The 57,671-nt window shown below is 61.0% G+C and carries 48 protein-coding genes and 1 pseudogene (2 of these 49 only partly in view); 26 read left to right on the top strand and 23 right to left on the bottom strand.

Annotated features, from left to right (window positions below; all coding sequences use genetic code 11):
* On the top strand, positions 1-305 hold the 3' end of the coding sequence (locus NKG60_RS04605; protein WP_352662035.1) for an SDR family NAD(P)-dependent oxidoreductase. 700 nt of this gene lie to the left of the window's left edge; the window shows 305 of its 1,005 coding nt (coding positions 701-1,005); its start codon lies beyond the left edge, outside the window; the stop codon is at positions 303-305.
* Positions 306-386: 81 nt separating this feature from the next.
* Entirely contained in the window at positions 387-1,649 is a 1,263-nt protein-coding gene (locus NKG60_RS04600) for a polysaccharide biosynthesis/export family protein (protein WP_352662033.1), read from the top strand.
* A gap of 24 nt (positions 1,650-1,673) precedes the next feature.
* Here the strand turns inward: NKG60_RS04600 and NKG60_RS04595 are convergent, their stop codons facing one another.
* Together NKG60_RS04595 and NKG60_RS04590 are read right to left on the bottom strand one after the other, a co-directional pair.
* On the bottom strand, positions 1,674-2,972 hold the full coding sequence (locus NKG60_RS04595; protein WP_352974205.1) for an HlyD family type I secretion periplasmic adaptor subunit: 1,299 nt from the start codon (positions 2,970-2,972) through the stop codon (positions 1,674-1,676).
* A 232-nt stretch (positions 2,973-3,204) separates the two neighbouring features.
* Complete coding sequence (locus NKG60_RS04590) at positions 3,205-4,956, bottom strand: type I secretion system permease/ATPase (protein ID WP_352662027.1); 1,752 nt, start codon at positions 4,954-4,956, stop codon at positions 3,205-3,207.
* A 404-nt stretch (positions 4,957-5,360) separates the two neighbouring features.
* Between NKG60_RS04590 and NKG60_RS04585 the strand changes: the two genes are divergently transcribed.
* Positions 5,361-6,053, top strand: coding sequence for a N5-glutamine methyltransferase family protein (locus tag NKG60_RS04585; protein ID WP_352662025.1), 693 nt, complete (start codon positions 5,361-5,363; stop codon positions 6,051-6,053).
* A gap of 101 nt (positions 6,054-6,154) precedes the next feature.
* Here NKG60_RS04585 and NKG60_RS04580 read toward each other — a convergent pair whose 3' ends face one another.
* The 8 genes from NKG60_RS04580 to NKG60_RS04545 form a co-directional block, all read right to left on the bottom strand.
* On the bottom strand, positions 6,155-6,421 hold the full coding sequence (locus tag NKG60_RS04580; protein ID WP_023675628.1) for an acyl carrier protein: 267 nt from the start codon (positions 6,419-6,421) through the stop codon (positions 6,155-6,157).
* A gap of 56 nt (positions 6,422-6,477) precedes the next feature.
* Positions 6,478-8,034, bottom strand: a complete 1,557-nt coding sequence (locus tag NKG60_RS04575) for a class I adenylate-forming enzyme family protein (protein ID WP_352662022.1) — start codon at positions 8,032-8,034, stop codon at positions 6,478-6,480.
* Positions 8,031-10,046, bottom strand: coding sequence for an asparagine synthase (glutamine-hydrolyzing) (gene asnB, locus NKG60_RS04570; protein WP_352865981.1), 2,016 nt, complete (start codon positions 10,044-10,046; stop codon positions 8,031-8,033). Before asnB (NKG60_RS04570) ends, NKG60_RS04575 begins: the two co-directional genes overlap by 4 nt.
* A gap of 3 nt (positions 10,047-10,049) precedes the next feature.
* Positions 10,050-11,033, bottom strand: a complete 984-nt coding sequence (gene nadE / locus NKG60_RS04565; RefSeq protein ID WP_352662392.1) for an NAD(+) synthase — start codon at positions 11,031-11,033, stop codon at positions 10,050-10,052.
* Entirely contained in the window at positions 11,030-13,768 is a 2,739-nt protein-coding gene (locus NKG60_RS04560) for an AMP-binding protein (protein WP_352662016.1), read from the bottom strand. Before NKG60_RS04560 ends, nadE begins: the two co-directional genes overlap by 4 nt.
* A gap of 222 nt (positions 13,769-13,990) precedes the next feature.
* Positions 13,991-14,239, bottom strand: a complete 249-nt coding sequence (locus NKG60_RS04555) for a hypothetical protein (RefSeq protein WP_352662013.1) — start codon at positions 14,237-14,239, stop codon at positions 13,991-13,993.
* A 374-nt stretch (positions 14,240-14,613) separates the two neighbouring features.
* Complete coding sequence (locus NKG60_RS04550; protein ID WP_352662011.1) at positions 14,614-15,513, bottom strand: proline iminopeptidase-family hydrolase; 900 nt, start codon at positions 15,511-15,513, stop codon at positions 14,614-14,616.
* A 173-nt stretch (positions 15,514-15,686) separates the two neighbouring features.
* On the bottom strand, positions 15,687-16,412 hold the full coding sequence (locus tag NKG60_RS04545) for a LuxR family transcriptional regulator (RefSeq protein WP_352662008.1): 726 nt from the start codon (positions 16,410-16,412) through the stop codon (positions 15,687-15,689).
* A 300-nt stretch (positions 16,413-16,712) separates the two neighbouring features.
* On the opposite strand from NKG60_RS04545, the gene NKG60_RS04540 reads away from it, so the two are divergent.
* The 10 genes and pseudogenes from NKG60_RS04540 (at position 16,713) to NKG60_RS04495 (ending at position 27,394) form a co-directional block, all read left to right on the top strand.
* A complete protein-coding gene (locus NKG60_RS04540) occupies positions 16,713-18,386 on the top strand; it encodes an ABC transporter substrate-binding protein (RefSeq protein ID WP_352865974.1) in 1,674 nt (557 codons plus the stop codon).
* 107 nt (positions 18,387-18,493) lie between these two features.
* A complete protein-coding gene (locus tag NKG60_RS04535; protein ID WP_352662002.1) occupies positions 18,494-19,522 on the top strand; it encodes an ABC transporter permease in 1,029 nt (342 codons plus the stop codon).
* The gene (locus NKG60_RS04530; RefSeq protein ID WP_352661999.1) at positions 19,522-20,496 is read left to right on the top strand and encodes an ABC transporter permease; all 975 of its coding nucleotides are present in this window, start codon (positions 19,522-19,524) and stop codon (positions 20,494-20,496) included. The genes NKG60_RS04535 and NKG60_RS04530 overlap by 1 nt, the downstream gene beginning before the upstream one ends.
* Positions 20,486-21,511 carry an ABC transporter ATP-binding protein gene (locus NKG60_RS04525; protein WP_352661996.1) on the top strand — a complete coding sequence of 342 codons (1,026 nt, stop codon included), beginning with the start codon at positions 20,486-20,488 and terminating at the stop codon, positions 21,509-21,511. The genes NKG60_RS04530 and NKG60_RS04525 overlap by 11 nt, the downstream gene beginning before the upstream one ends.
* A pseudogene (locus NKG60_RS04520) lies at positions 21,508-22,498 on the top strand (ABC transporter ATP-binding protein). The gene NKG60_RS04525 and the pseudogene NKG60_RS04520 overlap by 4 nt, the downstream one beginning before the upstream one ends.
* A 325-nt stretch (positions 22,499-22,823) precedes the next feature.
* On the top strand, positions 22,824-24,032 hold the full coding sequence (locus tag NKG60_RS04515) for an ABC transporter substrate-binding protein (protein WP_352661990.1): 1,209 nt from the start codon (positions 22,824-22,826) through the stop codon (positions 24,030-24,032).
* Positions 24,033-24,043: 11 nt separating this feature from the next.
* Complete coding sequence (locus tag NKG60_RS04510) at positions 24,044-24,817, top strand: ABC transporter ATP-binding protein (RefSeq protein ID WP_352661987.1); 774 nt, start codon at positions 24,044-24,046, stop codon at positions 24,815-24,817.
* On the top strand, positions 24,810-25,520 hold the full coding sequence (locus tag NKG60_RS04505; protein WP_352661984.1) for an ABC transporter ATP-binding protein: 711 nt from the start codon (positions 24,810-24,812) through the stop codon (positions 25,518-25,520). Before NKG60_RS04510 ends, NKG60_RS04505 begins: the two co-directional genes overlap by 8 nt.
* Before the next feature lie 7 nt (positions 25,521-25,527).
* Entirely contained in the window at positions 25,528-26,415 is an 888-nt protein-coding gene (locus tag NKG60_RS04500; protein ID WP_352661981.1) for a branched-chain amino acid ABC transporter permease, read from the top strand.
* Position 26,416: 1 nt separating this feature from the next.
* Positions 26,417-27,394 (top strand): branched-chain amino acid ABC transporter permease, encoded by a 978-nt coding sequence (locus tag NKG60_RS04495; protein WP_352661978.1) that lies wholly within the window; start codon positions 26,417-26,419, stop codon positions 27,392-27,394.
* Between the two features lie 19 nt (positions 27,395-27,413).
* Here the strand turns inward: NKG60_RS04495 and NKG60_RS04490 are convergent, their stop codons facing one another.
* The 4 genes from NKG60_RS04490 to NKG60_RS04475 are packed head-to-tail and all read right to left on the bottom strand — an operon-like array spanning position 27,414 to position 31,446.
* Positions 27,414-28,592 (bottom strand): ABC transporter ATP-binding protein, encoded by a 1,179-nt coding sequence (locus tag NKG60_RS04490; protein ID WP_352974200.1) that lies wholly within the window; start codon positions 28,590-28,592, stop codon positions 27,414-27,416.
* On the bottom strand, positions 28,585-29,727 hold the full coding sequence (locus NKG60_RS04485; protein WP_352661973.1) for an extracellular solute-binding protein: 1,143 nt from the start codon (positions 29,725-29,727) through the stop codon (positions 28,585-28,587). The genes NKG60_RS04490 and NKG60_RS04485 overlap by 8 nt, the downstream gene beginning before the upstream one ends.
* Positions 29,728-29,749: 22 nt before the next feature.
* Positions 29,750-30,571, bottom strand: coding sequence for an ABC transporter permease (locus tag NKG60_RS04480; protein WP_352661970.1), 822 nt, complete (start codon positions 30,569-30,571; stop codon positions 29,750-29,752).
* On the bottom strand, positions 30,568-31,446 hold the full coding sequence (locus NKG60_RS04475) for an ABC transporter permease (protein ID WP_352661967.1): 879 nt from the start codon (positions 31,444-31,446) through the stop codon (positions 30,568-30,570). The genes NKG60_RS04480 and NKG60_RS04475 overlap by 4 nt, the downstream gene beginning before the upstream one ends.
* A 250-nt stretch (positions 31,447-31,696) precedes the next feature.
* Between NKG60_RS04475 and NKG60_RS04470 the strand changes: the two genes are divergently transcribed.
* The 6 genes from NKG60_RS04470 to NKG60_RS04445 all read left to right on the top strand — a co-directional run bounded on the left by NKG60_RS04470 (position 31,697) and on the right by NKG60_RS04445 (position 38,657).
* Positions 31,697-32,623, top strand: a complete 927-nt coding sequence (locus NKG60_RS04470; RefSeq protein WP_352661965.1) for an ArsR/SmtB family transcription factor — start codon at positions 31,697-31,699, stop codon at positions 32,621-32,623.
* A gap of 184 nt (positions 32,624-32,807) precedes the next feature.
* A complete protein-coding gene (gene arfA / locus NKG60_RS04465; protein WP_352661962.1) occupies positions 32,808-34,319 on the top strand; it encodes an arabinosylfuranosidase ArfA in 1,512 nt (503 codons plus the stop codon).
* A gap of 49 nt (positions 34,320-34,368) precedes the next feature.
* Positions 34,369-35,460, top strand: coding sequence for an ABC transporter ATP-binding protein (locus tag NKG60_RS04460; RefSeq protein ID WP_352661959.1), 1,092 nt, complete (start codon positions 34,369-34,371; stop codon positions 35,458-35,460).
* Between the two features lie 19 nt (positions 35,461-35,479).
* On the top strand, positions 35,480-36,397 hold the full coding sequence (locus NKG60_RS04455) for a carbohydrate ABC transporter permease (protein WP_502903356.1): 918 nt from the start codon (positions 35,480-35,482) through the stop codon (positions 36,395-36,397).
* Positions 36,394-37,242, top strand: coding sequence for a carbohydrate ABC transporter permease (locus NKG60_RS04450; protein ID WP_292653774.1), 849 nt, complete (start codon positions 36,394-36,396; stop codon positions 37,240-37,242). Before NKG60_RS04455 ends, NKG60_RS04450 begins: the two co-directional genes overlap by 4 nt.
* Positions 37,243-37,337: 95 nt before the next feature.
* Positions 37,338-38,657 (top strand): ABC transporter substrate-binding protein, encoded by a 1,320-nt coding sequence (locus NKG60_RS04445; protein WP_352974197.1) that lies wholly within the window; start codon positions 37,338-37,340, stop codon positions 38,655-38,657.
* A 182-nt stretch (positions 38,658-38,839) separates the two neighbouring features.
* Here the strand turns inward: NKG60_RS04445 and minE are convergent, their stop codons facing one another.
* The 3 genes from minE to minC are packed head-to-tail and all read right to left on the bottom strand — an operon-like array spanning position 38,840 to position 40,664.
* On the bottom strand, positions 38,840-39,112 hold the full coding sequence (gene minE, locus NKG60_RS04440) for a cell division topological specificity factor MinE (protein ID WP_352661950.1): 273 nt from the start codon (positions 39,110-39,112) through the stop codon (positions 38,840-38,842).
* Positions 39,109-39,924 (bottom strand): septum site-determining protein MinD, encoded by an 816-nt coding sequence (gene minD, locus NKG60_RS04435; RefSeq protein WP_352661947.1) that lies wholly within the window; start codon positions 39,922-39,924, stop codon positions 39,109-39,111. Before minD ends, minE begins: the two co-directional genes overlap by 4 nt.
* A 20-nt stretch (positions 39,925-39,944) precedes the next feature.
* Complete coding sequence (minC, locus tag NKG60_RS04430; RefSeq protein WP_352661944.1) at positions 39,945-40,664, bottom strand: septum site-determining protein MinC; 720 nt, start codon at positions 40,662-40,664, stop codon at positions 39,945-39,947.
* 238 nt (positions 40,665-40,902) lie between these two features.
* Between minC and NKG60_RS04425 the strand changes: the two genes are divergently transcribed.
* Positions 40,903-41,763: an alpha/beta hydrolase gene (locus NKG60_RS04425; protein WP_352661941.1), complete on the top strand. Its 861-nt coding sequence runs from the start codon at positions 40,903-40,905 to the stop codon at positions 41,761-41,763.
* Between the two features lie 93 nt (positions 41,764-41,856).
* On the opposite strand, the gene NKG60_RS04420 is transcribed toward NKG60_RS04425, so the two are convergent.
* Together NKG60_RS04420 and NKG60_RS04415 are read right to left on the bottom strand one after the other, a co-directional pair.
* A complete protein-coding gene (locus NKG60_RS04420) occupies positions 41,857-42,963 on the bottom strand; it encodes a glycosyltransferase (protein ID WP_352661938.1) in 1,107 nt (368 codons plus the stop codon).
* A 10-nt stretch (positions 42,964-42,973) separates the two neighbouring features.
* On the bottom strand, positions 42,974-44,524 hold the full coding sequence (locus tag NKG60_RS04415; RefSeq protein WP_352974195.1) for a GumC family protein: 1,551 nt from the start codon (positions 44,522-44,524) through the stop codon (positions 42,974-42,976).
* A 171-nt stretch (positions 44,525-44,695) separates the two neighbouring features.
* Between NKG60_RS04415 and NKG60_RS04410 the strand changes: the two genes are divergently transcribed.
* Positions 44,696-45,973 (top strand): VpsF family polysaccharide biosynthesis protein, encoded by a 1,278-nt coding sequence (locus NKG60_RS04410; protein ID WP_352661932.1) that lies wholly within the window; start codon positions 44,696-44,698, stop codon positions 45,971-45,973.
* Positions 45,974-45,991: 18 nt separating this feature from the next.
* On the opposite strand, the gene NKG60_RS04405 is transcribed toward NKG60_RS04410, so the two are convergent.
* Positions 45,992-47,434, bottom strand: a complete 1,443-nt coding sequence (locus tag NKG60_RS04405; RefSeq protein ID WP_352661929.1) for a glucosamine inositolphosphorylceramide transferase family protein — start codon at positions 47,432-47,434, stop codon at positions 45,992-45,994.
* A 201-nt stretch (positions 47,435-47,635) separates the two neighbouring features.
* Between NKG60_RS04405 and wecB the strand changes: the two genes are divergently transcribed.
* The 3 genes from wecB to NKG60_RS04390 are packed head-to-tail and all read left to right on the top strand — an operon-like array spanning position 47,636 to position 50,914.
* On the top strand, positions 47,636-48,790 hold the full coding sequence (wecB, locus tag NKG60_RS04400; protein WP_352661926.1) for a non-hydrolyzing UDP-N-acetylglucosamine 2-epimerase: 1,155 nt from the start codon (positions 47,636-47,638) through the stop codon (positions 48,788-48,790).
* Entirely contained in the window at positions 48,783-50,114 is a 1,332-nt protein-coding gene (gene wecC, locus NKG60_RS04395) for a UDP-N-acetyl-D-mannosamine dehydrogenase (RefSeq protein WP_352974193.1), read from the top strand. The genes wecB and wecC overlap by 8 nt, the downstream gene beginning before the upstream one ends.
* Entirely contained in the window at positions 50,111-50,914 is an 804-nt protein-coding gene (locus NKG60_RS04390; RefSeq protein ID WP_352661923.1) for a WecB/TagA/CpsF family glycosyltransferase, read from the top strand. Before wecC ends, NKG60_RS04390 begins: the two co-directional genes overlap by 4 nt.
* Positions 50,915-50,958: 44 nt before the next feature.
* On the opposite strand, the gene NKG60_RS04385 is transcribed toward NKG60_RS04390, so the two are convergent.
* Positions 50,959-52,398, bottom strand: a complete 1,440-nt coding sequence (locus NKG60_RS04385; protein ID WP_352661920.1) for a lipopolysaccharide biosynthesis protein — start codon at positions 52,396-52,398, stop codon at positions 50,959-50,961.
* 169 nt (positions 52,399-52,567) lie between these two features.
* On the opposite strand from NKG60_RS04385, the gene NKG60_RS04380 reads away from it, so the two are divergent.
* The gene (locus tag NKG60_RS04380; RefSeq protein WP_352661917.1) at positions 52,568-53,686 is read left to right on the top strand and encodes a glycosyltransferase family 4 protein; all 1,119 of its coding nucleotides are present in this window, start codon (positions 52,568-52,570) and stop codon (positions 53,684-53,686) included.
* On the opposite strand, the gene asnB (NKG60_RS04375) is transcribed toward NKG60_RS04380, so the two are convergent.
* Both asnB (NKG60_RS04375) and NKG60_RS04370 read right to left on the bottom strand, forming a co-directional pair.
* The gene (gene asnB / locus NKG60_RS04375; protein ID WP_352661914.1) at positions 53,660-55,585 is read right to left on the bottom strand and encodes an asparagine synthase (glutamine-hydrolyzing); all 1,926 of its coding nucleotides are present in this window, start codon (positions 55,583-55,585) and stop codon (positions 53,660-53,662) included. The genes NKG60_RS04380 and asnB (NKG60_RS04375) overlap by 27 nt on opposite strands.
* Before the next feature lie 166 nt (positions 55,586-55,751).
* Entirely contained in the window at positions 55,752-56,993 is a 1,242-nt protein-coding gene (locus NKG60_RS04370; RefSeq protein WP_352661911.1) for a glycoside hydrolase family 5 protein, read from the bottom strand.
* A gap of 116 nt (positions 56,994-57,109) precedes the next feature.
* On the opposite strand from NKG60_RS04370, the gene NKG60_RS04365 reads away from it, so the two are divergent.
* A protein-coding gene (locus NKG60_RS04365; protein WP_352865950.1) for a heparinase II/III family protein crosses the window boundary here: on the top strand, positions 57,110-57,671 show its 5' portion. Its footprint extends 1,367 nt past the window's final position; only the first 562 of its 1,929 coding nucleotides appear in the window; it begins with the start codon at positions 57,110-57,112; the stop codon falls past the right edge of the window.

Raw genomic sequence — 57,671 nt, 5'->3', positions numbered from 1 at the left:
CTGCCGAGCTCGAATTTGGCCATGCCTACAATGCCGGAAGCCAGCGCGCTGTGACGATCTCGGACGTATTGGATCTGGTGATCGACTTGAGTGGCTGCAAGAAACCAATCCACCGGGACGAGCGCCGCCTGCGGCCGCAGAATTCCGAGGTGCGTGCCTTGCTGGCCGATTCTTCGCTCCTCGAAAGCAAGACTGGATGGCGTGCCCAGACCAGCCTGCGCGAAGGCTTGGAGCGGACCATCGGATGGTGGCAAGGGCGCCTCAGCGAAGGCCGGGTGCGACACGAAATGGGTTACATGACATGAGCTTTCGCCTGGGAGGATTAGCTCCGCTGTTGATCGCGGCTGCGGTATCGCCGGATTCGAGCCAGAAGGAGATTGTAGCCGATGGTCCGCGTTGATCGAATCCTTATTGTCGTGCTCGGCATGCTGGCTGCCATGGATACGGCCGCTGCAGCGGAAGCACGGGTCGCCTATCGACTTTCCGCCGGCGACGCCGTCGAGATTGGAATTGCCTCCATCCCGGAGCGAACGCAACGTGCGGTGGTTCAGATGGACGGCACGATCGCGCTTCCCGAAGTCGGTATGGTTTCGGTGGGCGGCTTAACTCCGGCTGAATTGCAAACGCGCATGCAGACGATCTTGCCGACCAAGATATTCCACCAGCGTCTGCCTGATGGGCGGGAGCAAATGATCGTCATCAAGCCGACAGACGTGACCGCCGTTGTTGCGGAGTACAGGCCGATCTATGTGACCGGCGACGTGCTCACTCCCGGACAGCAGGCCTACCGCCCGCTGATGACCGTGCGGCAGGCGATTGCCGTGTCAGGCGGTTTCAGCCTTTTGCGGTCCCGGGCAAACCAGGTTGGCCCAGATCCGGTGGATCTGCGGCGCGATTACGAGTCGCTTTGGGGGGAATATACGAGAGATTATTTTCATAGCGCCCGCATCCGCGCCGAACTTCAGAACAAACCGACTTTCGACATGCAGCCACCACAAGGATCGCCCTTGCCGGCAAGTTTTGCATCGGCGATCGCCCAGGCTGAAGCAGAAGGGCTGAAGCTCTCGTTGGACAACTTCCAGCAAGAGCAGAGCTTTCTGGATAAAAGCGGCAAGGATGCCGCCGCACAAACCGAGACCTTGCTCAAACGCGAGCAGGCCGAAGCGGATGGTGTGAAGGCGGACGAAGACGATCTGGCGCGCGTAAGGAAAGCGTTTGAGTCCGGAAATCTCACCAACAACCGGCTCGCAGACGTCCGGCGCGCTTTGGTTCTCTCTTCCAGCCGGGCACTCGAAACGTCGGTTGAACTTATGAGAGCACGACGTCAGCAGGACGATTTTGCCAGACAGCACGAACGCAATGACAACCAACGACGGATGGGTCTGCTGATCGAGTTGAAGGATACCAACGTGCGCCTTGCCGACGTCAGCGCAAGGCTTCGCGCCGCCAGCCAAAAGTTGCAGCCCACGGGAGCTGCCGCACTGCCGTTGCCGGTTGCCGGCGAGAAGATCCAGGCCGAGGTCACGATCATTCGCAAGGTCGGCGAAGAATGGCGAAAACAGCTTGCCCAAGAAGACACCGAGGTCATGCCGGGAGACACGATCGAGGTTAGGTTCAGCAGCGCTCTCGAAAATGCGGCGACCCGATAGATCGGGCCGCGTTTCGCAACCGCTTTACTGCCTGAAAGCTCTGGAAAACTGGTCGGTAAGGGGCTTCATCAAGTAGGACCAGACACTGCGCTCGTCGGTTCTTATGTGGACTTCGGCGGGCATGCCCGGTTTGAGTATTTTCTCTCCTGTCAGGCAGGTCGCTTCATTCTCGACGTCGATGCGCGCCGAAAAATAGGAAAGCTGGCGTTGCTGATCCTTGATCAGATCCGCTGACACGCGCTTGACCGAGCCTTCGCAAGCAGGTGTGGTGCCGGCGTCGAACGCCGGAAAGCGGATCGACACCTGCTGTCCGGGATGGATCTCATCAATACGCGCCGGAGGAATGGAAGCGTCGACGACAAGGTTGTCGGAATCGGGCACAATCATCATAAGCACCTCTCCGGCGCCAATCACGCCGCCGACGGTGTGGATCGAGGATTCTTGTACCGTGCCCGATTGCGGGGCACGAATGTCTGTCCTGCCGAGTTCGTCTTCGGCCACCACCTTGCGCTCACTGAGTTCGGTCTGCTTGGCTTCCGTTTCGCGAAGTTCGTTGGTCACGTCGCTCCGCATTTGTTCGTCGAGCTGAAGCACCTGCAGGTCCGTTTCACTGATGTGAGCTTGTACCTCCGCTATCGCTGCGACAAGGCGTCCCGATTCGCCGCGAGTCCGGGTCTTCTCCAGGCTGACATTGCTCAACCTCTCCTTGGACACCAACTTCTTTGCGTAGAGAGATTCGACATCTGCAAGGTTCTTGGTCAGCAGATCCAGAGACTCGTCCGTTGCAGACTGCTGCGATTTGAGGCCATCGATCTGACGTTCCAGCTGCTTCGCGCGGCTTTGCAATTGTGCCTTCTGGCCAGCCAACGCAGCAGCACGACTTTCAAACAAGGCACGCTCGCCACTGACAAGTGCCACCACTTGCGGGTCACCCATTTGAGCCCGAAGGTCGGGCGGGATCTGCATTTCCGGCAGACCCTGGCGCTCGGCCTCCAGTCGGGCCAGACGAATGGTGGCGCGATTGAGGTCCTCGGTGATTATCTGCAGGTTTGCTCGGGTCAATGTGTTGTCCAGCCTGACCAACACATCGCCGGCCTTCACATGATCGCCGTCCTGCGCGAAGATTCCGCCGATGGTGCCGCCGGTTTGATGCTGGACTTTTTTAATGTTGCTTTCGACCACCACGGTTGCGGGCGCAATCACCGCGCCGGCAATCTTGGTCAATCCCAACCAGAGCCCTCCGCCAAAGATCAACAGCAAGCTGGTTGCCAGGCCCAAGAGCAGATTGGCCCGGATGCCATCCGGATCTGGCTTCGTCTCCAACGAACGGCTCTCGCCACCGGCGGCGACGTATGACGACACGGTAACAGCAGAGCGATACTTCACATATGCCCGGCTGCATCTTTGTGCGGCGGAACGACAATGTGCTGCCAGGCTCCGGACCAGAGTACCCCAGGGTAGATTGGCTCGAATCCCATCCGGCTCCGGCTTGTTCCCGGTCGGCTGGCCTTCGTCGCCAACCGCAGCATATGACGACATGGTCACGTTAGACACCTCAAGCATGCCCGCTTGCACCGTGCTGCAGCGGAACGACAATGTTTGGCTTGTCCGGGCGCGGGAAGGGCCGGATCACATTTGCCAGAACGTCTTCGCGCGAGCCGAACGAATGGAGCATCCCGTTCGACAGGACGAGCACTTGGTCGATGTTGACGAGAGCGGAGGGGCGATGCGCAACGACGATCACGATACCGCCGCGCTGACGCACTGCCAGGATAGCGCCGGCCAAAGCAGCATCACCGTCTGCGTCCAGATTGGAATTTGGTTCGTCAAGGACGACGAGAAATGGATCGCCGTAAAGTGCCCTGGCAAGCCCGACGAGCTGCCTCTGCCCAGCCGAAAGGGCCGCGCCGCCTTCTCCGATGCGTGTTTGAAAACCCTGCGGAAGACGCATGATCATCTTGTCCACGCCCGCAGTCTTGGCAGCTGCCAGCACGCCTTTTGCGTCGCTTTTGCCGCCGAACCTCGAAATGTTGTCGGCGATCGTCCCGTCGAACAGCTCAACGTCCTGCGGCAGATAGCCAATATGGATGCCGAGCAGTTCTGAGTTCCACTGATCGAGCGAGGCGCCGTCCAATCTTACGGTGCCACGAAGCGGCTTCCATGCCCCGACCAAAGCGCGCACGAGCGTGGTCTTGCCGGAGCCGCTCGGGCCGACCACCGCCAACCCTGCGCCTCTCGCCAAGCGGAAGCTTACATTGAAGATGGTTGGCTTCTGCAGGCTTGGTGGCGCGACGGTCAATTCCTCGACCGCAAGCTCTGCCTTCGGGCGGGGCAGTTCCATTGGCTCTTGCTGGCTATCAAAAGCATCCAGCGCTGCCGCCAGCTCGGTATAGCTTTTGCGGGTTGCCAGAAACCCTCTCCAGTTTGCGATCGCCACATCGACCGGTGCCAGCGAGCGACCCAGCAATATGGACGATGCAATGATCACGCCAGGCGAGGCCTCGCCGCCGATCACAAGGTAGGCACCAAGCCCTAGCACACATGATTGCAGGGCCATTCGGAGCGTCTTCGACAGTGAGCTTGCTGCGCCGACGACGTCGGAGAGCCGTTCCTGGTTCTTCAGATAAAGATGACTGACCTCGTTCCAGCGCCGGCTAAGCGGGGCGGAAAGGCCCATCGCCTGAACAACCTCCGCGTTGCGGCGGCCGGAGTCGGCCAGAAGCCGCTGCGCTACGAGTGTCTCAGATGCACGAGCCGCAGGTTTGCGGCCGATGATCTCGGCAACCACCGTCAAAAACACAACGGCGCATGCGCCGAGCGTTGCCAGCACGCCAAGCGCGGGGTGCAGCAGATAGATGACCACCATATAAAATGGTATCCAGGGAGCGTCGAATAGGACTGTCGGTCCCAGCCCGGAAAGAAAGCCACGTAGCTGGTCCAGATCACGAAGCGGGTGTACCCGGTTCGCATCCGGCCCGGCGACGAGGGGCAGGGAAAGCGAGGCTGCGAACGCTTTTTGCTGCAGATTTCTATGCAGGCGGCTGCCGATGCGGACCAACAGGCGAAGCCTCACGAAATCGAGGAGCCCATAGGCCGCGTAAAGTCCAAGCATCCCGACTGTAAATCCGATAAGAGTCGGCACGCTCTGCGAAGGCAGCACGCGGTCATAGACCTGGAGCATGTAGACGGAGCCGGTCAAGGCGAGGATATTTATCAATGCGGAGAAAACGCCTACGCCGACGAGGCCGTGCACACAGCCGAACATTGCGGAGCGGAGATCGAGCGAGCGCCCTTTGGTCGACTTCATGATGTGCGCTCTTTGACGCGAAATTGCTGCGCAATCTCGTCGATTCTTTCGATGAGGGACAAACTTTAACCTTCCGGGAAGCAGCAGCCCCGCCCCGCTGCTGAACATTACGAATTGCTTACATACGTGCCTTCTTTGATTAAAATGTAGCAAAATCGTGACGCCAGGCTGAGAATTCGGCAACTGGCTCGCCAGGCTGGGGATAACCGGGTCGGGTAAGGAGATATTCCTAATCATGACACCCAGCAGAAGCTTATGATCATCTTCATAGCATCAAGGCTTCAAAGCGTCTGGCGACGGATGGGTTTTGATTTTGTCGATCGAGAGTTAAACGGTTTTGAGATACACTTCATCGGTACGCAATTGTCGGCCACCAACGCCGGCCAAAACGGGAGGCGAGTGTCGTGAGCGAAGAGATCAATGTCGCCGATGCCTACGGCAAGGGCCGCAGCACCTTCATGGGATTGCAGTTGCTGGTCTCGCCCGGTGCGCTTGTTCCTCGGCCGGAAACGGAACTGCTCGGCAAGGCCGCTCTCGATGTCCTGAGCCAACTGAGCCTGCCGGTGCCTCGCGTTGTCGACATGTGCTGCGGGGCGGGCAATCTGGCGTGCGCCATTGCGCACCACGCTCCCACCGCGCGCGTGTGGGCAAGCGATCTTACCGACGGATGCGTGGAGGTCGCGCGCCGCAACGTCACCCATCTTGAAATGGAGGACCGGGTAACGGTTCTTCAGGGCGACTTGTTCAGCGCCTTCTCCGGCTTGGAGCTCGACGGTACGATCGACGTGATTGTTTGCAACCCGCCCTACATTTCGGAAAAACGGCTCGAGGGCGACCGTTCACATCTGGTCGAGCTCGAGCCGCGTGAAGCATTCGCAGCCGGCCCCTACGGCCTGAGCATCCACATGCGGGTGCTCAAGGAGGCGCCGCGTTATTTGCGGCGCGGGGGCATCCTGCTTTTCGAGGTGGGGCTTGGCCAGGACCGGCAGGTCATGAGTTTGCTCGAGCGTTCCAAGGCTTATGAGAGTATCCGGGCAGTCACCAACCAGGCCGGTGAGGGCAGGGTGGTTGTGGGACATACGAAGGCGCAGGCGTAAGCATCGCAGCCGTGGCAGGCCCAGACGCGCTGTCGCGGCTAGAAACGGCCGGGAACTTGAAACAGAGTTGCGCGAGATTTCGGTAATCAGTTTCGCTCGCGTCAGTTTCTCTTGCGCATGACGTATTGCGCAATTCCCTCGATGGAATCGAGATTCTCCGGCAGCAGCTCGCTGTCTTCGACCGTGATGCCGAAGGTCTCCTCGATGAAGCCGATAACCTCGAGCACACCCGTCGAGTCCACGATGCCCTGGTCGAGGAGCGAGGTGTCGCTCTCCAGGCTCTCGGGATCGGCTATATAGAAATTCGAAGCCAGGAAAGCGCGAATTTGTTCGCTGCAGGTATCGGTTCTATCCTTGGTAGATAACATTGATTTCGCCTCCGGTACAAAAAATGAATGCTGATCAACTTCGCCCTGGTACCGACTCATGACAGGGCCGTTTTTTTGAGCTTACCCGTGTCGGTCATCGGCAGACTGGGTACGATGACGATGGACTTCGGAACCATGAAGTTTTCCAGCCGTCTCTGGCACTCTTTCTGCAACTGCTTTTCACCGATCATGCTTCCTTGCTCCATCACGACAAATGCCTTCACTGCTTGCCCGAGCAGCTCGTCCGGAACGCCGATGACCGCGGCTTCCCGTACGCCCGCAATGTTCATCAACACGTTTTCCACCTCCTTCGGCGCTATCTTCTCTCCGCGCGATTTTATGATCTCGTCGCCGCGACCGACAAAGTAGAGGTAGCCCTCGGCGTCCATCCGGCAGTAGTCGCCGGTGTATAGGACCTGCTCACCCGGCAGCGGGCCGGGCTTGAGCTTCCTGGCTGTCGCCTCCGGCTTGCCCCAATAGCCCTTCATCACCGTCGCTCCGCGGATGACGAGCTGACCAACGATGCCGGGGCCTACCCGCCTGTCATGCTCGTCGACAATCCACATTTCCGTATTGGGGATAGCGATCCCGACGCTCGACGGCTTCCGCTCCAGATCCTCCGGCGGCAGGTAGGTGCAGCGCTTGCATTCGGTAAGGCCGTACATCGAATAGATGCGGGCGCCAGAAAACAGCTCCTGCAGCAGGAGAATGTGCTTGAGCGGCAGGGCGGCCGCAGTGTTCGTGACGTAGCGAATACTCGAAAAATCCTGATCCCTGAGAGACCTGAGCTCCCCGAGTGCGGCGAAGATGGTCGGTACGCCGGGAAAACCCGTCACCCTTTCTTGCTTGATCAGCCCAAGGATCTGCGCCGGGAAGGCGAACGAGCGCTCAAGCACCAGCCGGGCGCCCGCGCCGAATGCCATGATCATCTGGTAAAGACCGTAGTCGAAGGCGAGCGGCAGGACATTGAGGATCACCTCGTCTTCGGCAAGCGCCAGGTATGAGGAAATCGAGGCGCATGCGGCAATCATGTTTCGGTGCGTCAGCATCACGCCCTTGGGCTCGCCCGTCGAGCCGGACGTATAAATGATCGCAGCGAGATCGATGTCGATGCAACGGCGCGCGGGCGGCGTGCTGCGGGCTGCCGCGACCGCGGCGTCCCAGCGCACAGCATGCGGCAGTTCTTGCAGATCGCTGCGTTCGATCGGCCCGGAGACGATCATGCGGCGCAACGATGGGCAATTCCGCGCCGGCTCCCTGAAAATCGAGTGCAGGTGTTTGTCGGTGATCAATGCCGTCGGGCGGCAATCGTTGAGCAGATAATCAAGCTTGTCGCTTTTGGTGAGCGGATTGACGATGCACACCACGGCGTTGGCCTTGAGCACCGCCCAGAACGCAACGACGGCCTCGACAGTGTTGTCGGCGAAGACCACCACGCGATCGCCACGCGCAATTCCGGCATCGGTCAAATGGTGCGCTATGGCGTTCGAACGCATATCGAGATCGCCATAAGTGACACGTTGATTGCCGCACACCAGGGCCACCTTGCCGCCGAGCCGGCTGGCAGAGTGGGTGAGATAGTCGTTTAGGAGCGGTACGGCGCCATGCATCATGCGAGCACCTCTTCGCGATGCACGCGGTCGATATCGATGCTGAGCTTGAGCGTGCGGGCCCCACTTGGACGGCTCGCGATAAATTGCCGATGGAGAAGCTGCGTCGACAGCACCCCGACCAGCGCCATATTGTCGGAGTTGGACAGGTCGCCGCCGCCGGCGCTGGCCTGGCACTTGCTCAGGAGCCGGGTAACCGACTTGGGATCGAAGACGTTCGCTTCGCGCAGCGCCGCCTCCGAAAGTGCTTCGCGAATGTAGGCCGGAGCGCCATCTGCGACGAAGCAAAGCGCGTTGGGAGCCCGGTAAGGCTGCTTCTTGCGGGTGACGATTTCCGACGGCACGATCGGTTGCGCGACGCGCTTCAGCACATGCTTTTCATCGAGCACACGCAGCTTGTAGGCGGCCGGAAGCGAATTCGCGAGTCTCACGAGTTCATGATCGAGGAATGGGAAGCGCCCCTCGACGGAATGAGCCATCAGCATCCTGTCCCCCTGTGAGGAAAGCAGGTATCCCGACATCAGCGTCTGAATCTCTATGTACTGGTCCTGCGCAAGAGAGCCCCATCGCGAAAACTCCGCCGGCAGACGGGCAAGCAGCTCGGACACGGCATTGCGGCGCTCCGTTTGGGCGCGCATGTCTGCCGAAAACAGCCGCTTGATGGCGCTTGTGGTACGCCAGCGCGTGCCATGCGCAAAACCAGGCGCGTCAGAGGCGTGGATATCGCGCCCGAAGAACTGGCGTGCCATCGCCTGCTGCTGCACCGGCGAGCGGCTGAGATAGGGATAGAGGCGCTCCAGCAGCCGTGAGCGTCGCGTCGAGGCGGGCTGGCGTCCCCAGAAGCGGCGGACCTTGCCCTCGCGGAACAAATCGTAGCCGGCGAACATTTCGTCGGCCCCTTCGCCGGTCAGCACGACCTTGATGCCATGCTGGCGCACCAGTCTCGAGAGCAGGAACAGCGGCGCCGGTGCGGTCCTGAGGATTGGCCGCTCGGCGTGGTAGATCACCTCAGGGAAGATGCCAGCGATATCGCTGCGCGAAACAACCACCTCATGATGGTCACTGCCGGCCACGCCGGCAACCAGGCGCTGGAAATGCGTCTCATCATACTCGGCGTCGGCAAAACGCAGCGAGAAAGTCTGGAAGCGCTCGCCCGCGAAGCGTCTCCCCAGCGTGGCGACCAGCGAGCTGTCGAGCCCGCCGGACAAATAGCAGCCGACTGGCACGTCGGCGCGTACTATCCTGAGCGCCGTCGCGGCTTCCAGGGCGCTGCGCACTTCCTCCACCGCGTCATCAAGCGAGCCGGTGAATTCATCGGGTCCGTCAACCTCTGGATAGTCAGGCTTCCAAAAAGCCCGCTCCCGGACGACGCCGCTTTCATAAATACGAATGCGCCCCGGCGTAAGTTCGCTTACTCCTCCAAACACGCCCTGTGGCGGCGTGACAGTCCAAAGTGTGAAAGTCTGATCGATGCCGGCTGGATCGAAGGCGCGAGGTATGTCCGCATCGGCCGCGAAAATGGCCTTCACCTCGCTGGCGAAGTAAAGCCGTCCGCCATGCTCGCAAAAGTGCAGCGGGCAGATGCCGAACCGATCCCGCGACAAGACGAGACGACCTGCCACGGAGTCCCAGATGGCGACTGCCCACTGCCCATTCATCCGCTCGAAGGCGGCCTCGCCCCAAGCATGATAGGCATGGACGATGACCTCGGTGTCGCTGCGTGTGCGGAAGCGATAACCGAGCGCGACCAGGTCTTGTCGCAGCTCGACGTAATTGAAGATTTCGCCGTTGAAGACGATCCACATTGTGTCGCCCGCGCCGGCGAGTGGCTGCTGGCCGCTTGCGAGATCGATGACGGACAGGCGGGCATGCGCCAATCCCGCACGTCTGTCCCGGTAAAGGCCGCGCTCGTCCGGGCCGCGATGCGCCAGCGCGCCCGCCATGCGTATCAGCGCATCCCTGGAAGGGGGCGCCGCTGCGGCGCTCAGCGACACAATTCCGGCGATGCCGCACATCGCCTAGCCCTCGCCCATTGAAGAGGACACCAAGGGCCGCGCGTGAAGATAACGTGCGGCGCGCCGCTTGCTGTCGATATCCTTGAAAACCTTCTGGACCTGCATCACGGTGAGGCCGGTTGCCTCAGCGACGTCTTCGTCGGCGATCCCATGGTTCAAGCCGTAGAGGCACAAATCCATCAGATAATAAGGAAGCGCGAAGTAGAACTCCTCCTGACTCTGCGCCATCGAGAAGGTGTCCGTGGTGGGCGGTCTGCGCCGGACCTCGTCCTCCACCCCAAGATATTCGGCCAACTGATAGACCTGGGTCTTGTAGAGGTGGACGATTGGCATCAGATCGGCAATTCCGTCGCCCTGTTTGACAAAGAAGCCCTGGTCGTACTCCAGGCGGTTCGGCGTGCCCGCTACCGCGTAGTTGAGGCGGTCGGCATGGTAGTATTCGGTCATCTTGCGCAGGCGCTGCTTGTAGTTGGTTGCAGCGACGATCTGCAGATAGGCTGCCGACGGCAGACGCACCGTGGCGGTCCTGCCCTCGGGGTCCTGGACCGTGAGGCGCGTGATGTTGAGACCGTTGCTCTCGAGAACCGAAGCGAGCACCAGCTTGCATTTCCAGCCGTCCCCATATTCGGGAACGACGGTCTGGATTGCTTCGGTCTGCCGTCTATAGGCGCCGATCGCTTCCAGGGCCGGCGCTATATCCTCCAGGATCGTTTCGATACCAAGCTGTGCGGCGACAATGCGGCCGAGCCTCAGTGAGTCGCCGGAGGAATGGCGCTCCGGCATGAATATCCCGAGGACCTTGCCTTTCCCAAAGGCGCGAACACACAACGCCGCGACGACGGAGCTGTCGATGCCGCCTGAGAGGCCGACAACCACCCCTCGACGTCGCAGCGTGCCGAAGACCTGCTGGCGCAAGATCTGGACGATGCGATCGACTTCCGCGCCAGCGTCGAGCACCAGCGCGTCTTTGCCGAATGTTGAGATCAGGTCGATGGCTTGTACTCCAGTTTGCGAGACTCGATTGGCGAATAGGTTTTCGCCACCGCTTTCTCGATAAGGGGACGATTGGTGGCGACGTGAGGCTCTACAACCAGATCGATGTGGCTGCCGACGATCGGAATCACGTCCAGATGGGCGAAGACGCTATCCCAGCCGATTGCCAGAGGCATTCCGGGTCGAGCACAGCGGAACAGGGTGCCGGTGATCGGCAGAGCCGGCTTTGGCTCGGCCACCCACTGGAAGAAGGCTTGCGCGCGCAAAACCTCTTGCAATTCCAGTTTGGTTCTAAAGCTCGTCGCGTTGAACTGTCCTTGAGCGAAGCGGTCGAGAAGCTGGACCAGTTGCGCCTCTCGCCGCATTTTCACGGCGACTTTCGCAAGGGCGCGGCAAGTCATCCGGTAAGCGGACACGCGGTTGGTTCGGATTCGATTGAATGTGCGCGTAAACGTCTCCCAGCGGGCGCTTCGCTCACCGACGAGGCTGGTGTCGAGGATGCCGAGGAACTTTACGGTTCGCCCCGCTGCCAGCAGCCGCGCCGCAACTTCGAAGGCAACAGCGCCGCCGAGCGAATGGCCGAGAAGTCGTACATGGCCCGAGGGTTGGGCGCGGCGGATCTGGTCGACGGCGGCGTCGGCCATATCGGCGAGGCTGTCTTTTCCGCGCAGTATCATAGCCAGGGCCGGATACCTGATCGGGGCAACGCGGGTCACCTTGCCCATCGCTGCTGCAAAGGCAGCAAGGCTCGGGCCATAGCCGACGGACCCCGGGAACAGAAAAAGAATGGGAGGGTCGTGCTTCTGGGCGCGCTCGCTTTGATCGCCTGCCTGGGCGGACACGACCGCCTTGACCATTTCCTCCAGGCTCATCCCGACGGTGAACGCCTCAAGGCCGAGTTCCTGCCCGATGGCGCTTTCGATTTCCATGACGCAGTGCAGCAGCTTCAGCGAATCTCCTCCGGCGTCATCCCAGCGTCCTGCCGCCACGCGCGTATTGAGAATGCTGGTCCATGCCCGCTGGACGACCTGCTGCGCGGTCAGCTTGCCTCGCGGCTCGAGCGGACGCGCGGTCGCCGCTGTCTCTCTGGCTGAAAGATCCATCTCTGCAAGTGTCGTGATGTCGACTTTGCCGCTCGGCAGACGCGGAATCTCGGCGATCGTGTGCAACCGCAAGGGACGCAGCGGCGGCGGCAGATTGGTCCTGACAAGCTGGCGAAGCTCGTCCGAAAAGGTCGCTTCGGCCGAGCGCCGAGGAACAGCAAAGGCGACAAGCTCATTCGCGGCCGTCACGATTGCCACGGCATCCGCGACAGAGGGTGCACAACGCAGCACCCGTTCGAGTTCGGCTGGCTCGACGCGTCGACCGTTGATTTTTACCTGGCGCCCCTTGCGACCGACGATGTGCAGTAGGCCTTGATCATCAAGTCGAACGAGGTCACCTGTCGCGAAAATCCGAAGGCCTGGATCGTCCGGGTCTGATGTTGCCGGTACAACCGCCCCGTCCTCCCAATGGCCAAGCAAGACATACGGACTCCTGATCAGAAGCTCTCCGCTGCGGCCCGGTTGAACGCGGCGACCCGCTTCGTCGACAATTGCGAAGGTGATTCCAGGCAGCAGTCCGCCAACTGGAACCGAATCTCCATGCTCCGGCCAGTCTCGCGGCAGGAACCATTGCGAGCCGGTGGTCTCGGTTGACGAGTAACCGATCTGGATAAGGCACGTATCGGAGACGGCCTTGCGCAGCAGGGCGATGTCGGTCCAGGGCACTTTCTCGCCACCGATCCGGGCGACTCTGAGTGAATGGAACGCTTCTGCAGGTCCGTCTGCCATAAGCGCGCGAAGCAGTGCCGGCACCAGATAGGTGATTGTCACGTTTTCGGATCGCACCAGGCGTTGAACGGCGCGCAAGCCGACCGCTTCGACTTCGACCAGATGCAAGGTGGCGCCGGTGAGAAGAGCTGCAAGAATCTCCCGGCACCCGGCGATTGTGGCGGGTCCCGTCAATGGCAGGAAAACATCATCCGAGTTGATGTGGCATGCATCGACGTATTGCTGGACCCGGCACAGCAAGCTGCGCTGGCTGTTAACGATGCCTTTGGGCCGGCCCGTACTCCCTGACGTATAAAGCACGATGGCGGGCGCATCGACCGGGACGGAATAAGACCGAGGCACTTGCCCAGCCGGCGAGGCGGCACTGGTCGACACATCGATCCAACTGACCCGGTGAGGCAAACCATCGGGTCGGACATTGCCCTCGCCCAGGACAGCTGAGAGCCGCGCTCCGGCCACGATTTCAAGGATCCGCGAGCTAGGATCTCGCGCGTTGAGTGGCACCGAAGGCCGCCCAGCCGTCATGCTTGCCAGCATGGCAATGGGATACCAGGCCGAGTTGGCCTGAAGAATCCCTATCGCCTGTCCGTCTGGGACGGTCGCCGCGATCTGGTGGGACAGCGCCTCGACTGACCGGAGGAGCTGGGAATAGGTCAGACGATTGGCGCCGTCGCTGATTGCAAGCTTGTCGGGGTACTGGCGGACGACATTTCTCAGGTGATCGAAGGCCGCAATGTTGGTAAAATCGACGCCCAATCGTTGAAATGGGCGCAGTACGGGACCACCCTGATCCAGTGCGTATTGTGCGACACTTGACCAATTATCGGAGGTCGTTGTCTGACAATCCACCGCTAGATCCTGATCCGCGACTTGTGATCCCAAATATGCCGAAGACATGAGTTGCCTACGCTAAGATTAGGGTCACTTATCGCCCCCCGCCCCAATCTTTTCATCGATCATTCTGATGATGCCCTGATCTTCCCTCAAGCAAGCCGCCGGCGGAGCCAATCATGCCAGGCTCGCTGGCTGTGTGGTGCGCATGACACGGACACATGCCAAGGCGGGATCGAAGACCAAGGTGGGGTCGAAGACGGAATTGCCGCTATTCGGGCATATTGCCTATTCGGTGGTTCTCCCGGGCGATACCGGCGATACTTCGGTGTCGGAATAGCTGCCGGGGACGAAACAATATGCATAGATCTGTCCCCGATTTTCGTCGGTCACGCGGATCCAATCCTTTTCCCACGTTCGGAAGGTAATACGCCCGCCCGTCATCATCGCTGCGGCTCTGAACGGACTCGGCGCGTTGACAACGCGCACCGAGATAACATCGTCACCGTCCATGCGCTCGACGAGATACGTCTGCATGAAAGCCTCCCCATGCCCCGCTAGATCACCCGTACTTTAACGCCGGCTAATGAATTCGGTTGCAACTGCTTAGCGAAACTTTGGGTCCGATACTTTCCGTACCCACCGGCAACAGGGTCCCCTCCCACGCCGTGTCCGTCAGGTTTTCAGCGACGGGATGCCAGTTCAGGGGAAGGCAAGCTGATTCCGGCATGCCGGTGACATGCCAATCTGCGTCGCAACGTTAGGCCTCCGCGTGGCGTCGCGATCACGGAGCATCACAATGCGCCGGCGGAGGCATGGGACAGCGGGCTGCTCGAGGTTTCTGAACCTGCCTTCACGACGACTGCGCCGTGTCGACGATCCGTTGGAACAGAAGGCCGGGTGCTGGAACGTCAATCGTGTTTGGCCAGAAAGCGTCCGACGGCGGTGAGGCAGTCGTGCTTTTCCTCCACATGCGGCATGTGGCTGGAATTCGGGAAGACCAGGCCTTCAACGTGCGGAATATGATCCAGAAAGGGCTGGACGCAGGCTTCGGTCGCTTCGTCGTAGAAGCCGCGGAAAACCAGGGTCGGCGCCTCGATCCGATACAGGCGGTCAACGATGGTCCAGTCCCGCATCGTGCCGATGACGTGGAACTCATTGGGACCATTCATGGTGTGATAGACGGTCGGATCTTCCTCGATTGCCGCAAATGTCCGGGCGACCTCTGGCGGCATCGGAACGACGCGACAGACATGACGGTCGTAGAAAGCCTTCGTCGCCGCAACATATTCGGGGTGATCGGTGGTTCCCGCCGCTTCGTGCCGGTCGAGCGCACTTTGCGCATCGGCTGGCAACTCGGCGCGCAATTGCCGGGCTCCTTCCACCCACAGCGCCATCGAGGCCAGCGAATTGGCCAGGATCAATGCCTTGAGCCCCTCAGGGCGGCGCACGGCGTGCTCGGCCGAGAGTATGCCGCCCCAGGACTGGCCGAGCAGGGCATAATGGCCGGCAATGCCGATATGGGCGAGCAACGCATCGAGTTCGCCCAGGAAGAAATCGACGGTCCAGAAGTCACCGCCCTTGTCCGGCAGATGGGTCGATTTGCCGTTGCCGATCTGATCGTAGTGGATGACGGCTCGCCCGGTTCCGGCAAGCTCCTTGAATGAGTCCACATAGTCGTGGGTGCAGCCCGGTCCACCATGAGCGACGACCAGGGGCAGCTTGCCCGACCCGAGGTCCCCGGTCACACGGTACCAGGTGCGATAGCCCTTGTAGTCGCTAAATCCTTCGGTGATCGCATGTGCCGTCACAGTCCAAGCTCCGCATCATGGCGCGGCAGGAGCCACTTTGGTGCACCCCTCCCAAGCCTTGTTTGCGGCCGACGGTACTAAGCGGCCCGGCGCATTTACAGCTAGCACTATTTATAGGTTGGCCGGTTATGGGTTTGCCCGAGCCAAGGCCGATCGCCCGCAGGTCGCGAGCCTCAATGCTCCGGTTCGAGCAGCCGGTAATGGGCGGCGAGCGCGATGGCATGGAAGCGGTTGCGCGCACCAAGCTTTCGCGTCGCCGCGTTGAGGTGCAGCGTTGCGGTAGGTACCGCACGGCCAATCTCACGCGCGACCTGCTTGGCCGTCAGTCCGGCAGCGGCCAGGCGCAGGCACTGGCGTTCGCGCGACGTCAGATGGACATGTTGGCAGGTGCGGATCCCGGCGTCGAAACCGGCGTAGACGGAGTCATGCAGCAGATGACCCAGATCGCCGATCTCGGCGATGAAGGGTCTGGCTTCGAGCTCGAATCCGGCCTCCGGCTCGGCACGGATCGCGGTGAAGGTGGCGAGATCGCCGCCGGCAAGGCGAATGGGTACGGTGACGCCGCAGGTCATCCTGGTGTCAAGCAAATAGCTGACCACAGGATCGTGCTTGGACTGGAGCACGCGCTGCATGACGGTGCTCTGAACGCCGTTGTGCGACCAGAGAAACGGTCTCGATACGGTGAGCGCGGCCTCCTGCACCGGATCAAGCTGATAATATCCGCCCTTGCACCAGAGATCCTGCATGTCGCGCGGCACGTTGCGCAGAGCCATCAGCGAGGGCGTGATAAGGTCGCCCTTGTGACTGACCGGCACGGGCGTATAGTCGTAGATGAATGCGGTGAAACCGATCGGCTCCAGCACCTCCGTTGCCACCGCCATGGCAGCGTCGATGCTCATTCCAGTTCGGAACCGGCTCTCTAGATCGCCTGGAAGGCTTTGCATCCGGCAAGCTTACCCGCTGATGATTGCTTGTCAAATAGCCATGTCGGCCGGCTGCTCAACAAATAGGCGGGATAAGCCTGTCCGACCCTATCTATCTTAATAGCTATCCCGTCCGGCTTCGCTCGCCGTAGTCTTTTGCGATTGGGCCAAGTAGCGGACGCCGTTCGCAACCCCAGCACTGTTTTTAGCCGCGCGATGGTCGAGCGACCGGGCTCAGCGCGGCAAAAGCCGACACGCCTCCATGAGGGAACAAATATGAGACTCCAAAAAGCATTTACAGCGTTGATACCCGGGCTGGCTCTGCTCGGCGTGACGATGATGTCGCCGGCAAGCAGTGCCTTGGCCGCCGAGGGCAAGCCAGGCGGCACGCTCCGATTGCTGGCCAATGCCGCCGCAGGCACCGCCGATCCGCACATCAATTACACGCTGCAGTATTTCCAGATCAATTATGTCCTCTACGATGGCCTGGTGACCTACAAAAAGGCCGGGGACAAGACCGGCTTCGAGGTCGTCGCGGATCTGGCGGAAAGCCTCCCGCAGGTCGAGAACGGCGGCAAGACCTATGTCTTCAAGCTGCGCAAGGGCATCAAATTCGCGGATGGCTCGGACGTCACCACGAAAGATGTGGTCGCTTCGTTCCAGCGCATCTTCAAGATCAGCGGGCCGACGGCCGGGACCTTCTACAAGGGCATCGTCGGCGCGGATGCGTGCTTGAAGGCGCCGGCTGCATGCACCCTCGACGGCGGCCTGTCGGTTGACGATGCGGCCGGAACCATTACCTTCAACCTGGTCCAGCCAGACGCCGAGTTCCTGCAGAAGCTGGCCGTTCCACATGCGTCGATCCTGCCGGCGAGCGCGCCGCTCAAGGACGCCGGCACCGATCCGATCCCGGGTACCGGACCCTACATGATCGCCAGCTACGACCCCAACAAGCTGATGAAGATTGTGCGCAATCCTCACTTCAAGGAATGGAGCAAGGAAGCGCAGCCGTCCGGATATCCGGACGAGATCGACTATGAATTCGGCCTGACCGACGAGGCGGCGGTGACGGCGGTCGAGAATGGGCAGGCGGACTGGATGTTCGATCCGCCGCCGTCCGACCGACTCGCCGAACTCGGCACCAAATATGCCAAGCAGGTCACGGTTCACCCGCTGACGGCGATGTGGTATGCGCCGATGAACACCAATCTGGCGCCGTTCAACGACATCCGCGTTCGCCAGGCGGTGAACTTCGCGATCGACCGCGCCGCGATCGTCAAGCTGTTCGGCGGCAGCAATCTGGCGCAGCCGGCCTGTCAGATCCTGCCGCCGGGCTTCCCGTCATTCGCAGCCTATTGCCCGTTCACCACCAATCCAGGTGAGAAGTGGTCCGCGCCGGATATGGACAAGGCCAAGCAATTGGTCGCTGAATCGGGAACCGCAGGTCAGGAGGTGACGATCATCACCGAGGACACCACGGTCGCGAAGGCGATCGGCGTCTACCTGCAGGATGTGCTCAACCAGCTTGGCTACAAGACGTCGGTCAAGCCGATCTCGCAGAACATACAGTTCACCTACATCCAGAACACCAACAACAAGGTGCAGATTTCGATCTCGCAATGGTTCCAGGATTACCCGGCGCCATCGAATTTCCTGCAGGTCTTGTTCAGCTGTGCCTCGTTTACGCCGGGCTCCGACGCCTCGGTCAATATTTCGGGATTCTGCGACAAGTCGATCGACGCATCGATGGACGAGGCAGAGGCAGCCACCATCGCCGATCCGGCCAAGGGCGCGACACTCTGGACCGCCATCGACAAGGCCGTGACGGACAAGGCTCCGGTCGCTGTCCTGTTCACGCCAAAGCGCGTCGATGTGATCTCTTCCAGACTGAAGAACTTCACCTTCAGCCCGCAATTCTACTGGATCGTCAGCCAGTCCTGGGTGGAATAGCCAACCGGAGCCAATGCGACGGAGTGCCGCTGGCTCTCCGTCGCATTTCCTTTTCCGGCGGATCAGCGCATCTTCCAGGCCGAGATTTTTCCCAGGCAATCCTGTTCATGGTCAATGTCATTGCGGACCCGCCCGCCATCCCGGTTCGCCGGGCCACCGATGGCCCGTGGCGAACCGCGTGGCGCAAGCTGAAAGGCGATCGTTCGGCAATATCGGCCTTCGCCGTGCTCGTCGTCATCGTGATCGCCTCGCTCGCGGCGCCGCTTTATGCGCGATACGTCTCCGCCACCGATCCATTTGTGACCAATCTCAATGGCGAGATCGTCGTCGATGGGGTGACCCAGCCGGTGCTGCAGCCCTCCACGGAAGGCCTTGGCCTCGGCATGACGCCGATCGGGCCGACCTGGCGCATCGGCCCCTATATGCTCGGTGCCGACAACCAGGGCCGTGACGTGGTGGCGCGGCTGCTTTACGGCGGACGGGATTCGCTGTTGATCTCGGGTGCTGCAGCGGTGCTGTGCCTCGTGTTCGCGACATTCCTGGGGGTCGTTTCCGGCTTCTTCGGCGGCATCGTCGACATCGGCCTGTCGCGCATTCTCGACGTGCTCTGGGCCTTTCCGATTTTCCTGTTGGCGATTTCGTTGTCGATCGTGCTGATTGCGCAGAGCATCCAGATCGGTCCATTCGAAATCCGCTCCGGCAGCCTGTGGCTACCGGTCTTCATCATCGGCATCGTCTATGTGCCCTATGTGGCGCGGCCGATCCGCGGCCATGTCCTGACCTTGATGCATGCCGAATTCGTCACCGCTGCGATCGGCCTAGGCGCGTCGCCCTGGCGCATCCTTTTGCGCGACATCATGCCCAATGTGGTGACCCGCATCATCGTTTTCGTGCCGTTGATCCTGGCGCTCAACATGATGACGGAATCCTCGCTGTCGTTCCTGTCGATCGGCGTGCAGCCGCCGGATGCCAGCTGGGGCACGATCATCCAGGACGGCCAGGGCCTGCTCTATTCGCGGCCGGTCGTGGCACTGGCGCCGGGGCTAGCCATTGTCATCACGGTCCTGGCCCTCAACATTCTGGGCGACGGCGTGCGCGACGCGCTCGATCCGAAATCCTCGCCGAGGGGCGTCTAGTGGTTGCCGCGCTCGGCTTCCGGCTTGGTCAGATGGTGCTGGTCATGTTCGGCATCAGTGTCGTCGCTTTCCTGATCTTTTTTGCGACGCCCGGCGCTGATCCATCGGCGCGTATTGCCGGCCGCAATGCTTCGCAAGAGACGTTGATCCAGGTGCGCCACGATTTCGGTCTCGACCGGCCATTGCCGGTACAATATGGGCTGATGATGAACCGGCTTTTCGTCAGCCGCGATCTCACCTCCTTCGTCAATCGCGGGCAGCGCGTCATTCCGACCGTGATAAGCGCCATTCCCGTGACGCTGTCGCTGGTCGGCGGCGCGGCAGTGCTGTGGGTGCTGGGTGGACTGATTGTCGGGGTGATCGCAGGCGCAACGCGCGGGACATTCATCGATCGCGCGCTGATGATCCTGAGCTTGGTAGGCGTGTCGATTCCGGTCTTCTGGCTGGGCGAGGTCGCCAACCTGCTGACGCAAAGCCGCTGGCACGACAGTTGGCTGTTTTCCTGGGTTCCTCCGCTCGGCTACATCCCCCTGACCGAGAATCCCTGGGGCTGGTTCAAGGCGCTCGTCATCCCGTGGTTCACGCTGGCAACCCTTTATGTCGGCCTCTACGGCCGGGTGCTGCGGGCAAGCCTGATCGAGATGATGCAGGAGGATTTCATCCGCACCGCCCGGGCCAAGGGGATCGGCGAGCGGCGGGTGCTGCTACATCATGGCCTCAGGACCTCGCTGGTCGCATTCGTCACCATGTTCGGCCTCGATTTCGGTGCCCTGGTCGGCGGCGGCGCGCTGCTGACCGAAGTGGTCTTCGGACTGCAGGGCGTCGGAAAACTCACCTATGAGGCACTGCAGACGCTCGATCTGCCGATGATCCTGGCCACGGTGATCTACGCCGCCTTCTTCGTGGTGATGGCTAACTTCGTCGTCGACGTGGTCTTCGTCATCATCGACCCGAGGGCTCGCGATGTCGGCTGATGCTCCTCTTCTGGTGGTCAAGGACCTCACCGTCTCCTTCCGCAGCGACGAGGGCCTGGTGCGCGCGGTGGGAGGTGTTTCGTTCTCCGTCGAGCAGCGCGAGATCGTCGGTGTGGTTGGCGAATCCGGTTCGGGCAAAAGCCAGACCTTGCTCGCCATCATGGGGCTGATCGACAGCCCCAACGCTATAGTCTCCGGTTCCATCCGTTTCATGGGACAGGAGCTGATCGGGCTCAAGCGACGTGCGCTCGATGCCATTCGCGGCCGCCAGATCGCGATGATCTTCCAGGATCCGATGTCGGCGCTCACCCCGGTGCATACCATCGGCAATCAGATCAGCGAGCAGGTGCGCGCGCATGAAAAAGTGTCGGCGAAAGCGGCACGGGCGAGGGCCGTGCAATTGCTGGACGCGGTCGGCATCGCAAATCCGGATCGGGTCGTCGACAGCTACCCGCACCAGCTTTCCGGCGGCATGCGCCAGCGTGCGGTGATTGCCATGGCGCTCTCCTGCAACCCGGTGCTGCTCGTCGCGGATGAACCGACTACAGCCCTCGATGTTACGGTGCAGGCGCAGATCCTCGAACTGATCGGACGATTGCGCGACCAGTTCGGTTCCGCGGTGATCCTGGTCACGCACGATCTTGGCGTCGTCGCCGAAGTCGCGGACCGGGTACTGGTGATGTATGGCGGACGCTTTGTCGAGGAGGGCGGCAAGAGCAGCGTGTTCCGGGCGCCGCTGCATCCCTACACATGGGGCTTGTTCGGCTCGATCCCGCCGATGGAGGGACCACGTCCAGCCCGGCTTGCTGCCATTCCGGGAATTCCGCCCTCGCTCTCCAACCTGCCGAAAGGCTGCGCCTTCGGCCCCCGCTGCGCCTTTCGCCACGACGCCTGCCTGGCTGAGCTGCCGATCATGCAAGGCGAGAGCCATCGCGCCGCCTGCCGGTTGCCGGAGCCTACGCGCAGGCAATTCGCTGCCCAGAGGCCTGGCGGCGTGGTGGAGATGCAACGATGAATGCCATGCCACGCGAACGTCCGCTGCTTCGTGCCGGCGACCTGTCGAAGCGCTATAGCGTCGGCCGCTCGATCTTCCCGGCGCGGCGCCGGACCGTGCATGCGGTCGATACGGTGTCGCTCGACATCTGGCCCGGGGAGACCCTCGGCATCGTCGGCGAGTCCGGTTGCGGCAAATCCACGCTTGGCCGGTGTCTGGTGCGTCTGACCGAAATCAGCTCGGGGTCGCTGGAATTCGAGGGCCGCGACATCAGCGACGCTTCCCAGCGTCAGCTCCGTCCGCTGCGGCGGCAGATGCAGATGGTCTTCCAGGATCCCAGCGCTTCGCTCAATCCGCGCCGGCGGGTCGGCGATCTTCTGGCCGATCCGTTCCGCATCCATGAACGCCTCTCGGCATCGGAAATGGCGGACCGCGTGGCCGAGCTCCTGCGCCGGGTCGACTTGTCGCCCCAGCACGCATCGCTATCCGCACGAATTCTCCGGCGGCCAGCGCCAGCGTATCGGCATCGCCCGCGCGCTGGCGCTGCGGCCACGACTGATCGTGGCCGACGAGCCGGTCTCGGCGCTCGACGTGTCGATCCAGGCGCAGATCGTCAATCTGCTCGCCGACCTGCGCGAGGAGTTCAACCTGACTTATGTCTTCATCGCTCACGACCTTTCCGTGGTGCGTCAGATCTCGAGCCGTGTGGCGGTGATGTATCTGGGATCGATCGTGGAGAGCGGGCCGACCGACGAGGTCTTTGCGGCGCCCAGACACCACTACACCGCGGCGCTGCGTTCCGCCGTGCCGATACCTAGCATCGACCGGGCGCGGCGCGGCCGGCTGGTGCTCAAGGGTGACCTGCCCAGTCCGATGAGCCCACCCTCGGGGTGCCGGTTCCACACCCGTTGCCCGGCTGCCACCCCGATCTGCCGCAGCGAGCGTCCGCTTCTCCAAAGCATTGGCGAGGGCCGCCTGGTTGCTTGCCATCATCCAGCCGACGGTTGACGATGGGAATTCTCGTTCAGCGATATCGGATCAGGACCGTTCAGCCGTAATCGCCCTTTCGGCGAGGATAGAGGCCGATCTGGACGCCGCACGATCCGGCGCTATCTTGCGCTTCGGCGGCCGGGCATCGCGAATGCCTAATACTAAAGTAACTGTTCTCGCGTTGCCGAGCGATGCTACGATTTGAAGGACGGGCATAGGCGGCCGTATAGCGCTGCGCGATCTGGCGCCGGAGAGGACGGAATGTGGGAGGCCACTCTTCGTGCCGCAGCAGGCAGCCGCCGACATGATTCCTGGTTGTCGACCATAAGGGAGGAAGTCACCAATGAAGATATCGTACCTGGTCTCGGCCGCGCTTCTTGCAGCGACTGCGATGCCTGCCGCAGCCGCCGAGATTTCCGACGGCAAGGTCAAGATCGGCATTCTCAACGACCAGTCGGGCGTCTATGCCGATTTCGGCGGCAAGTGGTCGGTCGAGGCCGCCAAGATGGCGGTCGAGGATTTCGGTGGCAAGGTGCAAGGTGCGCCGGTCGAGATCGTCAGCGCCGACCACCAGAACAAGCCGGACATCGCCTCCAACATTGCGCGGCAGTGGTATGACACCGAACAGGTCGATTCCATCATGGAACTGACCACCTCCTCGGTGGCGCTCGCCGTTCAAGGGATTTCTAAGGAAAAGAAGAAAATCGACATCGTCACCGGCGCGGCGACCACCGAGCTAACCGGCAAACAGTGCTCGCCCTATGGCTTCCACTGGGCCTACGACACGCATTCGCAGGCAGTGGGGACCGGTGGCGCTCTCGTCCAGCAAGGCGGCGACAGCTGGTTCTTCGTCACAGTCGATTATGCATTCGGATATTCGCTCAAGGAGCAGACCGCAAAGTTCGTCGAGAGCCATGGCGGCAAGGTGGTTGGCGAGGTGCGTTACCCGCTCGGCTCGACCGACTATTCATCCTTCCTGCTGCAGGCGCAATCGTCGGGCGCCAAGGTCATCGGCCTGGCGAATGCCGGCCTCGACACCTCCAACTCGATCAAGCAAGCGGCCGAATTCGGTATCGTGCAGGGCGGCCAACGTCTTGCAGCCCTTCTGTTCACGCTGGCCGAGGTGCATGGGCTCGGCCTCGAGGCAGCGCAAGGCGTGGTGCTGACCGAAGGTTTCTACTGGGATCGCGATGACAAGAGCCGCGATTTCGCCCAGCGGTTCTTCAAGCGCACCAACCGCATGCCGAACATGATCCAGGCCGCCACCTATTCAGCGGTGACCCAGTATTTGAAGGCGATCGACAAAGCCGGCACCGATGGAACCGAGGCGGTCGCCAAGGAATTGCATGCGATGCCGGTGAACGACGTCTTTACGGCAAACGGCAAAGTGCAGGCGGACGGCAACATGGTTCACGACATGTATCTTTATCAGGTCAAGTCGCCGAGCGAGAGCACCAAGGAGTGGGACTATTACAAACCGCTCGCCACGATCCCCGGTAACGAGGCGTTCCTGAGCGCCAAGGAGAGCGGCTGTCCCACGGCCGGCGAGTGATTGGCGGACCGATGCCGCCGCCTGAACCGAATGAGCCGCGGGTAGTGCTTTCCGCCCGCGGTTTGCGGCGCGACTTCGCCGGCTTTGTTGCGGTCAGGAATGTCGATCTCGACCTCTACCACGGCAATATCCACGCACTGATCGGACCTAACGGTGCCGGCAAGACCACCGTCTTCAACCTGCTCACCAAGTTCCTGCCGCCGACCAGCGGCAGGATCGAACTGCTCGGCCACGACATCACCCGCACCTCGCCGGCCAAGGTCGCGCGGATGGGCCTGGTGCGCTCGTTCCAGATATCGGCGGTGTTTCCGCATCTCAGCGTGCTCGATAATGTGCGCGTTGCGCTGCAGCGGCCGGGCGGGCTCAGCGTTCAGTTCTGGCGCTCGCTGGCGGCCCTCGACCGGTTGACGCCGCGCGCCGAGGAGCTTTTGCGGTCGGTCGGCCTCGACGATGCCAAGAACAGGCCCGCCGCCGATCTCTCCTATGGCAGGAAACGCGTGCTCGAGATCGCCACGACGCTGGCGCTCGACCCGAAAGTGCTGCTGCTCGACGAGCCGATGGCCGGCATGGGGCATGAGGATGTGCGCACAGTTTCCGACATCATCCGCTCGGTCGCCAAGGAGCGCGCGGTGCTGATGGTCGAGCACAATCTGACTGTTGTAGCCGATCTTTGCGACTGGATAACCGTCATGCAGCGCGGCGAAATCCTTGCCGCCGGCGACTACGCCACGGTCAGCCGCGACGAGCGGGTGAGGATCGCCTACATGGGCACCGCCGATGAGTGATGCCGCGCCGCTGCTCGCAGTCCGCGGCCTCAACGCCTGGTATGGCGAGAGCCATGCGTTGCATGGCGTCGATCTAGAGGTCTTTCCAGGTGAAACGGTGACGTTGCTGGGCCGCAACGGCGTCGGCAAGACCACGACATTGCGCGCCATTATCGGGCTGATTCGCCAGCGGACCGGGCAGATTTTTTTCGACGGCAAGGATTTGATGCGCCTGCCGTTGCACCGGACCGCGCATCAAGGCATTGGCCTGGTGCCGGAGGAACGCGGCATCTTCGCAACATTGACCGTGGACGAGAATTTGGTCTTGCCGCCGATCGTCGCCGAGGGTGGCATGAGCGTGGAGGAAATATTCGATCTCTTCCCCAATCTGAAGGAGCGCCGCAACAGCCCCGGCACCAGGCTGTCGGGCGGCGAACAGCAGATGCTGGCGATCGCGCGCATGCTCAGAACCGGCGTGAAAATGCTGCTTCTCGATGAGCCGACCGAGGGCCTGGCTCCGGTCATCGTGCAGCGCATCGGCGATCTGCTGGCAACGATGAAAAAACGCGGCATGACGATCCTGCTGGTCGAGCAGAATTTCCGCTTTGCCAGCCGCGTCACCGACCGTTTCTACCTGATGGAGCACGGCAAGGTCGTGGCGGGCTTTCCGGTCGGCGAACTGCCGGATCGCATGACGCTGCTGCATGAAGTGCTGGGTGTATGATGGCGCCATGATGATGATCTTCGGAATACCCGTTCAGGCATTCCTCGGCCAATTGCTGGTCGGCCTCATCAACGGCTCGTTTTACGCAATGTTGAGCCTGGGCCTGGCTGTCATATTCGGCCTGTTGCGCGTCATCAATTTTGCCCACGGCGCGCTCTATATGCTCGGCGCCTTCATCGGCTACCTGCTTCTCACCCGGTTCGGCATCGGCTACTGGCCGGCTCTGATCCTGTCGCCGCTGATCGTCGGCGGCTTCGGCGTCGTGGTCGAGCGCCTGGCGCTGTCGAGGCTTTACGACATCGACCCGCTCTACGGGTTGCTTTTCACCTTTGGCCTCGCGCTCGTGCTCGAAGGAGTGTTCCGTTACTACTATGGCGTATCGGGAAGCCCTTATTCCGTGCCGCCGCTGCTCTCCGGGGGAACCAATCTCGGCTTCATGTTCCTGCCTAATTACCGCGGCTGGGTGGTGGTCGCCTCGATGATCGTCTGTTTCGGCACCTGGGCGCTGATCGAGAAGACCAGGCTGGGCTCCTATCTGCGCGCGGCAACGGAGAACCCCGGCCTGGTGCAGGCTTTCGGCGTCAACGTGCCGTTGCTGCTGACCCTCACCTACGGCCTCGGCGCCGCTCTTGCCGGGCTTGCAGGGGTTCTCGCCGCGCCGATCTATCAGGTGAGCCCGCTGATGGGATCTGACCTCATCATCGTCGTCTTCGCCGTCGTCGTGGTCGGCGGCATGGGATCGATCCTCGGGGCGATCGTCACCGGTTACATGCTTGGCCTCGCCGAAGGCCTGACCAAGGTTTTCTATCCCGAAGCCTCCAATCTGGTGGTCTTCGTCATCATGGCGATCGTGCTTCTGGTCCGGCCAGCCGGCCTGTTCGGAAGGGATGCCTGAGATGGCCGAACTCTCACTTCGCGAGACGCGCGGCAAAAGTTCGGTATGGCTTGAATGGACGCTGGTGGGGCTCGGCATCCTGGCGCTGCTGGTGGCGCCTTTCTTCGTCTATCCGATCTTCCTGATGAAGATGCTGTGCTTTGCGCTGTTTGCCTGCGCGTTCAACCTTCTGCTCGGCTACACCGGGCTGTTGTCCTTCGGCCACGCGACATTCTTCGGCGGGGCGGCCTATTTTACCGCATACGCGGTCAAGGTCTGGGGCTGGCCGCCGGAAGCGGGCATCCTGCTCGGTGTCCTGGGAGCCGCGCTGCTCGGCCTTGTGATGGGCTTCTTTGCCATCCGCCGGCAAGGCATCTATTTCGCCATGATCACGCTGGCGCTGTCGCAGATGTTTTTCTTCTTCTGCGTGCAGGCGCCGCTCACCGGAGGTGAGGACGGCATCCAGGGCGTGCCGCGCGGCAGGCTACTTGGAATGCTCGACCTGAACGTCTCGATCAACATCTATTATTTCGTGCTGGTGGTCTTCCTGATCGGCGTGTTCGCCATCTGGCGCATCATCAACTCGCCTTTCGGCATGATCCTGCGTTCCATCCGGGAAAACGAGAGCCGGGCCATTTCGCTGGGGTATTCCGTCGCCAACTACAAGCTGGCGGCTTTTGTCATGTCGGCAACATTGGCCGGGCTGGCCGGTGCGCTCAAGGCGATCGTTTTTCAGTTTGCCACACTCACCGACGTCACCTGGCAGATGTCGGGCGAGGTGATCCTGATGACGCTCCTCGGCGGCATCGGCACCATGGTCGGGCCGATCATCGGCGCCAGTCTGGTCGTCGGCCTGGAAAACACGCTCGCCACCTCCAATTTTCCGGTGACCATCGCCACCGGCCTGACCTTCATGGTCTGCGTGCTGGTTTTCCGGCGCGGTATTGTCGGTGAGTTCTATGCGCGGTTTCTCGGACCAAAGGGTGACGCGAAAGACTGAACGGCTCGGTTCCGCCTCGCTATGCGATGCGTAAACCTTGCGCGTCGAGAAGCACGCAGCCCAGCGGATCGAAGCAGACATCGACCGTTTCGCCTTCACGCAGCGGCTGGCCATCGATCAGCGTGTTGGCGCGCACCAGCGTGCCGGCGCCGATGTCGATCTCGTAGACCGCATTGCCGCCGAGATAGGAGGTCGAGACGATCCGTCCCGCCAGCCTGTTGGCAGCACCTGATGTACCGACGGTGAGCTTCTGCGGGCGAACGACGACGGTGACCGCGCTGCCAATCGCGAGCGCCTTCGGCGCGGCTGCTTTTACCACATGGCCGCTGGCCAGCGCGATCGTTGCCATCTTGCCGTCTATCACTGTCACGCTGCCGGGCAGCATGTTGGCCTTGCCAAGGAAATTGGCCACGAATGCGGTGGCCGGCTGGTCATAGACCTGCGCGGGGGAGCCGATCTGCTCGATCAGGCCGGCGTTCATTACAACGATATGGTCGGACATCGACAAGGCTTCTTCCTGGTCGTGCGTCACGAAGATAGCGGTGATGCCCGTCTCCCTCTGGATTTTCTTGATCTCGACGCGCATGTCCTCGCGCATATTGGCATCGAGCGCCGACAAGGGCTCGTCCAGCAGCAGCACTTCCGGCTCGAAGACGATGGCGCGGGCCAGTGCGATGCGTTGCTGCTGGCCGCCCGAAAGCTGTGACGGCAGCTTTGTCTCACTGCCGGGCAGCCGCACCATATCCAGCGCCTTCTTGACCCGGCGCACGATTTCCGGTTTCGGCACGTTCCGGTATTTCAGGCCGAATGCGACGTTGTCGAAGACGTTCTTGTGCGGAAAGAGCGCGTAGTTCTGGAACACCAGACCAATGTTGCGCTTGTAGATCGGGATGTCGTCGACCCGCTTTCCGCCGATCGAGATCTGGCCACCGGAGATGTCGACCAGGCCCGCGATCGATCGCAGGATCGTCGTCTTGCCGCACCCGGACGGCCCCAGCAAGGTGACGAAACTACCCTTGCGGATCGCCAGTGAAAAATCGCGCACAGCGGCGAACTTGCCGTAGAAAATATCGATGTCGCGAAACTCGACCGCAGGCTTTTCTATAGGCTGCTGCCTCTCGCTCTGGGCGAGCGGGTCGCCATCAGCCCCGGCCGAAGCCGGCCGGGGCTGATGGTCGTGGCTGTTGTCGTTATGCACCTTTCGACACCCTGTCCCATTGCTTGGTCCAGGCGTCTTCGTTCTTCGCCCAGTAGAGCGGATCGGCGAAGGTCAGCGACTTCATCGATCCGGTCGGGTCGAAGGCCGGAAGTGCCGCGATCTTGTCGGTCAGCTTCACCTTGGTCGGGTCAAGCGATGGCGGATAGTTCTGGCCCTCGGCGACGGCGATCGACGTGGCCGGATCCAGCATGAAGTTGATCAGCTCCTCGCATTCGGCCATGGGCGAACCCTTGAGCACCAGCATGTCCTCCATCCATGCGTATGAGCCGGCAGGGTCGAGATAGCCGATCGGCTGGCCCTGCTGCTGCAGGGCGGCGACACGTCCTGACCAGGCGTCGGTGACGACGATCTCGTTGCGCGACAGGAGGTCCATGAGTTCCGCGCCGGAACTCCAGAACTTCTTGGCCAGGTCGCGGGTCTCGCGAACTTTGGCCCAGACCGCATCCATGTCCTGGATGTTGTTGGGGTCTTGTTTCGTCTGCAGCGCCGCATACCAGACGCGCGTCGTCATATCGGCGTAGCCGCCGATCTTGCCAGCATATTTCGTGTCGGTAAGCAGGTTGGCGCCCTTTTCCTTGGCTTCCTCCGGCGAGATGACCTTGTTGTTGTAGGCGATGCCGGTGGTGCCGTAATCATATGGCACTGCCGACAGCTTCGGCGTGATCTTGCGGAATGGCTCGATCATGGCGGTCAGCACATTCGCCATGTTCGGAATGTTCGCCTCGTTTATCTCCGAATTGAAACCGCCATTGACGTATTTGATGTAGTAGTTCACGCCGGAAGAATGGACGATCTGGAAGTCGCCCGGCTTCGACGTCTTGATCTTGGTGATGATCTCGTTCTCGTCGCCAAAGGTGCCCTGGACGACCTTGACCTTGGACTTGGCGGTGTAAGGCTGGAACGCGTACTTATCGATCGCCTCCTGCACCACGCCGCCCCATCCGTCGAAGCGCACTTCCGAAACCGCGGCCAGCGCCCGACCCGTCCAGGGCATGGAAAGCCCGGTGGCGGCGGCAGCGGCGGCCGTCAGGGTCAGGAATGATCGCCGGCTGATGTCGCCATTGGCATAGCGTTCGTTGAGCCGTTCCAGTCGTTTGGTGGTTGTCAGTTTCATTTCCATTCTCCCATTTTCATTTTCACTTGCCTGCCTTGAACCAGGTGAGGCTTTGCAGGATGAGCCCGCCAGCCAAGGGAATGCCGACCGTCAAAAGGATCATGACGGTCCCGAGCGCGTTCACCTCGGGGCTGATCGAGATCTTCAGCATCGAAAGGATTTGCGTCGGCATGGTCTCGACGCCCGCCGGCCGCCAGAACAGGCTGGCCGAGGTGTTGTCGAACGAAATGGTGAAAGCGAGCAGAACACTGGCAAGCACTGCGGGAATGAGCAGCGGCAGCGTGATCTCGCGGAATGTCGACACACGCGGCGCCCCGAGCGAAAGCGCCGCCTCCTCATAGGAACGTTTTATGCCGACCATACGCGCCTGGACGATCAGCACCACGTAGGGGAGCGTGAGCAGAATGTGGCCGAGCACCAGCAGCGTCATGCTGCGCGGCTGGTCGACGGCTTTGATCATGACCAGCAGGCCGACGCCGAGTATCGTTTCGGGGACCAGCGCGGGAAGAATGACAAGCGTGTTGATCGCCTGCTTGCCACGGAACTCGAAGCGCACCAGCGCCAATGCCGCCATGATGCCGAGCAGCGTCGTCACCGTTGCCGTCACCAGGGCAATCCACATCGATGTCCTGAAGGCGTCGAGAACCGGCTCGTTGGTGAGCAGCTTCTCATACCATCGCAGGCTGAAGCCGGTAAGGGGAAAGCCGCCGAACATCGAGGCGTTGAAGGAAAGCACGATCGTGGCGAGGATCGGCGCAAACATAAAGACGTAGACGCATACCGTGATCGCGCCGGTCAGCCGCCACGCCCATCTGCCTTCGCGATCGGGATGATCCGCTCTCATGCACTGAGGCCCTTCATGATCTGCGATAGGCCCATATAGCGGCTGTAGGCGGCCGCGGCCGCGCCGAGCAGGACGAACAGGACGATGGAAAGCGTGGCGCCCATCGGCCAATTGAGCTGCCCCATGATGGTATCGTAGATCAGGTTGCCGAACAGCGCATCGCGGCTGCCGCCGAGCAGCTGCGGCGTCACGTAGGAGCCGGCCGCCAGCACGAAGCAGAGCAGCAGCCCGGCGCCCAGCCCCGGCATCGATAGCGGCAGGGTCACTTCGCGGAACGCCTGCGCGCTGGTACAGCCCATCGAGCGGGCGGCGGCGATCAGCGTGCGGTCGATACTTTCCAGGCTGACATAGATGTTCAGGATCATATAGGGCAGCAGAAAATGCAGCAGCCCCATGATGACGGCGCCCTCGGTGTAGAGCATCGGCAACGGCTCGTTGATGACCCCCAGCCTGATGAGCGCGACGTTGATCAGCCCCTGTTCGCCGAGAATATGGATCCACGAGAACGTCCGGATAGTGAAGCTGATCCAGAACGGCACGATGAGCAGCAGCAACAGCAGCCATTTGTGCCTGAAGGTCGTGGCCCAGATGAAATAGGCGGGGAAATAACCAAGGATCGCGCAGATCACAGCGGTGATGGCGCCGACGCGAACGGTCTTCCAAAGAAAGCCGTGATAGTAACTATCGGTGAGGAATTCCTTCCAGTTGTCGAAGGTCAGCACCGCCGACTCCACCCCCGCGGTGACGAAGGTGAAAAATGTGTAGACCGTCATCATCGCGATTGGCAGCAGCAGAAGCAGGGTGAGCAGCAAAAGCGCAGGCGCGACGAGGACCCAGGCCAGTCGCTGATCGTATAATTTCCACCCTTTGGTCACGATCCGTCCAACCGGTTAAAGTGCAAGCCGCCATCACCGGGCTCGGCTCCGGACTAGATTGGGCGATAGGCGTTCAGGTGTCCACTCTGCATATGGCTCCTGCACAAATTCTGTGCAGGGCCACCGTACGACCACCGGCCTTGCTGGATTCAACAAATTGCTCGGCGTCCTGCCTGCGCATTGATTAAATCAGATATCCCGATATACAGGATAATTTCGGATATAGATTTTGCATAGGTCGGGCAATTTCATGAGTCGCAATTTTCTGGTGATAGAACCTGAGGAAGGCATTGCGGTGCTCAAGGGGCTTGCCTCCTCGGCGCGGATCTCGATGCTGAAACTGCTGCATGAGAAGGGGCCGATGAATGTCAACGAAATCGCCGCCGTGCTGTCGCTGCCGCAGTCGACCGTCTCAACCAACATCCAGGTGCTGGAGGATGCGGGGCTGATCCGCACCGAGAACCTGAAAGCGAAGAAGGGCAGTCAGAAAATCTGTTATCCGACGGCCGAAGAAGTGCTCGTCGTGTTCAAGAGCGAATATCGTGCGGTCAAGAACGACGCGATCGAAGTGTCGATGCCGATCGGGCTTTACACCAGCTTCGAGGTTACCGCACCCTGCGGCCTTTGCTCGCCGGACGGCATCATCGGCCTGCTAGATGTTCCCAACACTTTCCTCGATCCGGACCGCATGAAAGCCGGTCTGCTATGGTTCACGCGCGGTTTTGTCGAATACCAGTTCCCCAACAATGCCAAGCTCGCCAATGCCGAGATCACCGGACTCGAAGTGGCGATAGAGCTGTCCTCGGAAGTGCCGGGCACCAGCGCCGATTGGCCCTCGGACATCACGCTGACGATCAATGGCGTCGATGTCGGCACCTGGACGTCGCCAGGGGATTTCGGCGACAAGCGCGGCGTCTTCACGCCCTCCTGGTGGAAGCTCAAGGGCTCGCAATACGGCAAGCTGAAGAACTGGCGAATTGCCAATGACGGCACCTATGTCGACGGCCTCAGGATTTCAGAAACCGGCCTCGCCGCACTCGATCTGAAGAGCCATCATTCAATCCGCGTCCGTATCGGCGTCAAGGACGACGCCAAGCGCCCCGGCGGGATCAACATTTTCGGCAAGGGCTTTGGAAATTACGATCAGGACATCCTGCTCAGGATCAAAACTGGTTGATATCATGAAACCGGGTTCTGAAGATAACGCAGCAATTTCAACTAGCTGGCTTTCTGCCGTGCCAAAGCGTTCGTCTAATTGTCCTACATTTGGGTATTTTGGCTTGACGAAGGGCTGCCAATCCCGCTTTGATATCGGGCAAGATGATTTAAATCATCGTTTGTGATATCGATGGGAGGAATGCATGAAGGCAGCCGTTACGGCTCATCCGCATTATGTTGTCTCGGAAATCGATCCGAGGCTCTACGGATCCTTCATCGAGCATCTGGGGCGAGCAGTTTACACCGGCATCTACGAGCCGGGCCATCCGACAGCGGATGCCAACGGCATGAGGCAGGACGTCATCGATCTCGTCAGGGAACTCAATGTTCCGATCGTCCGCTATCCCGGCGGCAATTTCGTCTCGGCCTACAATTGGGAAGACGGCATTGGCCCCAAGGAACAGCGCCCGGTCCGCCTCGACCTCGCCTGGCACACATCGGAAAGCAACGAAGTCGGCCTGCATGAATTTGCCGATTGGTGCACCTCCGCCAACACCGAGATGATGCTTGCCGTCAATCTCGGCTCGCGCGGCCTAGACGAAGCCCGCAACCTGCTGGAGTACGCCAACCATCCCGGCGGCAGCAAATGGAGCGACAGGCGCATCGCCAACGGCCGCAAGGAGCCCTTCGACGTCAAGCTCTGGTGCCTCGGCAATGAAATGGATGGCCCCTGGCAGATCGGCCACAAGACCGCGGATGAGTATGGCCGCCTGGCGCATGAGACGGCCAAGGCCATGCGCGCCTTCTCCAAGTCACTCGAGCTGGTGGTCTGCGGCTCTTCGAATGCCAAGATGCCGACCTACCCTGAATGGGAAGCGACGGTTCTCGACCATACCTACAACGAGGTCGACTACATCTCGCTGCACATGTATTTCGATAACGAAGCCAACGACGCTCCGAACTATCTCGCGATGAGCGAAAAGCTCGACGACTACATTGTCTCGGTGGCCGGCGTCATCGACTATATCAAGGCCAAGAAGCGCTCCAACAAGCAGGTCTACATCTCGTTCGACGAATGGAACGTCTGGTACCATTCCAAGGAGCAGGACAGGAAGATACTCGGCGGCAGCAACGGCTGGCCGTTCGCCCCGCCGTTGCTCGAAGACATCTATAATTTCGAGGATGTGCTGCAGGTCGGCCTGATCCTCAACACCTTCATCCGCCGTTCCGATGTCGTCAAGATCGCCTGCCTGGCACAACTGATCAATGTCATCGCGCCGATCATGACCGTTCCGAATGGCCCGGCATGGCGGCAGACGATTTTTTATCCCTATCTGTTTGCTTCTAACTATGGCCGCGGCAATGCGCTGGATCTCAAGGTGGAAAGCCCGACCTACAAATCCAGCGTTGCGGGCGACGTCGCCTATGTCGACGTTGCCGGCGTGCACGACAGGCAAACCGGCCACGTCACCTTCTTCGCCGTCAACCGCCATTCGAGCGAGGCAATCGAAACAGTGGTCGACCTCACCGGCTTCGGCGCGGCGGAGATCGTCGATCACCAGGTGATGGCACACGCCGATCTGAAAGCCGTCAATTCGGCCGAAAACCCTGGCAATGTCGGCCCCAGGAAAGGTGAGGGCGCCTCGCTCGCCGGCGGCAAGCTGAGCCTGTCGCTGCCGGCGTATTCCTACCAGGTCATACGCCTGAGGCTCTGAGTTCAGGCGGATCATCGAGAAAGCGCAAACGCTGAGGAGGAGCGTCGACGTGACGGCCGATATCGAGATCAGGAACGTGAGCAAGCAGTTCGGTGCCATGACGGTGCTGGACCATCTGTCGCTCTCCATAAGGGCACGCGAATTCATCGTGTTCCTGGGCCCGTCCGGCTGCGGAAAATCGACGCTTCTTCGAATGATCGCCGGGCTCGAAGCTGTCGATAGCGGCGAGATTGCCATCAACAACGAGCGCATCGATCATTTGCCGCCGGGCAAGCGCGGCATTGCGATGGTGTTCCAATCCTATGCGCTTTATCCGCATATGACGGTGCGCGACAACATGGCCTTCGGCCTTGCGAATATCGGCGTACCAGGCAAGGTCATCGAGGCGCGCATCAATGAAGCCGCCCGCATCCTGGAAATGCCGCATCTGCTCGATCGCAAGCCGGGCCAGCTCTCCGGCGGTCAGCGCCAGCGCGTCGCCATCGGCCGTGCGATCGTCAAGGAGCCGAAGGCCTTTCTGTTCGACGAGCCGCTCTCCAATCTCGATGCGGCGTTGCGCACCCGTACCCGCATCGAGCTTGCCCAGCTTCACCAGCGGCTGCAATCGACGATGATCTTCGTCACCCACGACCAGGTCGAGGCAATGACGCTCGCCGACCGCATTGTCGTCATGAACAATCGCAAGATCGACCAGATCGGTACCCCGATGGAGATCTACGAGCGCCCGGCGACCAAATTCGTCGCGGGTTTCGTCGGCGCGCCGGCGATGAACTTCGTCGATGCGACACTCGACAGATCGGGCAAGAACGCCACGGCCAGCTTTGCGGACGGCATATCGGTGCAGACCGAGATCGCCTCCAGCCAATTGACCGACGGCAAGTACACTTTCGGCATCCGTTCTGAAGACGTGCGCATCGTTGCCGCCGGGCAGGGCAATGCCGACGGCGTCGTCGATGTGCTCGAGCGGCTCGGCGAACGCACCCTGATCTACGCGCGGCTGGGCGATGGCCAGCAGATCGTCGGCTCGGATGCCGGCAACAGCCGCGTCGCCGTCGGCGACAGAATCGGGCTCGCCTTTGACGGCCAGAAATCGCATCTGTTCAACGAGACCGGCCGCGCCTGGCATGCGAGGGAGGCCTGAGATGGCTGACCGGCTGGCGATGTCCCCGACCGCGACGCTGGCTGTCGGCGTCAGAGCCCGTACTGCCGACATCTATGCGCCGCAATGGCGAAACTTCATTTTCGTTGCGCCATTCTTGTTCTTCTTCACCACGCTGCTGCTCTTCCCGCTGCTCTGGGGGATGTGGCTGAGTTTCCACAAGGCCGACACGTTCTCGTCCGGAAATTTTGTCGGTCTCGGCAATTATGCCAGGCTGTATCACGACAAGGTTTTCCTGCAATCGATCTGGAACACCTTCTATTTCGTGCTTCTGACGGTACCGACGCTGGCGCTGATCGGCCTTTTCCTGGCGCTTTGCCTCAACCGCCGCACGCGCACTGCGGCGGTTTTGCGGACGCTGTTCTTTTCCTCGTCGGTGCTGTCGGTCACCATCGTCACGCTGATCTGGCGCATCGTCTTCATTCCGAATGTCGGCCTGTTGTCGACGATCTACGGATGGTTCGGCGCGACCGCACCGGCCTTCATTTCCGATCCCAGCCTGGCGATGATCGGCATCGCCATTGCCACCGTCTGGTGGTGCATCGGCCTGCCGATGATGCTCTTTCTCTCGGCGCTGCAGCAGATTCCACAGGATATTTATGAGGCGGCAGCCCTGGACAATGCCAATCGCTGGCAGACGCTACGCTCGATCACGCTGCCGTCGATCAAGCGGACCTTCATCCTGGTGATCATCATCCAGATCGTGCTGCAATTTCAGCTGTTCGGCCAAGCCTGGCTGATGACGCGCGGCGGTCCGAACAACCTGACCAAGCCGATCGTGCTCTACATCTACGATACCGCATTCCGTCGCTGGGATCTCGGCCTGGGCGCCGCTGCATCGGAAATCCTGTTCATCCTCATCCTGATTGCGGCCATGGCCCAGTACCTGGTGACACGCAGCAGGGGAGACCAGGCATGAGCGCTCCAGCCACTTCCATCAAGGGACGGGCATTTGGCGACCATGTGCTATTAGCCCTCGTCATCCTGCTTTCGATCGTCATGATCGCGCCGGTTCTGTGGGTGATCGGCCTGTCGCTCAAGGACAATGCCGAGTTGATGGCCGATCCGAATTCGGTGTTTCACGCGCCTTATACGCTGAAGAATTATATCAACACCGTCGGCACCTCGTCGGTGTTCATCTGGGTGCGCAACAGCATCATCGTCTCGGGCGGATTGACGCTCGGCACGTTGATCCTGTCGTCGCTCGCCGGCTACGGCTTTGCACGGCTGAATTTCCCCGGCCGAGACGTGCTGTTCGTGATTGTGCTGTTCGGCCTGGCGGTCCCGGAGCAGGCCGTGCTCGTCGCCCGCCACCAGATCTTCAGCATGCTGAAGTTCCACAACACCTATCAAGGGCTCATCCTGCCGGGCCTTTCGGCTCCGTTCGGTGTCTTCCTGATGACCCAGTATTTCAAGGCCATCCCGAAGGAGCTGGACGAAGCCGCCATGCTCGATAACGCCAGCCGGCTCAGGATTTTCTGGAAGGTGCTTCTGCCGCTCACGCTGCCTGCGCAGGCAACGCTCGGCATCTTCACCTTTCTCGGCGCCTGGAACGATTACTTCTGGCCGCTGATTTCGGCGACGAGGAAGGACATGTTCACGCTGACGGTCGGCATGGCCTCGACCCAGACCAATTTCGCCCAGTCCGAAGGCATCGGCTTCCTGATGGCGCAGGCGGTGTTTGCCGGTGCACCGATCCTGATCGTCTACCTGTTCTTCCAGAAATACATCGTCACGGCGGTCTCCGGCGCTGCGGTGAGATAACGAAGATTGCCTGACGGCCGGGGGGAATGCGCAGCAATTGAAGCACGAAAGCCAATCCAGGGTGGAGCGGCGGAAACTCAGTAGGAGGAACTGATATGAAACTGAAGAAAATACTGTTTGCCGCAGTTTCTGCGGGCGCAATGATGCTCGCAGCTCCAAGCTTCGCCGCCACGGAACTGAGCGTGCAGCGCTTTTTCGGCGCCTGCGATGCCGATTTCGGCACCAACACCGATCCCACCAAGGCCGTTGGCGAATGCGGCATCATCACCTCGCTGATCAACAAGCTCAATGCCGACAATCCCGATGTTCACGTCAACGTCACCACCGTGGAATGGCCCGGCTATGATCAGCTGACCGCGCAGTTCGCTTCAGGTGACGCTCCGGACATCGTCACGATCCATGAATCCGTACTGTCGGATTATCAGTCGAAGGGCCTGTTGATGCCGCTCGACGATCTCTTGAAGTCGGTCGGTGTGACACCCGACGCCTTCACCGACGCAGCGCACAATGGCGCCACCAAAGACGGCAAGATCTATGGCCTGCCGATCGACAGCTGGACGATGCTCTATCACGTCAACATGGATCTTTTCAAACAAGCCGGCCTCGTCAATGCCGATGGCACGCCGATTTTTCCAAAGTCGCCCGAGGAACTGCTCGCCCAGGCCGAACAGTTCAAGCAGAAGACGGGCAAGCCTTATTTCGTCCAGAACCTGGCCAATGAGACTGCACTCTACACACGCAACCTCTACACCTATCTTTTCCAGCAGGATTCCGATTTCTTCGCCGATCCGAAGCATGTGAAGTTGAATACACCGGAAGCCAAGAAGGTCGTCGAGCTGTACAAGGCGATCTTCGATAAGGGTTACACCACCAAGGATCTCGACTATGGCGGCTCGATCAACGCCTTCCTTGCCGGCGAGGGTGGCGTCCACCTCAACGGCACCTGGGTGGTGGGCGACTACAACGCCCAGTCCGAGACCAAGGGAACGGCGCTCAACAAGGGCGGCTATGCGGTCTATCCGTATCCGCAGCTGTTTGGCGGCACCCACGCGCAGTATGCCGACGGCCACACCTGGGCCGTTTCGCAGAAAGACCGCACGCCTGAACAGGTCGCGGCCATCGGCAAATTCCTGAAGTTCTTCGCCGACAACGACTTCGAATGGTCGCGTACCGGCCACCTGCCGGCCTATAAGGCCGTCATCACCTCGGACGCCTTCAAGGCCCTGCCGCATCGCAACACGATCTCTGCGGTCGCCGACCTCGGCAAGCCGCTGCCGTCCGCCGTACAGCGTCAGTTTGCGATCCAGGACATCATCGGCGAAGAGATGAGCGCAGCAATCAGTGGCCAGAAGGACGTCGACACCGCCCTTGCCGACATGGAAAGCCGCGTCAACGAATTGCTCGCCAACATCTGATCACGGGTTTCGAAAGGCCCTCCCAAAGCGCCCCGCGGCTGGAAACGGCCGCGGGGTTTTGGTGAGGAAATGGTTATTATCCTCGAGTTGCGCGACTTGCCGGTGGCAACCGGCTCAAGCACGCCAACCACGGCGCCGCAACCTCGGCAGCAGCCGACGCAAGCCCTGCCTGGAAGATTCCGTTAGAATGCCGCGGCCATGGGCATTGCGACCTTGTTGGGGATCTGGATGTCGATCTCCAATCTCGACGTCGTTTCGCCGTGATCCATGCTCACCTGCAGGAAATTCTGGTCGACCTGAACATGCCGGGCGATCACCGCCATGATCTCCTCGCGCAACACGGAGACGAGATCGGGCTGGTTGCGGCTGCGGCGCTCGTAAGCCAACAGCAGTTGCAAGCGCTCGCGCGCCACCGGCGCGCTGCCGCGGCGCTTGAAGATATCGAGCAGGTTCATGCTGCCCTCCTTCCCAACAGCCGGTCGAGAAGGCCCCTCCGCTCGAAAGGCAGAATGACCGGCAGGTCCTCGCCCTCGAGTCTTCGTGCCGCGTCGATATAGGCGCGTGCGGCGGGGTTGGTGTTTTCGCTGAGCGTAACCGGCGCGCCCACATTGGATGCGCGCAGCACGTCCTGGCTCTCGGGAATTATTCCCAGCAGAGGCGTCGACAGAATCTCGAGCACGTCATCGATGCTGAGCATCTCGCCGCGGGCAGCGCGCGCAGCGTCGTAGCGCGTGACGAGCACGTGTTTGGCAATCGATTCACCTTGCTCGGCTTTCATCGTCCTGGAGTCGAGCAGGCCGATGATGCGATCGGAATCGCGGACCGAGCTCACCTCCGGGTTGGTGACGATTACCGCCTCGTCGGCAAAGCGCATGGCAAGTTGCGCGCCCCGCTCTATGCCGGCCGGGCTGTCGCAGAAGACGTAGTCGAAAACCGATCGCAGCTTGTCGATGACATCGGCGACGCCGTCCTCGGTGAGGGCATCCTTGTCGCGCGTTTGCGAGGCGGGCAGCAGGAACAGCGTTTCGAGTCGTTTGTCACGGATCAGCGCCTGCGAGAGTTTGGCGGTTCCCTGAATGACGTTGACGATATCGAAAACAACGCGCCGCTCGGCACCCATGATCAGATCGAGGTTGCGCAGGCCGACGTCGAAATCGACGAGGGCCACTCGCTTGCCGGTTTTCGCGACCGCGGCGCCGAGAGCGGCCGTCGAGGTCGTCTTGCCGACACCCCCCTTGCCGGATGTGACAACCACTACCTTGCCCATAATTTGTGCCTCCAATGTTGTTAGTTGAGCGGTGCGACGCAAAGTGCGCCGTCCTCGAGAAAGGCCTGTACCGGCCTTCCTCGCGAGGAGGCGTCCATTTCCTCGGCGGTGCGGTACCAGCCGTCTACCGCCAGAAGTTCGGCTTCGTTTTTCCGGCAAAAGATGCGAGCCGCGGAATTTCCCGTGGCGCCGGCGAACGCACGTCCACGCAGCGTGCCGTAGACGTGGATCGATCCTCCGGCGATGATCTCGGATCCGGAACTGACAGAGCCGACAATGACCACATCGCCATCGGGGTGAAAGATCGACTGGCCGGAGCGGATCGGTGCCTTGATCATCAATGAGTTCGGCGCCTGCGGCTCTTCCGTCTTGGCCTCAGCGGCGGCCTTCGGGTCCGGCTGCACGTAAAGCGCATCAGCGGTGGCCTCCTTGGCGCCAACGAGGAGCGGCGGCAGATCGGCATCGAGAGCAACATTACCATCGGCCTCGATCGCGTAAATGCGAATCCCGCGCTCCGCGAGCTGTGAGACCAGATCCCGCATCTCGCCCACCTCGGGCTTGAGCATATTCAGATCGAGCACGACTGGACGGCCGGCAAAGAAGCCGGGAGAGTTTTCGGTCCAGTGATCGAGGCTTTGCAGCCATTCCCCTAACGGGGCCTCAGGGGTGAGGGTGAAGGCTACGAACGAGCGCGCTCGAAAGCGTATGGACTTGTTTTGGATGGGAGCGACGCAGGTCACAGAGGCGAGTCCTTACTGATTGGTTAAGGCTAGCCGGGCATGGTTAACGAAAAGTTAATGGCGGCTTCCCGAGGCGTTGGCGGAGGCATTCTTTTTGCCTCCGATCGTCCCGCCTGCGCCCTGCTTCCGGTGCACGACGAGGTCCTCCTCGCGGCTGCCTGGAGGCGTCTCCAGTTCACGAGGTCGGCCGACCGGTATATTGTTGCCGGAATGCCGGGCGTATTAAGGAGTTATCGATTTGACAAGCGTTGCGAGGGGGTCTGTCGCGGATCGCGGTCGCGCTACCTATGACCTTGGCGCGACCGCCATCTTTGCTTCCAAATCAGACCCGCGCTTTCATTATTGCCTGTATGTCCCTCCCGCAGTGGGGGAAGGGGCCAAAGTCGATCTGATGGTCGCCATCCATGGCACCGGCCGCACCTCTTTTCTTGGATTCCGCGACGCGTTTTCCGAGTTCGGACGCTGGAACGGCTGCGCCGTTTTGTGTCCGCTGTTTCCCATCGGCGTTCTCGGCGATGATGCCCGCAGCGGGTACAAATATATCCTCGAGGGCAACATACGCTACGATCAGGTGCTGCTCGCCATGGTTGAGGAGGTCAGCGCCAAATACAGTCAGGATTGGAGCCGCTTTGCCATGTTCGGATTTTCCGGCGGCGGGCATTTCACGCATCGTTTTGCTATCCTGCATCCCGACAGGCTCTGGGCGGCCTCAATCGGTGCGCCAGGCTCGGTGACCTTGCTCGATCCGACGCGTGACTGGTGGGTGGGCATTCGCGATCTGCCGGAGAAGTTCGGCACCACCTTCGATGCCGCAGCGCTGGCAAAAGTGCCTTTCCAGATGATCGTCGGCGACGCTGACCTGGAGACTTGGGAAATCACTCATGTCCAAGGCAGCACCCATTGGATGCCGGGCGCCAACGATGCGGGGCTAACACGGCCGGAACGCCTCATGGCATTGTGTCGATCGTTCGAGGAGGCGGGTGCGCGCGTGCGCTTCGATTTGCTGCCAGGCATATCTCATGAACGGGATGCGGTTCTCGATTCGGTCAAGGATTTCCTCGCCCAACAGCTCAAGGAACGACGGAACGCCTCACCATGAATCGTTGCGCCCCGGCCCGTGAAGATTTTGCGGCGATCAACACTCGACCACGTAGATCGCATCCAACCGCGACCCTGCTGCCGTGACCGACAACTAGAGCAACGCTTCGTACTGATCGCCAATCTTTTCGACTGCGAAATCCGCCGCCCTGCTTTTCAGCACGGCAGCAGGGGTGGGGTGGTCCAGCATCTCGGCCATCGCCTTCGCCAGGGCCGCGGCGTCACCGACCGGCACCAAGGTGCCGAAGCGGCCGTCACCGAGTATTTCGCGCGGGCCATGCGGAGCATCGGTAGAGATTATGGGGACACCTGCAGCCATGGCCTCGACCAACACGTTGCCAAAGCCTTCGCTGGTGGATGTAAGGACGAACAGATCGGTTGCGGCATAGCAGGCTGCGGGATCGTTGACGTAGCCGGCAAAGAGCACGTGCGCGCCGATGCCGGTCTCTTCGGCATAGGCGTGCAATTCGGCAGCCAGCGGACCTTCGCCGAAGATGACAAGCCGGGCAGGGCGGCGGGCACGCAGGGCAGCGAAGGCCCGCAGCAAAGTCCGGTGGTCCTTGACCGGCACCAGGCGCCCGGCGGTGGCGATGACCGGGCCATCGCCCATTGCCGCCAACGCTGCCTGCCAGGCATAGGAAATCCCCTGCGGTGATTCAGCCGGCGACAGCGGGTTGTTGATGACGACGACCCTGGATTCGGGGAAACCGCGGGCGATGATGTCACGGCCGACACCCGCCGAAACGGCGATGGCTTTGGTTGTACGCGCTGCAACCAGCGCGGAAAGCCAGATCGCCAGCCTCGCGCCGAGGCCGCTGGCAGGCAGCGAGGCGGCGGCGTGGAAGCTTGGAAAGAATTTTGCCCGGCTTCTAGCCAGCATGAGTGACAGCGCCATCACCAGATTGGCGAATTCCGGGGCGCTATAGACCGCATCAGGGTCAAGGTGGCGGAACAAATTTGCGCTTCGCACTATGCCTTTCAGCGTCGCCGACTTGGCGTAACCCTCGCCGCGCAAGAGAAGGCCGAAGTCGACCAGATGCACGGCGGCGGAGCGCAGCGCGGCGTTAGGGCCTTCCGCGTTCCAGGTAAAAAGCGTGACCTCGTGGCCACGCGACGCCAGTTCATTTGCCATCAGGACGAAGACACGTTCGGCGCCGCCGCCCCTCAGGCTGGCGATGTGGAAAACGATGCGCTTCGCCATGCCCTGTGCTTCAGGCTCGGCTGGCGGCAAGGCCTGATCGGTTCGGCGGCCGGCGCATGTCGCGGATGATGCCCATGCCGATGGCCAGCAGCATGCCCAGGGCAAAGCCTGCGAACGCTCCTGCGCCTGCCACCAGGGAAGGGCGCGGTGGCCATGAGCGCCCTGGTGGCGGCACCGCGGTCGAAATCACCTGTACGTTTGTGGTGTCGATCTGCTCGCGCTCGCTGATTTGGCGCGCACGTGACAGGAAGCTCTCATAGACGGCTCTCTTGGAGGCGGCATCGCGTTCAAGTTCACGCAGGGCGACTTCGGACTCGCTGTCGGTGAAAACATTGCTTTTCAGATCGTTCATCCTGGCGTTGAGAGAAGCCAACGAGGCCCTGGCCTTGTCCAGGCTGGCCTTTGCCGTGCCGACGGTGCGGGAGAACTCGGCCCGGAGTTGCGAGTTGACGGTCTCGAGTTCCGTCCTGAGTCTCACAATCGTCGGGTGGCGCGGACCGAAGGTCATTGACTGTGAGTCGATCTGCTGCCGCAGGCTGTTTGACCTGTCGCGCAGCGCTGCGAGTGCCTCCGAAACCGTGGGGTCGGGATTGGCTCCATTGATACCGGAGGCAACCAGGGCGTCATAGCTTGCCTGCGCGGCGATGACGCGCGATTGCGCATCGACGATTTCGCCATTGAGCTGCGTCAGCGTCTGCGAACTGACGAGTTGGCCGTTGCTGGACGACAGGTTGTGGCTGCGCCTGTAGCTCTCGACCTTCTCTTCGGCAGCCTGCACGTCGCTCTTGAGTTGGCCAAGCCGGCTGTCAAGGGCAGCCGCGGCACGGCTGGCGCCGGCAGCTTCGGCCTTGGCCAATTCTTCCTGGAAGTTTTTGACTATGGCCTGCGAGATCAGGATCGCCTTGGCGGTGGTTTCCGCAGATACCGAGAGGGTTGTGACAAACGAGGTCGGGTCCGCGATGGCGTCTACCCGATCCGCCAGGTTCTTCAAGGCGATGAGCCTCGGGTCGGGCTTCGCCACAGCGCCGGACGAGGATGTGCTCCGGTCCGGATCGAAAAACTCCGGATCGTGAGTCAGATTCAGTTCGTCCACCACACGGGAAAGCACGTTGCCCGAGGTCAGGATGCGCTGCTTGCTGCGCGTGCTGAGCAACTGGCTATCGACCTGACCCGGTTGCGAGTAGAGGTCGTTTTCCACAACCTGCAAATTGGATGGGTTGATGAGGACCTCCGTCGTGACGGTGTAACGCTGTTTACTGAGCAACGCATAAGCACCGCCGACAATGCCGCCGATTACCGCCAGCATCAACGCCAGGGCGAGGCCGGCCCGCAGCCAGACGAACAGGCGTCGAAAATCGAGCTCGAGGAAATCGCCGATCTTGTCCAGTGTCACCGTCGCGACTGGCTCTGGAGCTTGCGGCGTCACCGGCGCGGAGCTTGGCGCCGCGACCGGGCCACGCTGTTGCAGCATTGCCCTGCGCCGTGCATTGGCGATACGCTCGAATGCACTGTTGTTGGAAGCCGTCGCGGGGATAGGGGGTGTGCCGGAACCGGCAGACATGGTGACAACCCTTGTTAAATCATTACGCTTGGCCTGCTCTACAGAAACATCGTTAACATCTTATTTTCCAAGTTGGCCCATTTTACTGTTCATACACCCCGTCCGTCCGGCGGACGTTGAAGGGATTTCGTTGCCCAGAATGCCGTTCGAATATCGCCATTTGGATGGGCCATGAGCTATCCCGCTGCCGCTTCGGAACGAGTGTTGTCCAGCCGAGCGCGCCGTCAGAACGCGCTGTCGCTGCTGTTTTTCCTGTGCGCGGCGTTCGCGCTCCTGCTTCGCTTTACGGTGTCGCCGCAGGTGATGAACATGGTCGTCGACTATACGGCCCAGGGAGGCTCGTTCTACGAAAAGCTGCATTTCGGCACCTATGCGATCATCCTGCTGCTTCCTGTCGTTCTTTTCAGCCGACCGTTTCTGCTGCACGGCGATGAAATTGGAATATTCAAGGCGTTGATCCGCTATTCGGTGCTGATGTTCGCGCTGGTGCCTTATCTGTTCGTTACCGGCCGTGCGGGCTCCTCCGGCTTCATCATCGATACCTATCTGGTGGCCGGCGCCACAGGCCTGTTGATGCTGGCATTGAATGCAGAGGTGCGGCGGGCGTTGGGAGACGTCGTGCTTGGAATGGCGGTCCTGAGCGCTGTCATCGGCACCATCGAGGCGGTGACTCAACATCGGTTGTTGCCCTATGGCTTGAACGAACTGCAATTCAGGCCAACTGGCCTGTCGTCCCATCCGCTGGCACTGGGCGCGCTCTGCGCCACAAGCATTGGATTCGTGCCGCTGACGCACTGGCGCATCTGGATGCGGGTGATGGCGATCTTCCTGTTATTCATCGGTTGCGCTGCGTCAGGCGCTCGCGCTGCGCTGATGCTCGCCACGGCGGAAATCCTCATTCTGCTACTGTTCGTGCCCTGGCCGGGCCTATCGCTCAAATACGAGCGGCAGGCCAAATTTTTCGTACTGATGTTCACCGTCGCCGGTGGCGCGGTGCTCGTAGCTGTACTGTTTGCGGGCGGTCTGCTGAATCGATTCAGCAACACCATCTTCGACGAAAACTTCATGGCCCGGGTGACCATTTACCAGGTATTCGGACTAGTCAGCTGGAACGACATCCTGTTCGGCATGAACGTTGACGACCTGCTGGCGATCGTCAGGCAGAAGCTGCATCTGCCCTACATCGAAAGCGCGCCTGTGGTAATTATCTTGCTCTTCGGCCTGCCCATAGCCCTGCTGTTTACAGCGCTGATATTCTGGTTTGTCTTCCGGCTGCTGCGCGGGGCGCCGCTGCCCGCATGGATCGGCACCATAACGTTCTTGCTTGCCGCGCTGTCGAACAACGCGCTTTCGTCAAAAACGCCGGACATGACGATCATCGTGGTGTTGCTGCTTGCCTACAGGGACCAGTCTTCGGTCGCTGCATTGAAGCCGACTGAGATCCGTTAAGCCCGGACCCCAAACCGGTCAGCCGGCGCTATCCACAACCTCGACACGGCCCGCGCGATTGAGCGTGTGAATGCCGGACCGAGCCCATGCCGGCCCGGGATCGATTGGCTGGGGCAGTTCGAAACGGACGTCGAAATTATCAAGCCGATCCAGTCGCATCAAGCCCAGACCACCGCCATAGGCTCTCAAGCCGTTTTGCACCGGTAGCAGCAAAGCGTCGCCCTGGCGGATAAAAGCGCCGCCCGGTCGAGTGGCGGAGTGATCGACTGCGACCGGATTGAGCGCGTGCGCAGCCCAGGGCCCACGCAGCGCCGGAGCGGAATAGACGGCCATCGTGTCGGACGCGCTGCCGTGACCGAACCGCTCGGTCCCCAACAGCCAGAAGCGGCCGTCGGATTCGAGCAGCGTAGCGTCGTTGAAATCCCTGTCCGTCATCAGCACCGTATCGCGCACCCAGTGATCCGGAAACTGCACCGCACGGTAGAGCACCAGTTCTCGCGCCGCAGCGCTTTCAGGGATCATGAAAATCTCGCCGGAGTGAGCGAACACCTGCGGATATGACAGGTGATGCGCTTCCTCCAGCACCAGTTTCGGCACGCTGAAAGTGCCGTCGGTGCTAAGTTCGGCGACAGAAATCACGCCGCGGCCGGTGGCGTAGGGAAACTCCTCGACAAAAAGATAGTGACGGCCGTCGCGCTCGAGAACGAACGGGTCGGCGTAGAATCGCTGCCCGTCATCGGCAAGCACGGTGAACGGCTTGCCATCCAGCTGTCCGGTTTCGGCGACACCTGGACCGTCGATCAGCCGGTAAGCGACCTGCCAATAGAAGGGGCGCCGGCCACGTCGCAGTTTTTGCACGGCGCGGTCGAGCAATCCCCTGCCGAAAAAGGGCAGATAATACCTGACAAAACCGCCTTTCTTCAGGGGCGGCGCCGGGCTCTCGGCAATCGGCGCAAGTTTGCCCGTCGAAAAGCGGGCGACACATTGGGCAATCAGGGAGATGGCGCCGGCGAGCAGGTCATTGCTGGTTCGGGACAGCCAGAGCCGATCGCTGATCATCGGCCGCGCCCTGGCGACGGCAACGCCGTCGAGGCGCGCGGTGAGTTCTGGCAAACGCCCGCTCGCCAGCATCTCGGTCATGCCCGCGGCAAAGCTGCTATGGCCGCAAAATTCGAGCGTCAGGACAGGCGTGCCCCGTCGTGCGGCGGTAGCGGTGAGATCGACTATAAGATCGACTGGACCGGTATCGCCTGACGGCAGCGGCCCGGAACGGCTTGCCAGTGAGGGGCCGAAGCGCCGGCCCTCGAGCGCCAGCACATTATCCATCCCGCGCGCATTGGGTTCAGGCGCCGCCGCGCGGCAACTCGAAACCGCATGTCCAGCCGCACTCAACCGCGCCAGAAGCTCATTCTCCCAGCGCCGGGATGCGTCGGCGTGGCCGATGATTAAAATATTAGTCAATCCAATATATTCTTTTTCAAGACTACCGCCATAGACTACTTGTCAGCCCAACCTTTCACAAGAGTTAAGCCGGGAGAACGCGGCCTTGGTTATTAATCATATATTAAGAATTGAGATCACGAAGGCGCTTCCCGGCGCTATTATGGCTCTTGCGGGCAATAGTCGGCATGTCCCGAAGGCTGCAGGCAACCAGGATCAGCAATGAACGTCCTTTCACGTCCAAAACTGCCCTCCAGGCAGAAACTGCTGATCGTGTTCGGCACGAGGCCGGAGGCACTCAAATGCTTTCCAGTGGCGCGCGCCGCCCTTGCTCATCCAGGCTTCATCACCGAAATATGCATCACCGCCCAGCATCGTGAAATGGTCGACCAGGTTGTCGAGCTGACCGGTCTGCCTGTGCACCACGATCTCAACATCATGCAACCCGGCCAGTCGCTGTTCGACGTGACCTCGCGCGTGCTCCTGGGCATGGCCGAGGTGCTGGACAAGGCGAAGCCCGATATCGTCATGGTGCAGGGCGACACCACCACGGCAATGGCCGCGGCCCTGGCTGCCTTCTACAAGCGTATCCCGGTCGCTCATGTCGAAGCAGGATTGCGCAGCCACAACATCAACTCGCCGTTTCCTGAAGAACTGAACCGCAAGATTGCCGGCGACATCGCCACCTGGCATTTTGCGCCGACCGTTCAGGCACGCGACAATCTCATCGCCGAAGGAAAGGCCGAAAGCACCATCTTCGTGACCGGTAACACGGTGATCGACACGCTGTTGCATTTTTCAAGCGCGATCGATGCCGACAGGCTGATGAACGCGAAGCTCGCTGCCCGCTTCCCCTTCCTCGACCCTTCCAAGAAAATGATCCTCGTCACCGGCCATCGCCGCGAGAATTTCGACGGCGGCATCCAGCGCATCTGTACGGCGTTGAAGGGATTGGCGGCGCGCGGAGACGTGCAGATCGTCTACCCTGTCCATCCAAACCCCAATGTGCGCTCGGTGGTCAACGCAGAGCTGGAAGGCGTGCCGAACGTCCATCTGGTCGAGCCGCAGGACTATCTACCGTTCCTGTACCTGCAGAAGCAGAGCTATCTGGTGCTTACCGATAGCGGCGGCGTGCAGGAAGAAGCGCCTTCGCTCGGCAAGCCGGTGCTGGTGATGCGCGAAAATACCGAGCGACCCGAGGGGATCGTGGCCGGCACCGCCCGTCTTGTCGGCACCGATGTCGAGAAAATCCTGTTAAACGCCAATCGCCTGCTCGACGATCAGGCTGCCTATCGCGGCATGGCGGAACGACACAACCCATATGGCGATGGCCGGGCCAGTAACCGGATTGTTGAGGAACTGCTGCACCATGGCTGAAATCAAAACCGTTTCCGTAATCGGCATGGGCTATATCGGCCTGCCGACCTGCGCCATTTTCGCCAGCCGCGGGCTCAACGTCATTGGCGTCGATGTCAACGGAGCGGTGGTCGAGAAGGTCAATCGCGGCGAAATCCACATCGTCGAGCCGGACCTTGACGGTCTGATCCAGAAGGTCGTGGCGAACGGCAAGCTCACGGCCTACAGCACGCCGCAGCCGGCGGACGCCTATATCATCGCCGTGCCGACCCCGATGACCCACGATCATAAGCCGGACGTGACCTACGTGCTCGCGGCGGCACGAAGCATCGCCCCGGTGCTGAAGCGGGGAGACCTTGTGGTGTTGGAATCGACGTCGCCGGTGGGAACCACGCGTATCATGACCGGCCTGCTTGCCGAGTTGCGGCCCGATCTCAAATTTCCTGTCCAGCATGGCGAAGACGCCGATGTGCTGGTTGCCTATTCGCCCGAGCGCGTGCTGCCGGGAAAGGTGCTGACCGAGCTGATCAACAACGATCGCTCGATCGGCGGATTGTCCCGCAAATCGTCGGAACGGACCGCGGCACTCTATTCGACCTTCGTCACCGGCGACCTGTTCATGACAACGGCCGAAAGTGCTGAGCTGGTGAAATTGACTGAGAACGCGTTCCGCGACGTCAATATCGCCTTTGCCAACGAGCTTGCCGCAGTATGTCAGGATCTCTCGCTCAACGTATGGGAAGTGATCGACCTCGCCAATCGGCACCCTCGCGTGAATATCCTTCAGCCGAGTCCGGGCGTTGGCGGTCACTGCATTGCGGTTGATCCATATTTTATCATCGACGCTGCACCCAACAGCACACGGCTGATGGCTTCGGCACGCCGGATCAATTCCGAGCGGCCCATGTCGGTGGTCAGGGATATCGAGGCCTTGCTCGACCCCTCCCGCAAACAGACGATCGCCTGTCTTGGCCTCAGCTTCAAAGCCAACATCGACGATTTGCGCGAGAGCCCGGCCGTCGAGGTGGTGAAGCTTCTGTCCGATATCCCGAATGTGAAGATCATTGCGGCTGAACCCAACACAAATGCGCTGCCGCATGAGCTCGAGGGCAGGGGCATCGTGTTCACCGACGCACTTTCGGCCATCGACAAATCCGATATCGTCGTCCTCCTGGTCGACCATCGGCAGTTCAATCTGGTCGACCCCGAGGCGCTCAAGGACAAGAAGCTCGTCGATACGAGGGGCCTGTGGACGTGGCGCAAGGCACGCAAGCCGGACGCCCGCATCGAAGGCAAGAAACCAGAGGTCGCACAAGTGACGCTTGCAAGGGAGCAGGCCGCATGAACGCGCACGCCCCGGCATGGGCGCAGCATTCCCTGTTGGCGTCACGGCGCCGGGAGTTCCTTGGCGCACCTATCCATGCGCTGACCATGGCAGAGACGCTGGCCATCGCCGACGAGGCGATGACCCTGCGGCGGCCGCTGCATCATGTGGTCGTGAACGTCGCCAAGCTGGTGACCATGCGCCAGAATGCCGAACTACGCGAGGACGTGGCCGGGGCGGACGTTGTCAATGTCGACGGCATCGGCGTGCTTTGGGGTGCACGTCTGTGCGGTGTCGCGCTGCCCGAGCGGGTGGCGGGCGTCGACATCATGATCAATCTGCTAAGCCTCTGCGCAAAGCGTGGATTTAGGCCGTATCTGCTGGGGGCCGAACAGCACGTTCTCGACGCGGTTGTAGCGAGACTTGCCAAAGACCATCCGAGTCTCAGTATAGCGGGAATGCGCAACGGCTATTTCAAGCCGGAGGACGAGGCCGGGATCGTCGCGGCGATCAACGCCTCGGACGCCGACTGCCTGCTGGTGGCCATGCCGACACCGCGCAAGGAACGCTTTCTCAAACGCTACCGCGGTGAACTCGCCTCAAGCTTCGTGATGGGCGTGGGCGGCAGTTTCGACGTCTATGGCGGCAAGGTTGCCCGTGCGCCGAAGCTGATACAAGCGGCCGGCCTGGAGTGGCTGTTCCGCGTCGTCCAGGAGCCGCGACGCTTGTGGCGCCGCTACTATGACACCAACACTGCCTATGCCGGGCTGCTGTGCCGGGAGTTCTGGGAGCGTCGCTGGCGCCGAAACGCCGGTTTATAAGTTCGCTTTCCCACAAATAGGGCCGTTGGCCTTGGACTTCGGCCCTACGCGATCCGTAGCCGCGCGCGCAGCTGGGCGACGAATTGCGTCGCTGCCACAGGGTGGAACAACGAGGTCAGCCCGAAGAAAACCGCAGCACCGGCAGTGCCGCCGGCGACAAGCGAGAAGATCGCCGGCAAGTCGCCCACCACCATGCTGGCAAGCTTGGCGGCCAGCCCCGTGCTGAGCGAGATGATCACCGAAACACCGATGTCGCGCCACGGCACCGGCACCGGTGTGAGCCGCTCGCTGATGATAATGCAGGTTATGGAGCCCACCACCGAGCCGCCCGCTAGCGCCAAAGCGGCGCCGATCTCCGCCATCGGGGGAATCAACAGCAGGGACAATGCGATTGTTGCCACCGAACCGAAGAGATTGGCGATGATCAGCAGCCACGGCCGCTTGTGCGCGTGCACCACGACGCCATAGACGAAGCTGGTGAGGTTGGCGCACAGCACGCTGAAGGCAATGATCGGAAACAGCAGGCCAAAGCGGCCGTGGTATTGCGAAGGCAGCATGAGCGCGGTGATATCGCTGCTGAGCGCGACCAGCATCGCTGCAATCGGCAGGCAAAGCCGCATCATCAGCGCCATCAGTTGCGACAGCAGCCGGCCCGACGCCGCGGGCCCATCCTCGTCGAACCGGCTGACCACCTCCGGAAAGGCGCCCATGTTGATGGCGTTGGCGACCATGTCGATCGGCTGGCGGGCCAGCGCATAGGCTGCTGCGAAGATCGCCACAGCGCTGGCATCGTAATAGATCTTGAGGAACAGACGCTCCGCGCTGTTGAGCCCGAAGCCAACCAGCGCCATGATGATCAGCGGTACACCGAGCGCAAAGAAGTCCCTGTGGGTGAAACGCGGCGGACCGGTAACGAGCCGTCGCGATGCCATGATGCCCGCCACGATGCCGGCAATCAAGGCGCCGAGGCTCGAGCCCAGCGATACCGTCAGAAAGCTATCCTGGAAGACAAGGATGGCGCCGATCGGCAATGCGAGTTGCAGCAGGGCACGCAGGGCTTCTAGCATCGAATAGACCGAATGGCGCTGCTGCATCTGCAGCACCGTCAACGCGAAGCGGCTGATGGATCCGGCGACCAGATAGCCGCAGACCGCGATCGCGAACTCGACCCAGCGTTCCGGCACGATCACCGCCGACGCGCCTACCGATATGACCAGCGCCAGGGCCGTAGTGGCAAGCAACACCTGCCCGGCCAGCATCAGGCTGCCGCGGCTGACTTCGCCCTTGCCCCCAAGCCTGAGCAAGGCGATGCGCAGCCAGTTGGTGACGGCAATGTCGGTCATTTCACCGACGGTCACCACCAAGGTGAGCAGGCCGTACTCGGTCTGGTCGATCAGACGCGTCACGACGACCAGCAGGAGCAGCGCTGAAATTCGCGTCAGCAGGATCGCCGGGGCATAAATGAGCGTGGAACGAAGCAGCAAGGGCGTGTCCCTGGAAAACTCACCTTCGACTAGCCGCCGACTGGCGGAAAATCCAGCGCGATGACGGCGAAGGGTGAACAGATTCAGTTTGAACTAAAAGATTTGCCGTAAACCTTATCGGGAACGTTTGCTTTGCAGTTACCCGGTCTGTGTTATTTAGAGTACCATCATGTTGCAGCGCCTCATATCCGATCGAAAAATACATGTCCTGGTCGCGACGCCGTCGGGCGTTTCGGGGCAGGGCGGCATCGACCGCATCATGGGGGCGCTGAAGCAGGAGTTCGAACGGCAAGAAATCGCCGACATCGATGTGTGCTTCCTTGCCAGTCGTGGCCCGGGGCATGTCGGACTTTCGATCTTCTATATGCTCGGCTTTTGCTTACGGATGCTTAAGGCGCGTCTGGCTGGACGCGCCGATGTCATTCATATCAACATCTCAGTTTCCGGCAGCACCTACCGCAAGATGGTGATCGCCGCCTGTGCACGGCTGCTGTCGATACCTTATGTCCTGCATTTGCACGGGGCGCAGTATCAGACATTCTGGAAAGCCGACCGCGGTTTCGTAAGCCGCCGTATCAAAGCTCTGTTCGAGCATGCCGATCGGGTGATCGTCTTGGGCAGGCTTTGGCGCGATTTCGTCGCCAGCCGGGCGCCGGGCGCTGCCGGCAATATCGTGATCGTGCCCAATGCGACCGAAGTCCCGTCGCTGGCGCATGTCGGCGGCGGCGACCATGTGCATATCCTGTTCCTGGGCCGGATCGGCGACCGCAAGGGCGTACCGCAATTGCTGGAGGCACTGCACCGCATGAGCCCTGCCAAGAATTGGCGCGCGACGATTGCCGGCGATGGCGAAGTCGAGGCGGCTCGGACAAAATCAGCCGCGCTGGGGATTGCAGACCGGATCGCCTTTCCGGGTTGGGTGGGACCTGACGATGTCGCATCGCTGATTTCTTCGGCCGATATTCTGGTTCTTCCCTCCTTCGCCGAAAATCTGCCGATGTCGGTGATCGAAGGCATGGCAGCCGGTTTGGCGGTGGTGGCGACCCCGGTTGGCGCCGTCGAAGACATAATCACCGACGGGCAATCCGGGCTGCTGGTGCCGCCAGGCGATGTTACAGCGTTGACCGAGGCGCTGAGCCGCCTTGCGGAAAACCCGGCACTGAGGGCAAGGCTTGGTGCCGGTGCCATGGCCGTGCATCGGGAACGGCTTGAACTCGCCCCGTTTGTCGGCGCAATCTGCGATGTTTGGCGGTCGGCGGCGTCAAGCCGTCAACCGGTCAAGCGCTGAGGCCGACGATCGCGGCGGCGCTTCCAGCCTGAATTCGCGGTGGAATATCTCCAAATTCAACAGCGCCCATATCAGCTTTTCGTGGTCGGCGGCACGCGTGGTGTGTTCCGAGACGATTTGATCAAGCTGCTTCGGACTCAGATAGCTGCGAATGACGGAGTGAGGCGAGCAAAGATGGTCATGCACGTAGTTCCTCATCGATCCGCGAAACCATTCGGCGACCGGTACCTTGAACCCGACCTTGCGGCGGCTGAGAATTTCCTCCGGGAGGATATTGGCCATGCTGTCGCGCAGGATCTGCTTGCTGTGCAACCAACCCAGCCTGTAGCGATCGGGCAATTTGCTGACGAATGAAACCAGGTCGCGATCGAGGAACGGCATTCTTCCTTCGATTGAACCGGCCATCATCATGTGGTCGCCTCGTTCCAGGAGATTGTCGGGCAGCCACGATGTCTGATCGAAAAACAGCACGCGGCGAAGATGGGAAGCCGTGGCGCTTGACGAGAACGGAAAGTCGTTGCGCTCATAACGGCGATTTGCGGACGCACCGATCAGCCAAGCGCGCTGCTGCGCCGAAACGGCTCCAAACCAGGAGACCATCCGGGCGGCAAAGTCCCTGTCGCCCGCGGTGCGGGCAAACGTATCGACCTTGGCCGACGCGCCCGGCATGGCGCGTACCAAAGGGGAAAGGACGTTGTCGTGCAGCGAGGCTGGAACAAGCGACTGGTAGATCCCGGCCAGTGATTCCGCGCGATGCTTGGGATAGCCGCCGAGAATCTCGTCGGCTCCTTCTCCGCTGAGCACCATCTTGACGTCCTGGGAGGCGCGCTCCGACATCAGGTAAATTGGAATATCGCTGCTTTGCGAAACAGGTGCGCCGCGTTGGCGAACCATCGCCGGCAGGTGATCCATCAGATCGCCTGGCTGGATGACAAGTTCGCAATGATCGGTCTTGAAATGATCCGCAACGCGCCGGGCGAATGCAAGTTCGCTATAGGCTGCGTCGTCGAACCCGACGGAAAACGTGCGAATAGGTGTGGCGCTGTGCCTCGCCATCAGGGCGACGATAGCCGAGGAGTCGAGTCCTCCGGAGAGGAAGGCCCCAAAAGGTGCGTCGCTGCGCATCCTGATCTCGACGGAATGGTCGAGCAGTTCCAGAAATCGCCGCTTGGCGGTTTTTCCGTCGATTCGCTCGGTCAGGGCCGCCTGGTCCGGAGGCGTATAGTAGCGCGTTTCCTTGACTACCCCTTGCGACCAAACAGCATAGCTTCCGGGATTGAGCTTGCGGATCTGTTTAAAAAGCGTGCGTGGTCCCGGCACATAACGCCAGCTCAGATACTCGTGCACGGCATCCAGATCGAGTTGCTGCGCATCTTGCTGCGACGACAACAATGCGCTGATCTCCGAGGCAAACAGCAGCAGTTTTTCGCTTTGCATGAGGTAAAGCGGCTTTTCCCCGAAAGGATCCCGGGCGAGGATCAATTCCTGCCTCTGAGCATCCCAGAGTGCAAAGGCGAACATGCCGCTCAGCCGGTCGAACATGGACAAGTGCCATTGATCGTAGGCTCGGAGCAGCACCTCGGTATCGGAGCGCGTTCGAAAATGATGGCCAAGGCCGATCAGTTCCTGGCGAAGCTCGATGTAGTTATATATCTCGCCGTTGAAAATTATTTTGAGACGACCGTCCTCAATCTGCATCGGTTGATTCGACTCAGGCGCCAAGTCAATAATCGCCAGGCGGCGATGGACCAATGCCAGTTGTTGCTCGCCGGTATTCAGGTCCAATATCTCGGTGCCTTCGGCATCGGGACCGCGATGCCGCAATGCGTTTGACATTCTGGCGGCCTGCTCTTGTGGATTATCGGCCCTTCGACCGATCCATCCGGCAATTCCACACATTGTTCCCCCTAGGCGCGCATTCCTCCACTCCAGTACAACAAATGTGTTAAACACTTCGTGCCAACACAACCCAACCGGGAGAAAGCTGCAACAGGCCCGTTCCTCGATCGGGCCCGGCGGTCAGGGGTTGCCACCGGCTGTTCGCTGGTGAGGGGACTGGCGGCACTTATGGCAGGCCCAATGCCTGCAGCATCTCCGGGTCGGGTACCGGGGCGCCATCGGCCGGGATGAGGCTCATCCCATAGGGATTGGAGAACTCCCAGACAGACCATGGGATCGCAAAGCGTTCGGACTCTCGGCGCACTGCCTTGAGATAGCGCGAACGGTCGGCCTCGAAAGCGCCCATGCGGCCGTCCGCGGACATGAGGATAGCACCGAATTCGCCCATGAAGAGCCGCCGGCTGGGAATGCCATGGGCTTCAGCCCAGTCGACAGCCTGGCGAAAGCTCGCCTCCAGTTGGCTCTGGCCCCAGTTCTGCTCGAAATATTTCGCGATTGCTTGGCGCTCGGTGGCCATGTTCATCATCTGCTCGACTCTGCTCAAGCCGGCAGCTTCCATCCGTGCTCTAAGGGTTTCGGTCACCACTTCGGGTGTACTGCTGTCGGCCGGCCAGGGAAGTCCCGAAGCAAAGCTGATTGTGTCATCGGGCCGCTGGTGAGTGAAGCTGTGCGGCTCATACATATGGAAGCTGTAATAGAGGTTTGGGTCATCAAAGCCGGGGCTGAGGTTGACCAATCCGGCAATGCTGCCGCCGCAGGCGCCGGTTGCAACGATGGTAAGTTCGCTGCTGACCGCTCGAATGTCGTGGACGGTCCCTGCCATGATCCGTTGCCAGTCATCGCTGCCGCTCGCATCGCAAGGGTAGTATGCGGGCTCGTTGTAAGGTTCGAGGGCGACTTTGTCGGTGCCTATCTTGACCAGCATGGCGGCGACCGCCACAACCATTTGACGATAGCGGGCGACACCCTCGCTGTCGGCGCCGCCATAGATCATCTCCATGCTGTAGTCTGGAACCTGAGTGACGCCATGCAGGTCGAAAACCACCTTGAGGCCAGTCGACGTGATCCGCTCGACGGCGGCGGCAAGTATGTCCAGCGCCTGCTGCCGCTTGGCGTCCCCGCTGGCAAGCAGCGGGCCGGGATCGACGCTCAGCCGGACGAAGTCGAAGCCCATCGATCGGATGTGGGCAAACACCTCCCCGGCCGGCCAGTCGGTGAGCGGCCTGCTTTCCGCAAGCCACTCCTTTTCGCTGCGATAGGGCGGCCAAACGTAGGTTCCATCTTTGTCCACCGGCGACCAGTTGAGCCACTGATGCACGCCAACGCCGCGCTTGAGAGGGATGGGCGCTGCGTCGGCAGCCACAAGCAAGGCGAGCACCCAGGCAACAACATACACCGCTTTTTGCATCGCTCCCTCCGCATGCTCGCGGGAGATATTAACCGCAACGAACGGGAAAGAAGATTGCCGGCCCGCAGCTTTTCGACGGCATGGTATACAAGGACCGAAACGTTGACGGGGCGTGCATGAGAATCGGCTGGTACATCAACCGATTGCGCAGCATGGGACCGGCCGAGGTGTTGCACCGGCTGGGCGAGCAACGTCGAAGGATCGCGTCGCGCCGCCGCGATGATGGGTGGGAGCGCTATCCATCGCCGCAGTTGCACCCAGTGCTGCCCGGATTTCGCCATGCTGCGCTGGCAGCGACCGACGCTCAACGGCAAGCCATAGCGGCGGCCGCGCAAGAGATACTTCACGGCCGGTTTTCGGCACTCGGGCGGACATGGCCAAAGCGTGAGCCAGATCTTTTGTTTCCTGCTGAGCTTTGGCGTCTTGATCCGGTGACCGGCAGGCTTTGGCCTGGCCCCGAGGCTCATACCTTCGATATCGATTTTCGCGATGGCGGCGACCTTGGCGATATAAAATATGCCTGGGAGATCAACCGGCTGCAGCAATTGCCAGTACTGGCTGCATACCTGCTCCTCAGCGAGGACAATCGATCCCGGAATGCCATCGAGGCGGCAATCGGCAGCTGGCATTCCGCCAATCCGCCGTTCCGAGGCATTGGCTGGGCTTCCGGCATCGAAG

The organism is Mesorhizobium sp. M1428, assembly GCF_040317515.1.
GTDB lineage: Bacteria > Pseudomonadota > Alphaproteobacteria > Rhizobiales > Rhizobiaceae > Mesorhizobium.
This window is presented reverse-complemented; position numbering and strand designations above follow the sequence as displayed.

Coding starts and splice junctions, on each gene's coding strand:
- NKG60_RS04600 (WP_352662033.1), top strand. CDS start 387: ATGGTCCGCGTTGATCGAATCCTTATTGTCGTGCTCGGCATGCTGGCT.
- NKG60_RS04590 (WP_352662027.1), bottom strand. CDS start 4,956: ATGAAGTCGACCAAAGGGCGCTCGCTCGATCTCCGCTCCGCAATGTTC.
- NKG60_RS04580 (WP_023675628.1), bottom strand. CDS start 6,421: ATGTTATCTACCAAGGATAGAACCGATACCTGCAGCGAACAAATTCGC.
- NKG60_RS04575 (WP_352662022.1), bottom strand. CDS start 8,034: ATGATGCATGGCGCCGTACCGCTCCTAAACGACTATCTCACCCACTCT.
- asnB (WP_352865981.1), bottom strand. CDS start 10,046: ATGTGCGGCATCGCCGGAATTGTGTCGCTGAGCGCCGCAGCGGCGCCC.
- NKG60_RS04560 (WP_352662016.1), bottom strand. CDS start 13,768: ATGTCTTCGGCATATTTGGGATCACAAGTCGCGGATCAGGATCTAGCG.
- NKG60_RS04555 (WP_352662013.1), bottom strand. CDS start 14,239: ATGCAGACGTATCTCGTCGAGCGCATGGACGGTGACGATGTTATCTCG.
- NKG60_RS04545 (WP_352662008.1), bottom strand. CDS start 16,412: ATGAGCATCGACGCTGCCATGGCGGTGGCAACGGAGGTGCTGGAGCCG.
- NKG60_RS04540 (WP_352865974.1), top strand. CDS start 16,713: ATGAGACTCCAAAAAGCATTTACAGCGTTGATACCCGGGCTGGCTCTG.
- NKG60_RS04535 (WP_352662002.1), top strand. CDS start 18,494: ATGGTCAATGTCATTGCGGACCCGCCCGCCATCCCGGTTCGCCGGGCC.
- NKG60_RS04525 (WP_352661996.1), top strand. CDS start 20,486: ATGTCGGCTGATGCTCCTCTTCTGGTGGTCAAGGACCTCACCGTCTCC.
- NKG60_RS04515 (WP_352661990.1), top strand. CDS start 22,824: ATGAAGATATCGTACCTGGTCTCGGCCGCGCTTCTTGCAGCGACTGCG.
- NKG60_RS04510 (WP_352661987.1), top strand. CDS start 24,044: ATGCCGCCGCCTGAACCGAATGAGCCGCGGGTAGTGCTTTCCGCCCGC.
- NKG60_RS04505 (WP_352661984.1), top strand. CDS start 24,810: ATGAGTGATGCCGCGCCGCTGCTCGCAGTCCGCGGCCTCAACGCCTGG.
- NKG60_RS04500 (WP_352661981.1), top strand. CDS start 25,528: ATGATGATGATCTTCGGAATACCCGTTCAGGCATTCCTCGGCCAATTG.
- NKG60_RS04495 (WP_352661978.1), top strand. CDS start 26,417: ATGGCCGAACTCTCACTTCGCGAGACGCGCGGCAAAAGTTCGGTATGG.
- NKG60_RS04485 (WP_352661973.1), bottom strand. CDS start 29,727: ATGAAACTGACAACCACCAAACGACTGGAACGGCTCAACGAACGCTAT.
- NKG60_RS04480 (WP_352661970.1), bottom strand. CDS start 30,571: ATGAGAGCGGATCATCCCGATCGCGAAGGCAGATGGGCGTGGCGGCTG.
- NKG60_RS04470 (WP_352661965.1), top strand. CDS start 31,697: ATGAGTCGCAATTTTCTGGTGATAGAACCTGAGGAAGGCATTGCGGTG.
- arfA (WP_352661962.1), top strand. CDS start 32,808: ATGAAGGCAGCCGTTACGGCTCATCCGCATTATGTTGTCTCGGAAATC.
- NKG60_RS04455 (WP_502903356.1), top strand. CDS start 35,480: ATGTCCCCGACCGCGACGCTGGCTGTCGGCGTCAGAGCCCGTACTGCC.
- NKG60_RS04450 (WP_292653774.1), top strand. CDS start 36,394: ATGAGCGCTCCAGCCACTTCCATCAAGGGACGGGCATTTGGCGACCAT.
- NKG60_RS04445 (WP_352974197.1), top strand. CDS start 37,338: ATGAAACTGAAGAAAATACTGTTTGCCGCAGTTTCTGCGGGCGCAATG.
- minE (WP_352661950.1), bottom strand. CDS start 39,112: ATGAACCTGCTCGATATCTTCAAGCGCCGCGGCAGCGCGCCGGTGGCG.
- minD (WP_352661947.1), bottom strand. CDS start 39,924: ATGGGCAAGGTAGTGGTTGTCACATCCGGCAAGGGGGGTGTCGGCAAG.
- NKG60_RS04420 (WP_352661938.1), bottom strand. CDS start 42,963: ATGGCGAAGCGCATCGTTTTCCACATCGCCAGCCTGAGGGGCGGCGGC.
- NKG60_RS04415 (WP_352974195.1), bottom strand. CDS start 44,524: ATGTCTGCCGGTTCCGGCACACCCCCTATCCCCGCGACGGCTTCCAAC.
- NKG60_RS04410 (WP_352661932.1), top strand. CDS start 44,696: ATGAGCTATCCCGCTGCCGCTTCGGAACGAGTGTTGTCCAGCCGAGCG.
- wecB (WP_352661926.1), top strand. CDS start 47,636: ATGAACGTCCTTTCACGTCCAAAACTGCCCTCCAGGCAGAAACTGCTG.
- wecC (WP_352974193.1), top strand. CDS start 48,783: ATGGCTGAAATCAAAACCGTTTCCGTAATCGGCATGGGCTATATCGGC.
- NKG60_RS04390 (WP_352661923.1), top strand. CDS start 50,111: ATGAACGCGCACGCCCCGGCATGGGCGCAGCATTCCCTGTTGGCGTCA.
- NKG60_RS04380 (WP_352661917.1), top strand. CDS start 52,568: ATGTTGCAGCGCCTCATATCCGATCGAAAAATACATGTCCTGGTCGCG.
- asnB (WP_352661914.1), bottom strand. CDS start 55,585: ATGTGTGGAATTGCCGGATGGATCGGTCGAAGGGCCGATAATCCACAA.
- NKG60_RS04370 (WP_352661911.1), bottom strand. CDS start 56,993: ATGCAAAAAGCGGTGTATGTTGTTGCCTGGGTGCTCGCCTTGCTTGTG.